The sequence below is a fragment of the Acinetobacter puyangensis genome (genome assembly GCF_900096995.1).
Taxonomy (GTDB): Bacteria; Pseudomonadota; Gammaproteobacteria; order Pseudomonadales; family Moraxellaceae; genus Acinetobacter; species Acinetobacter puyangensis.
Genome location: NZ_OANT01000009.1, coordinates 1 through 57,671, shown reverse-complemented (window position 1 = coordinate 57,671; position 57,671 = coordinate 1). Strand labels below are relative to the sequence as shown.

Sequence of the window (57,671 nt, the reverse complement as noted above, 5' to 3'; positions counted from 1 at the left end):
CCAATCATCTGGGTGAGCGTTTGGCAAAATATCCAGATCTGAATAATATTCCTGAACAAGAAGTCAGTGCTTTCCGTAATGATATGTATTTAAGTACCACTGCATTTAAACGTCTGGAAAAAGCAGAGCAATTCCCTGAAATGACAGCGGAAAATCAGGAAGTATTGAAATCTTATCGCAAGCACCTGGATAGCTTTTTACAGTATATTCCGACTTGGGTGAAGGTTGCAGTCGCATTGGCATTGGGTCTGGGTACAATGGTTGGCTGGAAGCGGATCGTGGTGACAGTTGGTGAGCGTATTGGTAAACATCATATGACTTATGGTCAAGGCATGTCTGCCGAGCTTGTGGCGATGAGTACCATTGCCGCTGCGGATGGTTTTGGTATGCCGGTATCCACTACACATGTATTAAATAGTGCGGTCGCAGGAACCATGGTAGCCAATAAATCCGGTTTACAAATGTCAACGGTGAAAACAATTTTATCGGCATGGGTTTTAACTTTACCAACTACGATTATTTTATCCGGTGGATTATATTGGTTATTTTTACAGTTTGTTTAATTGAAGTATTTTAGATAAGTCGTGTTTTAACTTATCTTTAGAATACACCACAAAATATGCAGATATAATCAAGAATATTATTGCTATTTTGTGGTTGCAATATCTGATCTCAAAGAACACTTATTAAGTTAAGTGTTCTTTTTTATTTGAGTGATGGCAGAAATTCTATAAAGCAAAAATGAATTTTTCATCTATCGTAATTCCTCGTAGTCTAAGCAAATTTACCCTTGTACCACTTGATTATTGAAAGTTATAGATTTTTTACGATAGGCTTAAAGTGCGCCTGTATTATATATACTAAATGGAACAAGCATGAGCAGGCATTAAGGGATTTAAATCCTGAAAATGCTTTTATAGGTTCTAATCACGGTTCAAATTTTGACGTTCAGGTTGAACACTGGTGGTAAGTTTCTTTGTTGATTCATCAAATTTTATCAGAGAGAAGATAATCTGAACATTATTTTTAATGCGATTCAATTTATTTTATTGGGTGGTAAGTCACTCTAACCCTGCTTTGACAGGGTAGGGAAGATTTCTTTCAAGCTTCAATGAGGCAAAGTGAAGTAAAAACAAGGATAACTTATAAAAATGGCAAATGAATGATCAGTGCTTGATTTGGTGCACCTGCCGTAAAATAAAAGCCTAAACTAATAATTGTGATCAGTTTGACTGAGAATAGGAAATATGTACGTGCCCAGACTTGGTCATTTTCTGCTTTAAAACCAATCAAACTTAAATAGATCCAGTATACACATAAGACATTCAGGATTGCGGCATACCAAATATTTGTATAGTCAAAATAATACAGCAGATTCATACATACCATAAATAAAATTACATAAATCGTCGATTCTATTTTGGTACGTTTGATAGAGCGTGCGACAGGTAAAATCGGAATATGCGCATTGTGATAATCATCAAAACGATAGATTGCAATACCCCATGAATGCGGCATTTGCCAAAATGCATAACCAATTAACAGAATCAGTGCAGCATAATCAAATTGATTCGCTACAGCGCAATAACCGATGACAGGAGGGCAAGCCCCAGAAATACTGCCTACAATGGTTTGATGAATGCTTGTGCGCTTTGTCCATAAACTATATAGCACCACATAAACAAAAAAACCCAGTGCAGCGAATAGAAAAGAGTAGATATTCACCATAAAAAACAAAATGGCAAAACCGGCAAGACCGAGTACGTTTGCAAATAGGAATGCAACCGGTACAGAAATGGTCTTTTTCACCAACGCCCGCGTACGCGTACGTTGCATTTTTTGGTCAATATCTTGGTCGATAATATTATTAAAGACGCAACCAGATGCCACCACAAGTGTAGTGCCAATGAGGGTAATGATAAGAAGGGGGAGATCAACTTGGCCTTGTGCGGCTAAGAAGAAGCCGCCCAAGGTGGTAACGAAGTTACCAAAGAGAATCCCTGGCTTAGTCAGGAATAGGTATTGCTTTAGCATGACAGTCGTTTAGAGCATCATGTTAGCGTGTAGATAATTCATGATCCAGATTGAACCGACAAAAAGAATCGCAATTGTAAGGACTGTATAAATAAATGCAATAGTATCCCAGCGTTGTTCTTCAGAACCATTTAAGTGTAAGAAGTAAATTAACTGTACTAGGATCTGGGCAATTGCAGTAATTGCAATTGTTGCCAACACAGCAGTTCCAGTCATACCTGACATCACCATCCCAAATGGGATGATGGTCAAGATAATAGACAGAATGAAACCAATCGTGTATTGCTTAGAGCTACCGTGCGCTGCACCAGGGTTATTTACATCGTGACTCATGCAAGAACTCCTTTTAAGTAAACTAAGCTAAATACACAAATCCAAACGATATCAAGGAAATGCCAGAACAGACTTAAACATGCCAAACGACGTGTATTTGGTAAGGTTAAGCCATTTTTCTTGATTTGGTACATCAATACCAGCATCCATACCAAGCCAGATGTCACGTGAATACCGTGTGTACCAACTAAAGTAAAGAAAGCAGATAAAAATGCGCTAGTGCTTGGACCATGACCAGCATGGACAAGGTGATGGAATTCATAGATTTCCATACCAATGAACGCTGCACCAAAAATAAAGGTAATGATGAGCCATTTCAGCACACCACTTACATCATTTTTATAGCGCGCAAGCACTGCAAAACCAAATGTTACAGATGAAATCAAAAGGGCCATTGTTTCAGTTAAAACAAAACCTAATGAATCACCGAACAATTCTTTTGCACTCGGTGTACCGGGTGGGATATGACCACTCAGTACAGCGAAGGCGATGAAGAGTGTACCAAAAAGTACAAGGTCACTCATCAAGTATGTCCAAAAACCAAAGACGGTAATAGGCGTATCATCATGGTGATGATGATCATCATGTCCGTGGTCGTCGTGATGAAGTACTTCAGCCATCGTCTTAGTCCTTCTTCAAATGTTTTTCGAGTAATGCAAAACGCTCATTCTCGATACGCTCTACTTCAGCAGCAGGTACATAGTAATCTACTTCTTTGGTAAATGAGCTACGAATGAATGCAATGATCGCAGCAACAAAGCTAACAACCACCAACCACCAGATATGCCAGATTAATGCAAAACCTAATACAGTCAGGATCATTGCGATCACAAAACCAGCATCACGGTTGGTTGGCATATGGATATCGGTATATTTTGCAGGACGTTTGTATGCAACACCATTTTCTTTGTCTGACCAGAAGCGATCAATACCTTCGCCTTCAAGCTCAGTTGCAAAGTTATAAAATGGCGCAGGAGATGAAGTAGACCATTCAAATGTACGGCCATCACCCCATGAATCACCTGTATAGTCAATGGTTTGTTTACGTTTCAAGAAACCAACACCAAAGGTGAGTAACAAGCACACAACACCGATTGCTACCAATACAGCACCAATCATTGCGATGTCCAGAAATGGTGTCCATTCCGGGTTGTCATAAGTATTCAAGCGACGTGTCATACCCATGAAACCAAGGACATACAGTGGCATGAATGCAAAATAGAAACCGAAGAACCAGAACCAGAACGCAACTTTGTTCCAAAACTCATCCAATTTCCAGCCAAACATTTTTGGCCAGTAGAAGGTAAGACCAGCAAAGAAACCAAATACCACACCACCAATAATCACGTTATGGAAGTGAGCGATCAGGAATAATGAGTTATGTACCAAGAAGTCAGCAGGTGGAACCGCCATCAATACACCAGTCAGACCACCGATACCGAAGGTAACCAAGAAGCCCATGGTCCAATACATCGGTGATGCAAAAGTAATCTGGCCACGATACATCGTGAATAACCAAGAGAACATTTTTACACCAGTTGGAATGGCGATAATCATGGTCATGATACCGAAGAATGCGTTGACATTCGCACCGGCACCCATGGTAAAGAAGTGGTGAACCCATACAACCAGCGATAGAATGGTAATTGCAATAGTTGCATAAACCATTGATTTATAACCAAACAAAGGTTTGCGACTAAACGTAGACACAATTTCAGAATATAAACCAAATGCAGGCAATACGAGGATATATACTTCTGGGTGACCCCATGTCCAAATCAGGTTCACATACAGCATTGGACTACCGCCAAGCTCATTGGTGAAGAAATGGAAACCAAAGTAACGATCAAGTGACAACATTGCAAGCGTTGCTGTGAGTACTGGGAATGTCGCAATAATCAATACAGACGCACATAAGGTGGTCCATGTCGATACCGGCATATCCATGAGCTTCATGCCAGGCGCACGCATTTTAATGATGGTCACAAAGAAGTTAACACCAGATAGCAATGAACCCAGACCAGAGAGCTGTAATGCCCAGATATAGTAATCTACACCCACGCCAGGACTATATTGAACACCTGACAGAGGAGGGTAGGCCAACCAACCTGTAGCAGCAAATTCACCCAGTACCAATGATGCCATGACTAAACCGGCACCACCTACAAAGAGCCAAAAACTCAAAGAGTTTAATAGTGGGAAAGCAACGTCACGTGCACCAATTTGTAATGGCACTGTAATGTTCCACATACCCACAACCAGACCCATGGCAACGAAGAAGATCATGATGACACCGTGTGCCGTAAAGATCTGATCGTAATGGTCTGGATGTAAATAGCCTTCGCCACCAGGGCCAGCAAGGAAAAGCTGTAAACGCATCATCAGGGCATCTGCAAAACCACGTACCAGCATGATGACCGATACAATGAAGTACATAATACCAATACGTTTATGGTCTACTGATGTAAACCATTCTTTCCACAGATAGCCCCAAAGCTTAAAGTAAGTCACCGCGCCAACAACCAGAATTGCGCCAAGGATCATAATGACCATGGTCACAAGTACAATCGGTTCTTGAGGAATTGCTTCGGGACCTAATTTACCGAATAAAAAAGACATATTTTATTCTCCCGCTACAGCAGTTGCAGTAGCTGTATCTTCGCTTGCAGTCGCTTCAATTGAAGGTGTTGCTTCATGAGCCACTTGCTCGTGAGATGCTACATGTGCCTGTCCATGATCACCATGATAGTTACTCATATAAGTATTAATCACAGCTTTAAATAGTTCAGGTTGCACAGAAGAGTAGTATGTCACAGGCGCAGGTTTGCTTGGATATGGCGTCATTGCTTCTGCTTTAGCTAATGCTTCAGCATCACCTTTACGTGTCGCTTCTTTAACCAATGCTTCGATTTGATGCTTAGAACGGTCGCCATCTTTAAGGGTCGCCAATTCAGTTTGATCTAATAGACCTTTTTGAATTGCAGTTGTACCTTTATCGTCAACAACAACTGTATTGCCTTTGCCTTCTTTAATGGTTTGTACCCATTGTTCAAATTCAGCTTGAGTCACACTATGTGCTTTAAAGTGCATTTGGGAGAAGCCATAACCGCTGTAGTTCGCAGAGAAACCGCGATATACACCAGTATTATCGGCAATTAAGTGTAATTGAGTTTGCATACCTGCCATGGCATAGATTTGACCCGCCAACTTTGGAATGAAAAATGAGTTCATTGTAAAGTTAGATGTAACACGGAATCCAATCGGCTGCTTTTCCGGGAAGCGAACTTCATTGATCGTAGCAATATTTTGTTCTGGATAAATAAATATCCATTTAAATTGCTCAGCAATAACTTGAATTGTTAAATCCTGCGATGGATCCTGCGCACGAGATTTATACGGATCGTATTCGTGCGAGCCTTTCCAAGCAAGATAAGCCAAGAATGCAATAATTATAATAGGAATACCCCATACTACAATTTCAATTGCAGTAGAGTGAGCCCAATTTGGCTGATAGTCTGCATCTTTATTAGCTTTACGATACTTCCAACCGAACCAGATTGCCATGATGATCGACGGAATAACAACAAGCAGCATCGTATAGATTGCTGTCATCATTAGACCAGAAAGACCTTCTGCAACTGACCCTTCAGGATTGAGAAGTACAATATCACCACCACAGCCAGTTAAGACTGTAGCAGCTGTTAATAAAGACAATACAGCTAATGTCGTTTGTCTCATGATACAACCTCGGTGAAGAGACCCATTTAAATAAATTATGGGATAGCGATTTGAGTGCTGCACGTGTGAATAAGGAAAATCCTTAAGCCTATGTGGCACCGCTACGTTGTAGGGCATTATGCCTGATTACAAGCAACTAAGCTATAACAAAACTTACGAAAATCCGGCAAAAAGAGAGAGCTAAATCAGACGATTATCCAACACTATACTTTAAAGTATAATGTTTGATGTTTGAAAATTTACAAATAGTTTTTATAAATCATCGGGTTATTGTTGTTAATAAAATATTTTATATGTAAAAATATTATATTTAAAGATATTATATGAAATGATATTTTAATTGAGATAAGCAAATTTTATCATCATTTTACAGGCTGGGGCATGTGTCACATTTTTTACTTAAATTTTATTATAAAGTATATAAAATCAAATGGTTAAGCTCTATTAATGGTTGAAATTATGTTTTGATAAATATGCATTGGATTTAAGTTAAAATAAAAAACCCTAAATTTGATAGGGTTTTTTTGTAAAACTGATTGATTGGTTATTTTTTGTCTATTACCACTGTTTTTGCTAGGCGATCATGTAATGCCTGACGTTTTTTCCCAAAAGCAAATACCCAGTCAATCAGAGAAAAAATCGGGGTAATAAAATAATTTAAAATAATAAAACAAATACTACGCAGCAGGAAGCTGCGTGTGATATTCACAGGCGTTTTTGTATTGGCATCAACAATTTGAATCCCTAATACTTTTTTACCCACGCTTTGACCTGTCTTGTGTAATAAAATCGCCTGTAAGATGAGCATGGCAAGAATGTAAGCAGCCATAGCGAGCCAGACACTTTGTGGCACCAAGGCAATTACCTGATAAGACAATTGATTTGCCTGATCTACTTTATCCTGACTGATGAGGGTGAAAATTTCACTTTGAAGCGTTGCGACTTGAGATTTTTGTTCTGTACTCATAAAAGCAGTGCTAAACAAACCGGCAGGAATCCATAGACAGAGGTCAATAAATTTTGCAAATGCACGTTTTGAGAGGGACGCTAGCGCAGCGGGTTTTTTTTCAATGGCTATTTTTGCGGAGGCAGTATTCTGTTGAGGTATTGGATTGAATGGACTAGGTGTAGGCGCCACTTCGGCAGTTTGGGGTGCTTCTGGATAATAGTGTGATTGTCCCTGTGTCACTTCGCCCACTGTTTTCCATTCGGTCATGCCAATGTGCCAAATTAAATCTGTGAGAAGAACTTGTTGGCTTGCGAGCATTTGATTGAGTTGCTCGACAGTATAAGGACCTGCTTGTTGGTTATTTCTCGCCAAATAAATTTGCATCATTAAATCTCAAAAACAGATAAAAAATAAAAAAAGACCCTAAGTAATATAGGGTCTTTTAGGAAAATAACAAGTCTTATTGGTTATTGGCTTTTTCTTCTGCCAGGAAGAACCATGTATCCAGCACAGAATCTGGGTTTAATGACACGGATTCGATACCTTGTTCCATTAGCCATTTTGCCAGATCCGGATGGTCTGAAGGACCTTGTCCACAGATACCGACATATTTACCTGCTTTGCGACACGCATGAATTGCCATGGACAGCAGGGCTTTTACTGCTGGATCACGTTCATCAAATAAATGCGAGACAATACCAGAGTCACGATCCAGACCTAATGTTAATTGTGTCAAATCGTTTGAACCAATAGAGAAACCATCAAAATGTTCAAGGAATTGTTCAGCCAATAATGCATTGGTTGGCAATTCGCACATCATGATGACTTTAAGACCATTTTCACCACGTTTTAGGCCGTTTAATGCCAACAACTCAATCACACGTTTTGCTTCGGCAACTGTACGCACGAAAGGAATCATGATTTGAATATTGGTTAAGCCCATCTCATCACGTGCTTTTTTCAGCGCACGACATTCCAATTCGAAACAATCACGGAAGTTATCAGACACATAACGGCTTGCACCACGGAAGCCCAACATTGGGTTTTCTTCTTCCGGTTCATATAATTTACCACCAATCAAATTGGCATATTCATTTGATTTAAAATCAGACATACGCACAATGACAGGTTTGTCGGCAAACGCAGCAGCCAGTGTTGCAATACCTTCAACCAGTTTTTCAACATAGAATTCAACTGGAGAAGAATAACCAGCAGTACGTGCAGCGACAGCAGCACGGGTTTCACGTGGTAAGCTGTCAATATTGATTAAAGCTTTTGGATGTACGCCGATCATACGGTTGATGATGAATTCCAGACGTGCCAGACCAATACCAGCATTTGGAATTTGGGCAAAATCAAAGGCACGATCCGGATTACCAACATTCATCATGATCTTAAATGCAAGTGAAGGCATGGATTCGATTGAATTTCGTTGCACCTCAAAATCCAGAGCACCTTCATAAATAAAGCCAGTATCACCTTCGGCACAGGAAACGGTTACTTCCTGATCATCTTTTAATACTTCGGTTGCATTACCACAACCGACAATCGCTGGTACGCCAAGTTCACGAGCAATAATTGCTGCGTGACAGGTACGACCTCCACGATTGGTAATGATGGCAGCAGCACGTTTCATGACGGGTTCCCAGTCTGGATCTGTCATGTCGGACACCAGTACATCACCTGGTTGCACTTTGTCCATTTCTTTGATGCTGGTCACGATACGGACTTTACCAGAACCGATACGCTGACCGATTGAACGACCTTCGCATAGGACATTACCTTTTTGTTTAAGCAGGTAACGTTCCATTGTGCCAGCAGACTGACGGCTTTTTACAGTTTCTGGGCGTGCTTGAACGATATAGATTTGTTGATCATCACCATCTTTGGCCCATTCGATGTCCATCGGTGCGCCATAATGTTGTTCAATGATCAGTGCTTGTTTGGCAAGTTCTTGTAATTCATGATCATTTAATGCAAATTGTTGGCGATCCTGTTTTTCCACATCAACGATTTCAACTGAACGACCCGCAGCGCCATCTGTGGTGTAAACCATTTTCTTATGTTTTGAACCAAGATTACGACGTAAGACAGAATGTCGTCCTGCATTCAGTAATGGTTTTGAAAGATAGAATTCATCCGGGTTGACTGCACCCTGAACCACCATTTCACCCAGACCATAAGAGGCAGTAATAAAGACCACATCACGGAAGCCAGATTCGGTATCCAGCGTAAACATTACACCAGCAGCACCTGTTTCTGAGCGTACCATGCGTTGTACACCAGCAGAAAGTGCAACGATGTCATGGTCAAAACCTTGATGGACACGGTAGGCAATGGCACGGTCATTATATAAAGATGCAAATACTTCTTTAATTGCAATCAGAACATTATCAATACCACGAATATTCAGGAAAGTTTCTTGTTGTCCGGCAAAAGATGCATCTGGTAAGTCTTCTGCTGTCGCTGATGAACGTACTGCAACAGAGATATTAGGATTGCCATTTGACATTGCTGTAAATGCATCACGAACTTCTTGTTCCAGTTCCGAAGTCAGTGGTGAATCGACGATCCATTTACGGATTTTGGCGCCAGTTTCTGTGAGTGTTGCAATATCATCAACATTTAAGCTTGCAAGCTCGGCTTGAATTTTGGCTTTTAGACCACTTTTTTCAAGAAACTCACGGTAAGCGTCGGCAGTAGTGGCAAAACCACCAGGCACTGATACTCCAACATTGGATAGATGGCTAATCATTTCACCTAAAGAGGCATTTTTTCCACCCACCCGTTCAACATCATGTTTGCCTAATTTTTCCAGACCAATAACGCGTGCTTCCAAGATCGTTACTCCACTGTGATGTAAGTAAAAAATTTAAAAAAGTTTAAAAGAACATGATAGATATTATATCAATACTATTCATGAATAAATTGCCAAAACAAGCTTTGTGTGCCTATATTTTAGCCGATAATAGGCGACAGATTTTCAACATGTGTTTACTATAAAGATTCTGTGCCATTAAGACAAATGTTTAAGGTGAAAAAAAACATGTCAGAAAGTAACTTGATTCGCCGCAGTGTATTTTTTATTTCCGATGGAACAGCGATTACAGCTGAAACCTTAGGTCATTCTTTATTGGCGCAATTTCCAAATGTTAAGTTTGATATTCATATCAAACCCTACGTTGATTCGGAAGAAAGTGCATTAAATGTTGTGCTTGAAATTAACAGTACCGCAGCGAAAGAGGGCAATTTGCCATTGGTCTTTGATACCTTGGTTAACCCTGTGGTTCGGGAGATTATTAATACTGCCCATGCGGTCAATCTTGATGTGTTTGAAGGGTTGATCAGTAAGATTGAAACCGAGCTGGATATTAAGGCTACAACTTTAGTCGGACAAACCCATGCGGTGATTGATTCTGAATATTATAAGGCCCGTATTGATGCGGTACATTTTGCACTGGATAATGATGATGGCGCACGTACCCGGCATTATGATCAGGCAGATATTATTTTGATTGGCGTCTCTCGTTCTGGTAAAACACCGACTTCTATTTATTTGTCATTACAGTTTGGTATACGAGTGGCAAATTACCCGTTGACGGAAGAAGATCTGGATGACAATCGCTTGCCGGCAGTCTTGCGGCCCCATAAACATAAATTATTTGGCCTGATGATTGATGCGGAGCGTTTGGTTGCTATTCGTACCGAGCGTAAAGCCAATAGTCGCTATGCCAGCTTTAGCCAGTGTCAAATGGAGTTGCGTGCTGTGGAAGGCATTTATATTTCTGAAGGCATTCCATTTTTAAACGTTTCTGAAATGTCGATTGAAGAAATTTCTACTCGTATTTTACAGATGACCGGTCTAAAACGTCGGATTGGTTAAAATCATCATACTTCATCAAATGCTGTCAGTCTAAATTGGCAGTTTTTGAATGCTGAATAGATTTAAATGGATAAACTTTGTAAAAACCATGAAAACTTGGGCTGCTAAATATTCTCATTTTCAGCTAAACTATGGGCGTTTTCGTGATTCGAGCATAGGAATCCATCATGCATATCGCTGCCCAACATCAGCCAAGTCAGATACAACTGAATGATCAAGGAAATTTAAAACATTTCTTAACCATTGAAGGTCTGAATAAAGACACGCTCCACAAGATTTTAGATACTGCACAAAGTTTTTTTGATGATAATAATAATTTAATTACATCGCCGTTACTTGAAGGGCGAACTGTAATGAATCTCTTCTTTGAAAATTCCACTCGTACCCGCACCACATTCGAAGCCGCTGCAAAACGATTGTCTGCCAATGTACTGAATATTGATATTGCCCGTTCCAGTACCTCTAAAGGTGAAACTTTAAGAGATACCTTGTGGAATCTTCAAGCGATGGCTGCGGATATTTTTGTGGTACGACACTCTGCTTCAGGTGCAGCACATTTTATTGCGCAGACCGTTTGTCCGGAGATTGCCATTATTAATGCTGGTGATGGGCGACATGCCCATCCAACGCAGGCCATGCTGGATATGCTGACCATTCAGCGTGAAGCAAAAAAACCTTTTTCAGACATCAGTGTGGCGATTATTGGTGATATTAAACATTCACGTGTTGCGCGTTCTGATGTTGCTGCATTACAGACATTGGGCTGTAAAGATATCCGTGTGATTGGTCCACGTACTTTATTGCCAGTGGGCTTTGAAGAGTATGCACCTGATGTCCGCTTATTCAGTCATATGGATGAAGGGGTCAAAGACTGTGATGTGATTATTGCACTGCGAATCCAGAATGAACGTATTGATTCTCCGGCTTTATCTTCCCAGCAGGAATTTTATAAATTGTTCGGTTTGGATGAACGGCGTTTGGCATTGGCCAAACCTGATGCGATTGTCATGCATCCCGGTCCAATGAATCGTGGTGTTGAAATTGCTTCTGGAGTTGCAGATGGTGCGCAATCTGTGATTCTAAAACAGGTGACCAATGGTATTGCAGTGCGTATGGCTGTACTTGCTTTATCTATGCAAGGGCAACTGCAAGCACAGGGTTTAAGTGACGCGTTGGCGATTTAGACGGTTTAAAGGATAAGATGACATGAGCAATATTGTAAAAATTGAAAATGTACGTGTTTTAAACCCGGTAACGCAGACTGATCAGGTACAAACCGTTTATTTGAATGACGGTAAAATCATTGCTGAAACTGATATTGATCAAGAACAGATAACCCATATAGATGGTACAGATAAATGGTTGATGCCGACCATGCTGGATTTGTGTGCTCGTTTACGTGAACCAGGCCAACAGCAACATGGAACCTTAACATCGGAAGGCTATGCTGCGCGTCAGAATGGTATCTTACATGTCATTACGCCACCGGACAGTAAACCAATCGTGCAGGATAATGGTGCATTAATTCAAGGACTAAAGGAAAAAGCCTTAAAAGATGGTGGCATTTACCTGCATATTATCGGGGCACAAACGCAAGGTCTTAAAGGACAGCAACCGGCGAATATGGCTGGACTTCAAAAGGGTGGTTGTATTGCGGTTTCCAATGCCAATGCAGCTTTTGCCGATGATGATGTGGTCATTCGTACACTGGAATATGCAGCGGGTCTGGGACTTAAAGTTGTCTTTTATGCAGAAGAACCTGAAATCGCCAAAGATGGCTGTGTGCATGAAGGCTTTATTGCGTCACGTCAGGGATTACCGATGATTCCGCCAATGGCAGAAACAGTAGCAATTGCCAAATATTTGCAAATGATTGAAGCAACGGGTGTCAGTGCGCATTTTGGTTTGTTATCCTGCGGTGCTTCGGTTGAGTTGATCGCACAAGCCAAAGCCAAAGGTTTGCCTGTTACAGCCGATGTGGCCATGCATCAACTGCATTTAACCGATATCATTATTGATGGTTTCAATTCGCTGGCACATGTTCGTCCTCCATTACGATCGGAACAAGACAAGATCAAACTACGTGAAGGTGTTAAATCTGGTGTGATAGATGCAATCTGTACCCATCATGAACCCTTGAGTGCTTCTGCAAAAATGGCACCTTTTGCAGAAACTGAATCCGGTTTTAGTGCTTTTGATAGCTTTGTTGCTTTAGGTGTACAATTGGTCAAAGATGATTTATTAAGTCCTTTGCAATGGGTGGAGAAAGTCACCACACAAGCTGCAAAAATCTTTGATCTAACCAAAGTTTGGCAGCAACAGTCGGGTTGGGTCTTGGTAAATCCCGAGCAACAATGGGTATTGGATAAACATACGATTTTATCTAATGGTAAAAATACGCCATTACTGGGTACCCAATTACAAGGTAAAGTTGAGCAGATTTTTAGTTAAGATCAAAAATATTTTGGGTTAAAGTGAGTTTATTCGCTTTAACCCTTATAAAAAAAGAACATATCAAACAAAGCACAAAAAATTCAATGAATGAAATAACTGAATGCTGATTTTTTAAAATGAATTAAATTGATGAAAGATTAGAAGTCTTCTTTGATTGTCGACTATATATAGGACGATAGTGGGTTATATTCTAAATAAAAAAATATGGTGCGCTCAGCGGGACTCGAACCCACGCCACAGGCTTCGGAGACCTGTACTCTATCCAGTTGAGCTATGAGCGCATGATGATGGTTGCACATCATAGGCAAAAATTGCAGTCAGGTAAAGTAAAGTTCACTTGATCGGAAATAATTGCTTAGACTTTAATCACTATAAGCGGAAAGAAATTTATATATCTATCAGTGCAAGAGCAGGACTGAGCACAACATTGTAAATACTTTTTTGTTTTTCAAATCTTATAAATTAAAAGTTTTAGTCCATTTTGCTATGGGGCGTTGTCTGATTAATTCTGTTACTTAGGGGGTGATCCTTGCGATAAGTTGAAAATTAATAAAACTTAGCTGCCACCACAATATTTGAACTTATTGTTTTCTACAATGGAATTATAAACTTTAAATGATTTTTAACTGCATGATTTTTAAAAATTTAATTATAGTGGCAAGAGGGTTTATGTATTTTAGTCAAGTTCAATGAGTTGATTGTAGGGAAAAACTTTGAGAAGAAATAGGCAATAGAATAGCTCATCACATACTGGAGAATTTTAGACAATACGATAAGTGGTTAATTTACTGTAATTACCGCACTGTATTTTTTGTTACCAAACATGTTTAAAAAACAATCTGATCTGAGTTTATATTGAATTTCCCAAAAATTATTCATTTTTTTAATAACATACTAAGTGAAAGCTTTGCGAAACTAAAAAGTTGTTGATAACAACTTTTTCCAGTACTATGAAAATAGAATAATTTTTAAATCTGTTTTTAGATTTACATCGGGGTAAACATGCAACAAAGAGCGATTGATTCTGATGCTCGAATGGTAGAGCAAACCATCTTATTACTCTGTGAAGGTGGAGTGAAGGCAGTTACACTGGAAGCTGTTGGAAAGCGTGCGGGTTATAGTAGAGGATTGGTAACACGTCGTTACGGATCTAAAGATCAATTATTACTACGTGTTTTAAATTACTTGGCCAGATGGTGTTTAAGTACTGTAAAGGATGTTGAAAATTCTAAAAAAGGAATCGCAGCAATTTGTTTTGCGATTGATCAAGCAACTTCCCGTATCAAAACTCATCCAGAGTATTATCGTGCTTTATTTATTTTGTGGGCGTATACGCTTGAAACCAATTCAGTAGTCAAAAATGAATTGCTACAGCTTTCAAAAAAGAGTCGGGAACAACATCAATTCTGGCTATTACAGGCACAGGAATTAGGTGAAATCTCACACAAGATCGATACGGAATTGGTGGTGGATTTTATTATTGGTCAATCCGCTGGTCTTTTTAATCAATGGTTACTGGATCCTGAATTTAAAATCCAAGACCGCTTACACCGCCTGATTAGAATTCAAATTTTTTTGGTGTGTAAACATGCTTCGCTGTATGAAGAAGTTGCGTATTGGGGAGAATAGACATGCTTTATAAATATAGACCAACATTGAACGCTTCATACACTTTATGTTTAATTTTGATCATGGGTTTAAGCAGAACAGCATATGCCGAACCAAAGATTGCGCTACCTGACTATTTACCCACGCCAAATAGCCCTGAAGCATGTATTGGCTTAACATTTAACAGTGCAAGACTAGCATGTTATGACGCTTTGTATAAATTGCCTACGATAGGAAAGCCGTTGGAGGAGCATAGAAAAGATGATCACGATTATGGAGAAAAGAGCAGTGCAATAGCATTTGATGCTTTAAATGAATCTAAAAATATCAGGACATTATTTAAAGAACCAGTGGGGAATTTTGATACCACGACTTCTTTGCTTGATCAGCGCTGGGAATTGTCTAGCCAGGCCAAATTAGGGACTTGGCAACTTCGCGGATACCAACCGCTTTATTTATTTCCAGCGATGTGGATGTCCGATAAGAATAGTTTACCTCATAGTCCCAATCCAGAAAATACGGTGACAGAATCGCAGGATTTGAAAAGCACCGAAGCTAAGTTTCAGATTTCATTTAAAACCAAGGCATTAGAAAATGTTTTTGGTGATAATGGTGATGTATGGATCGGTTATACCCAGTCTTCACGCTGGCAGGTTTATAATGAAGATGATTCCAGACCTTTTAGGGAAACTAATTATGAACCCGAAGCCATGTTCGTTCTTAGAACCAATTATAACGTGCTGGGTTTAAATGGCCGATTATTAGGGTTGAGTTTTAACCATCAATCCAATGGTCGATCTGATCCTTTTTCCCGTAGCTGGAATCGGGCAATTATGAATTTGGGTTTTGAAAAAGATAATTTTGTGCTGATGTTGCGTCCATGGTATCGCCTTCCAGATTCGGATTCAAAAGATGAAAATGCGGATATTGAAGATTATATCGGACGTGGTGATTTAACTGCGCATTATAAATGGAACTCACACCAATTTTCTTTGATGCTGCGTCATAGTTTAAAAGGTGGGGAAGATAGTCATGGTGCAGTGCAATTTGACTGGGCATTTCCGTTGGCAGGTTCATTACGTGGGCATTTCCAAATATTTGATGGTTATGGCGAAAGTTTGATTGATTACAATCATCGTGCAACTTATGTCGGTCTGGGAATTTCGCTGGTTAATTGGTTTTAACAATTGGTTTTGTCAGTCATCTGATGTAACAAACTTATCAATATTATTTAAAAAATCGGGGTGAATATTATTATGAAGCGGAAAAAAATTGTACTGATTGTTGCAGCAATTGTGGTTCTATTGGCTGCATATATAGCTTGGCAATATTTTAATACACCTGATACTGAAGGATTAGTCAGTGGTAATGGGCGTATTGAAGCGACAGAAATCGATATTGCCAGTAAGTTGTCAGGACAATTAGAAGATATTTATGTCAATGAAGGTGATTTTGTTGAGGCTGGTCAGTTGCTGGCAAAAGTTAAAATTTCTGCTTTAGAGGCGCAGCTTCGTGAAGCAGAGGCGCAATTACAGCAAGCCAAAGATGCGATTGTGACCGCAGATGCGCAGGTTGCCATGCGTCAAAGTGATAAACTGGCCAGTCTGGCAGTCGTTGATCAACGCCAGACAGAATTACAGGCTGCACAAAAACGTCTGGCACGAACAGAAATTCTAGTGAAGGATAATGCGGTATCCAAACAGCAATTAGATGATGAGCGAAGCACTGTACAAAGTGCGATTGCCGCCATCAGTGCAGCCAAAGCACAGGTTGCCAATGCCGAAGCATCTATTGCTGCTGCAAAAGCGCAAGTCACTGGTGCAAAATCCAATGTGGAAGCAGTTCAGGCAACGATTGAACGTATCCAGTCTGATATTGATGATAGTCAGCTGAAATCTCCCTTGAAAGCACGTGTACAATATCGTGTTGCCCAGCCTGGAGAAATGATTGCTGCGGGTGGAAAAGTCATGAATTTAATTGACTTATCTGATGTATATATGACCTTTTTCTTGCCTGAAACGGTTGCAGGACGCGTGGCCTTAGGTACAGAGGTGCGTATTTTACTGGATATTGCGCCCAATATTGCTATTCCGGCACGAGTGTCAAATGTTGCAGATACTGCACAATTTACCCCTAAAACTGTGGAAACCGAGAGCGAGCGACAAAAATTAATGTTTAAAGTCAAAGCCAGAATTGATTCTGACTTATTGACCAAAAATATTAAACAGGTCAAGACAGGGTTGCCTGGCGTTGCCTGGATTAAACTTGACCCTGAGCAGGCATGGCCACAACAACTTTCAAAAAAGGCTGAATAATGATGCAGCAACAATCCAACCTCAAACAGATTGTTGCCCATGTTGAACAGGTCCGCCTCTCATACGGAAAAGTTCAGGCACTCAAAGCAATTAGTTTGGAGTTTCCTGCACATTGCATGATTGGCTTAATCGGTCCAGATGGTGTTGGCAAATCAAGTCTATTGTCTTTACTTGCCGGCGCAAGGGTAATTCAGCAAGGTAAAGTCAGTGTATTAGATGGTGATATGGCAAGTCGTCGTCATCGTGAACAGGCTTGCCCACGTATTGCCTATATGCCGCAAGGCTTAGGTAAAAATCTATATAAAACATTATCGGTTGAGGAAAATTTACAGTTTTTTGCGCGTTTGTTTGGTCATGATGCGACCGAACGGCGTAAGCGCATTGATGATTTAACCAAAAGTACAGGACTATATGCTTTTTTGGATCGTCCGGCAGGAAAACTTTCCGGAGGTATGAAGCAGAAATTGAGCTTATGTTGTGCCTTGATCCATGATCCAGATTTCTTGATTTTAGATGAGCCAACTACAGGGGTTGATCCTTTGGCACGGGCGCAGTTCTGGGAATTAATTGATCGTATTCGTATCACTCGTCCCCAGATGAGTGTTATTGTTGCCACGGCTTATATGGACGAAGCACAAGGTTTTGACTGGCTGGTGATGATGGACGAGGGTAAGGTGCTAGAAACAGGCACACCAGCAGAATTATTAAGTGCAACCCAAACCGCCAATCTTGAAGATGCGTTTATTCAATTATTACCAGAAGAAAAAAAGCAAGGCTATCAACCCGTCATCATTCCAGCGCTTGAACAAAATGTAGATCAGGATTATGCCATTGAAGCTGAGCAACTAACAGTACGTTTTGGTGATTTTACCGCCGTAGATCATGTTAATTTCAAGATTCGTCGTGGTGAAATTTTTGGTTTTTTAGGTTCAAATGGTTGTGGTAAATCGACCACCATGAAAGTCCTGACTGGACTTTTACCTGCTTCAGAAGGCCAAGCTTGGTTATTTGGCCAAGAAGTACAGGGCGAGAATATTGAAATTCGTCGTAAAGTTGGCTACATGTCGCAGGCCTTTTCACTTTATACAGAATTAACGGTATTACAAAATCTTGTTTTGCATGCACAGCTCTTTCATGTCCCTGTTGAGCAGATTGATGTTCGTGTTGAGGAAATGCTGGATCGTTTTGATTTACATCAAGTCAAACACAGTTTACCAGATGAGCTGCCTTTGGGTGTGAAACAGCGGTTATCGCTTGCTGTTGCCATGGTACATCGACCAGAAATTTTGATTCTGGATGAACCGACTTCGGGCGTAGATCCAATTGCACGGGATAATTTCTGGCGGCATTTGGTGCATTTGTCTAGACAGGACAAAGTGACCATTTTTATTTCCACGCATTTTATGAACGAAGCAATGCGTTGTGACCGAATGTCAATGATGCATGCCGGTAAAGTACTGGATAGTGATGCTCCGTCAGCATTGATCAGAAAACGTCATGCGGATACGTTAGAGCAAGCTTTTATTGGTTATCTTCTGGATGCCGGCGCAGGCACAAGCAGTACCACGACTGAAACACAAAATGATTCTGAAATTCATTCTACAAATACAACCTTAGTTCAGCAAAGTGGGTTTAGTTTACAACGTTTATTCAGTTTTGCCTGGCGTGAATCTTTGGAGTTGGTCCGAGATCCCATAAGGGCAACCATTGCATTGATTGGTTCAATTATTTTGCTGTTTGTCATGGGCTTTGGGATTAGTATGGATGTTGAAGATCTTAGTTATGCCATACTGGATCGAGATCAAAGTCAGTTGAGTCAAAGCTATAGTCTAAGTTTATCCGGATCACGTTATTTTTCTGAACAGGCGCCGCTCAATGATTATGCAGAAATTGATCAACGTATGCGCAACGGCAATATTTCTCTGGCTATAGAGATTCCACCTGATTTTGCTCAGGACATTGCCCGTGGTGAAACAGTGAAGGTCGGAGCGTGGATTGATGGTTCCATGCCAGCAAGGGCGGAAACTGTACTGGGTTATGTTCAGGGGATTCATCAGCATTGGTTGGTGCAACAAATCAAGGCCAATACTGGAGCAGATTTGACATCGGCGGTCGATATTGAGACACGCTTTCGCTATAACCCAGACATGCAAAGTTTGCCTTCGATGGTGCCTGCTATTTTACCCATTTTATTACTCATGTTTCCTGCCATGTTGACGGCACTAGCCGTTGTACGTGAAAAGGAATTGGGCTCAATTGTGAATTTATATGTCACACCAACCACCCGAACCGAGTTTTTAATCGGGAAACAATTGCCTTATATTGCTTTGGCAATGCTGAATTATTTTCTGATGTGTCTGATTATCGTGATCATTTTTAAAGTACCGATCACAGGTAGCTTTATGACTTTAACCATTGCAACATTGTTATATGTCACCATTGCAACAGGTATGGGACTGGTTGCATCTGCGCTTACCAACAGCCAGATTGCAGCCATGTTTGTAGCGATGATGGGCACTTTATTGCCTGCCACACAATTTTCAGGTTTGATTGATCCTGTCTCTTCTTTAAATGGTAGTGGTCAGATGATCGGTAAGATTTATCCTGCAAGCCATATGGTTGATATTAGTCGTGGAGTTTTCAATAAAGCATTATTTTTTAAAGATTTGCATCAGTCTATCTGGTCACTGCTGATGACTGTGCCGGTGATTATGTTACTAGCAATTTTCTTGCTAAAAAAGCAGGAGAAATAGAATGTTCTGGAAAAAACTAGAAAATATTTACAGACTTGGCGTTAAGGAACTCTGGAGTCTGTGGCGGGATCCTGCCATGTTGTTTCTGATTATTTTTATTTTCACGTTTGCGGTTTATTCGTCTGCATCATCGACACCTGAAACCTTGAATAATGCACCGATTGCGATTGTGGATGAAGACCAGTCACCACTTTCCCAGCGTATTGTGTCTGCATTTTATCCGCCTTATTTTACTCAGCCTGAAATGATTAATATTAATGAAATGGATACAGGAATGGATGCAGGACAGTATACCTTTGCCTTAAATATCCCTGCAAATTTTCAGCGAGATGTGCTGGCTGGCAAGAGTTCTGCACTACAACTGAATGTGGATGCAACGCGTATGACACAGGCATTTTCTGGTAGTGGTTATATTCAACAAATTATTCAGTCGGAAGTAAATGAATTTGTTGCAGGTTATCGAACCACCAGTGTCTTACCTGTTGAGCTTGAGCTGAGAGCACAGTTTAATCCGGCCTTAGAAAAAAAATGGTTTGGTTCGTTGATGCAGATTGTCAATAACGTCACCATGTTATCGATTATCCTGACGGGGGCGGCACTGATTCGTGAACGGGAACATGGTACGGTTGAGCATCTATTGGTGATGCCTGTAACGGTTTTTGAAATTATGCTGGCCAAAATCTGGTCGATGGGGTTGGTGGTACTCGTTGCATCTTCTGCATCTTTATATTTTGTGGTCATGGGAATATTGGATATTCCTGTGCAGGGATCAGTTGCCTTGTTTATTTGTGGTGCAGCATTATCATTATTTGCGACAACGTCTATGGGAATTTTTTTGGCCACTGTGGCCAAATCCATGCCGCAGTTTGGATTATTAATTGTTTTGATTTTAATGCCATTACAAATGTTATCTGGAGGAACTACGCCCAGAGAAAATATGCCGGACATGGTACAAAATATTATGTTCTTTGCACCGACTACACATTTTGTTGATATTGGACAAGCGATTTTGTTTAGAGGGGCGGGTATAGACGTTGTGTGGAAGCCTTTTTTATTCATGATATTAATCGGTATGGTATTTTTCTATTTTTCTTTCAAACGATTTAAAGAGACGATTCATACCATGGCGTGATTTTGAATATCTATGAAAAAATAGTTAGGGCTAAGAACGATAATGAATGCTATTTATTTCATAACCTAGCATTCATTGATTTAATGCTGTCTGGATTAGTCATTCAAGATGTTTTAATTTTGTTCAAGGTGTTGATTTAAAATTATTCCTTAATAATGGATATGGCGGAGATTTTTTGATGTAGAAATTTGTCCTCCTATAAAAGAAGGAAGTGGGATAAAAATGTTTCAGAGCATTGCACAACTATGTGGTGGCATCGGATTATTTTTAATCGGCATGACATTAATGACAGACAATTTGAAAAACATTGCAGGTGATACTTTAAGGCAATGGCTGACCAAATTTACCAGTACACCATTTAAAGCGATGTTGTCTGGTATGGGTTTAACACTATTGGTACAGTCTTCGACCGCAACTATTGTGACGACAATTGGTTTTGTCAGTGCTGGTGCATTGAACTTTGCACAAGCGATAGGTGTGGTAATTGGTGCAAATATTGGTACCACCAGTACCGGCTGGATAGTTGCTTTACTTGGTGTTAAGTTTTCTCTTGCGATGTTTGCCTTACCATTAATTGGGTTAGGCGCAATCATGCGTTTATTGTTGAAGGGAAAAGCAGCTTTATTCGGTTTCGTGATTGCTGGTTTTGGTTTATTGTTTTTTGGTATTGATATCCTGCAAACGGCAATGTCCGATTTTTCACAGAATATAGATTTGTCTTTTCTTGGTTATCGGAACCTATGGTCGAAATTATTACTGGTATTGATTGGCATCATTTTGGCCGTTATTCTTCAATCGTCAAGTGCCACAGTCACTGCAACATTAGCTGCTGTGGCAACGGGAACCATTGATTTATCACAGGCAATGTATTTAGTTATCGGACAAAATGTGGGTGCCGTGAGTATTACTGTGTTGTCGGTAATTGGTGCATCAGTCGAAGTTAAACGTACGGTTGCCGTAAATGTTATTTTTAATATAGTCAGTGCAATTGCTGCTTTTTTTGTGCTCGTGCCTTTATTTATCTGGGGGTATCAGTATACCTGGATGGGTTCTTTAGATGCCGTGATTGTCCTTGCCGCTTTTCACACCGCCTTTAGCGTATTTGGCGCATTACTGATGATGCCTAATTTAACAAAAATAGAATGCCATATTGTAAAAGTATTGCCCGATACATCGCCTTCAGTTCTAAAGTATTTATCAGATGCAAGTCTAGAACACTCAACGACTGCTCTTCAGGCAGCAGAGCGGGTGATTTATATTACTTTATTTAATATTTTTTCCATTTTTAATCACGCAATTCGTGATGATTTACTGCCTAATCACTTAAAATTGAGACAAATTGATGATGTCATTCAACATTTAAATACTTTTTTGGAAAAAATAATTGTACCTGAAAAACAATTTGATAAATTACGTTATCTGACTTTATTAAGGGTCACTGTTTACTTGCGTGTATTACGTAGTGATCTGGAAACGATTAAAAATATCAGATTAATTCGGACGCAGCCTATCATGTATCAACTGGCCTTGGATTATTCAAATATTTTAGAAAATCATATTCATGACATAAATACGTTTGGTTCTCGTGAAAATATTTCTGATTTAAGAACGGAGCTAAGCCATTTAAAAAAATGGACATCTGTACATCGTGTCGAAACTAGAAATCATTTGCAGGAATATGCTGTTAAACAGCAGTTAAGTGCTGCTAAAAATCTTGAATTACTGTCATGCCAACGTTGGATAGAGCGAGTAATTGCTCATACCTATAAATTTTCAAATGTATTGTTCGAGAGTTTGACGGAAATTTATCAATCTGAGGATCCAACAGTGATAGAAGTCTTATATCATGACAAGCTCTAGAGGAAAAAATATCGATGTTAAAACCAAAAAAAAATGATTTAAAAAAAATTTCTCTGGATATAATAGAAGCACAATATGCGCTAAAAAATAGTCGGGGAAAAACCAATGCCAGAGCTTTATTGGTTCTGATAGGAGGTGTTGAGTTTTCCGGAAAAGGGCAGGCGATTCATCAATTAAGAGAGTTAATGGATCCACGTTATCTATATATTAAAGCCGATATTCCACAAAAATATGATCAGTATCAACCATTCTGGTTGCCGTATATTGCAGATTTGCCTAGCTATGGGCAAATCATGTTGTTTTATGGCAATTGGTATACAGATTTATTAGCATCACAATTTTCCAACCAGCAAAATTATTCAGAAAAACAGCTTTCTGGTATGTTATTACAAATTTCTGATTTTGAGCAATATCTAAAAAATCATGGGATTGATATTATCAAAGTCTGGTTTGATATATCTTGGGAATATTGTCAAGAATTTGTGAATGATCTGAATATCACTAAAGTCTTACATAAAGTACCCCATTTTGCATGGGATAATTTCCCCACAACCCAATGGCTCAACAAGCATTTGTTTAAGGAGATTGATCATATTCGAAAAAAATTTACTGCTGATTGGATTGTCATTAATAGTGAGCAACCAGAATTACGTAACTATCAATTTTCACAAATTATTTTAAAAGCATTAAAAGCACCGATTGAGATAGAACATAAATCATCATCTTTTGATTATCAATCTGCTGAATTATATCCAGAATTATTATTTTCTTCTCAAGAAAAAATGCAGAAAAAACATTATCAATGTCTATTAAAAAAATTGCAAAAAGAAATTGCAGAAGTTTTACGTTATGATTCTAGAAAAATTATTCTGTTATTTGAAGGGGTAGATGCAGCAGGTAAGGGTGGAATTATTAAACGGATTATCAAATATGTTAGTCCCTATGAATACAATATTCATTGTATTGCGAAGCCTGAGGATCATGAAAAGCATTATCCATATTTATGGCGATTTTATAATAAGTTAAGTAAAAAGTCAGCCATTCATATTTTTGATCGTAGCTGGTATGGTCGTGTTTTAGTAGAACGAGTAGAAGAACTGATTGAAGCTCAAGATTGGCAAAGTTCTTTTAAAGAAATCAATCAATTTGAGAAAATTTTAACCGATAATAATACTGTGATCATCAAATTTTGGTTAATGATCTCTAAAGAAGAACAACTAAAGCGTTTTGAAATGAGAGAGAATACGCCTCAGAAAAAATTTAAAATTACAGCTGAGGATTGGCGTAATCGGGAAAAATGGGATGACTATATTCAGGCTGCTTCTGATATGTTTTTTTATACGAGTACCAGTTATGCACCGTGGCATATTATTGCAACGGATGATAAATATACAGCACGTATTAAAATTCTGACAAGGATTTTGTTGAGTCTTAAGCAAGAGTAAGATTTAAATATTTAAAGCATATATTCATTAATAAGGTCTTTCTTTTTTAGTCACTAGAATGATTTCTATATTGACTGGGTGACATACTTGTATGACGTTTAAAATATTTTCCAAAAAATGTTTGAGATGGGAAGTTCATTTTATCACTGATTTGTTGTATTGACATAGGCGTAGATTTTAATAATACTTTACTTTCAGCAATAATATAGTTATCAATCCAGTCACTTGCAGCAATACCACTATTATCCTTAATCATTTTTGATAAATATTTGCTGCTCATGCCTAATTTTTCAGCATAAAAATTTAAGTGTCTGTGTTGATTATAATTTTTTTGCACTAAATCAATAAATTTTTCGAGAACAATTTCCTTTTTGTTATGAATAATATTTTTGCTTTGCATATGCATTTCATAACCTATTCCATAATAGAATGCACTGGTTAAATGTTTTGCAATTTTTAAACTCATCTCAGGATCTTTATGTAATATGGTTTTCTTAAGCATTCGATAATAATCAAGTAGTGCTAAAAATTCAGCCTGACTTATTTCAATACAAGGCTGATAATGGACATTTTGAAAGATGGAAAAACGGTTTTCAATACTCAAATTATCAGTAAATGTTTTGGACATAAAAATAAAAAAAAGTGTGCAATCATTATTGAATTGATCAAATTTTACCATTTGATTTGGCATTAAAATGATTAAACTGGGGCTAGATAGTTCAAATGAAGTTATACCAATGGAACCACAGAGGCGAGTAGGCTCACAAATGATGGCTATCGTGCAATCAGGTCTGAAAACTTTAAAAAACTCTGCAGGGAGAAATCTTGACTGAATAAGAGCGAAATCTTCCCCAAGAGAATTAATGACTAAATCTTCAAAATGATCATGTTTTGAAAATGGAAAAATGATGTCATTCATTTTCTTATCTGCATTGAAAGATAGAGAACTTTAGACCAATCATATAGGAGAAATGACCTTTCATACATAGTTATTCCCTTATAAATTATGAGATATTCTAAATAATTATGTAAAAAGATATGAAACCTTTATCCAAGATTGTAGAAAATCCAGAAGTAACGCTTGATATTGAAGGTCATGGTATTCCTGAGGATGCCAAAGAGGCGGCTTTTCTGGATTGGTTATGTTCTTTTGTTGCAACTGGTGATGATGGTAAAACATATTGGTTTGGTTGTTCACCGCTTTCACTTGCTGCGGAGCATCGTGACATGTGGCATTTTGAATTATGCTGGGACACGGGACAAGTTCGTCAATCACCACATTCAATTTATCAAATTGCAATCTTTCCTCCTGTAAATCTGACTGGTCAGCAGGTTTTTCCAGAAGGTACATTGCAAATTATTCGGTATACAGATGAGGTTCATATAACAGTTTCAGAACATTTTAAAGTGATTTGTAAATCTGATCATACTTGGCATTATTCTTTTAGTTATCCTGCTCAGGATTTTAAAGCGGAATTTATTCATGCAGGTGTAGGTTTTCCGACATGGTATGGTAAAGAGAAACCCTCCTATCTTACATCTCATAGTATTGCGTATGGCTATAATTGGTCTGGAAAAGTTCAAGGTAAATTTACTATTCAGGGAAAAGAAATTCACTTTAAAGGAAAAGGAATTCGTGAGCGTTATATTGCTGTAGATTCGTCAGCAGCAGAAATTGGTGGCTGGGAAGATTGGGGGTGGTTTCATTTTGATGAAGTATTTGGCAGTTTATATGAAATGCGTTTAGGTAATAAGGACTTCTCAATCAATCTGGTTGAAGAAAATCAATATTATTCTACTGGCACATTTAAAATTGAACATCAGCAATGGGCGTATCTTCCTCAACTTGGGGCATTTATTCCCACAGTTTATGTGGTAAATATAGAAACTGAAGCGGGTGTTTTAACATTTAGTGCCAAAGTTGTAGGTGCAACAGTATGGGGGGTAACCGGTCATGTCCCAGATAATCCAGTGGCAACATTAAATTGGAGTGAGGTTGCAGGTCAGTTTAAATATAAAGATGGTCGGGTCAAAGCATTAAGTAACGGTGCTGGTGGGGTTTCTATACGCCAATGGAAACCTTACCCTGCAATCTTTGGGGCAGAATTATTTGGTGAAACGGCTTCAGACAATTTTGCTCATTTTCAAACATTATAATAGTGATTTGATTTTCTCATGTGTAATCTCACTAAAAGGTTTGTTGGTACTTGTATTTGGTTTATTTATTCTAAATGACTATCGGTCTAGTATAAATCCATCATAGTCAAAAGCATATTTTGAAATCAAATTGTATATTGGTATTTGCATAGGCTAAATAACGAAAATGAGTGAAAAAATCTGCAAATATGAAATTACTGCGTATAATTTTGAGAAACTGTCTACGCAGGAGGAAAGTCTACGAGCAAAAATACGACTATTGATTCTACATCAATATTCATTAGGAAAAACCACTTCTGAAATATCTGAAAGCATGCATATTTCAAAACAGATTGTTTGGAAAATTCATCGTAAATATTTGCACTTAGGTTTATTCAGTATTTACGGTGAGCCCCATTTGAAGGGGAAGCCTTTAGATGCGTTTAATCTATGGATAATAGCTGAACAGGATAAGAGAAGAGAGAGAGGCTTAATTTGTGTTGACACTGTTGAATTAGCAAAAATGCGCTATGAAGCATTATGTAAGCGCGATGATATATCTCATGTAGTGCAACGTATAGGTGCAGACTGGATCTCTACCCTTCATTTATAGCCACAAAAAGAAATCAAGACACAATAAAATTTACGATATGAACGCCAAATGCAACTTTAATTTATCATTTATTATTCAAGAAATGTGCTCAATCAATTAGAGGAATATGTATAAGTTTTCGTTTTCTTCAAAAAATTAACTTGCCCTTGCATCGCAGTGCGACTCACCTTCAGTAGTTTGGCGAGGACGGCTTTTGGGGGGGGCTTTGCCCTTGCGACGTACACCTCATCTCATGCAATTTTTTGTTGGCGTAGACGACAAAAATTGCTAAAAGATAGATTTATTAAAAACTTATAAGTAAATTCAGTTTTATATAAAAGTTGAGATTGGTCTTATATCAATTATAGGTTATAAATGCATATTTTGAGCAGTTTATATAATTTTTCCATTGCCATTTCTTATTTAAGGCAATTTAAATTATAGCATTAATCAAGAAATCAAGAGGGGTAGAAGCATTTACTGGCCCTAGGTAAACAATGTACATTTGCTAATCTTTAACCGTCTCAGCTGCTCTGATTTAAATTTTACATTTACAGTTCATCACTTATAAATTTTTGTTTGCTTCATAAATCCTATATACTCTGCATTGAAAATAATGGAATATTTCTAATTTTGAACTTTTGGTATGCTGATCTAAATAAATGAAAAATAGTTTTCGTTCTGAACAATCTCGTAATCTGATTATCCAGTCAGCATTAACGATTATTGCACGTGATGGTGCAGCTAGACTCACTTTAGATGCGATCGCAAAAGAAAGTGGAATTAGCAAGGGAAGGTTGACCCATCACTTTAAAAATAAAGAAGAAATTATCAAAGCTTTATTAGAGCACCAAATAACGTATTTTGGTGCTCAACATCAGCAGCATCTTAAAGCGCTTGGTCGGGATCATGCAGAAGCCAATTTGATTGCTCAAATTTCAACTTTATATGAAATATATAGTAAGCCTGATCCGATTGCTTTTGCAATTTTGGGTGCATTAATGGAAAACCCAATGCTTCTTTTACCCACGTTGCAGAGAGATTCTGAAGTTATTCAGTCCATTAAAGCTGAGGCTGAAGATCCAGAATTGGCAATCTTGAGATGGATGGCAGCAAGAGGCTTAGCAATTTTTTCTCTATTGGGAGGGAATATTCTTTCGGAAAAAGAAAGTCAGAAATTATTTGAACGTTTAAAAGATAATAAACAGTGGCAGGCACTTAAGCATAATAAGATTTAATTAGACAATCCTTATTTAAGGATAAATTCTCCTGATTCAATAAATGCATCTTGAAGCACTCAATGTTAAGCAAAAAATTAAACTTATTTTATAAAAACAGACTAGACGGTTTTTTTATTAAGTGCTAATGTAATGAAATGGTTTGATGGGTAAAGCAAAGCATTTTTTAATCTTTTATGAGATAAGGTGGTGAGATATGAAAAAATTTAATCAGAATTTACTGGTATGTATGCTTACAGGCTTATTAACAGCATGTGCTACAACGAAACCTATAGCATATCGCCATCTTGCATCATCTCCATATTTAAAAGAAAATCATAATAAAAAAGAATATAAAGAGCCTTACGTCTATAAAACGGAAGTAAACTGGAAATCTTATAACCGAGCCATTATTGTTCCTGTAGAAATTTATCAAGGACAAGATCATCAATTTACTGACTTGGACAAGCAACAACAACAAGAACTTGCTCAGTATATGCAACAAAAATTTGAAGAAGCATTATCAAATCGTTTTCAGATGGTTTCTACACTTCAGCCCAAAACTTTAGTCATTAAATTAGTTTTAACAGGTGCAACTAAAACAAATACTTTTTTGGGTCCTATGACTAAATTTGATTTAGGAGGCTCACTATATAATGGTGTACAAAGTATTAGAGGAAAAGAAGGTGCTTTTATGGGGGCTGTAATGTATGTCGTTGAAATCTATGATGCAAAAAACCAACAGTTAATTGAAGCAAAAGTGGTGAAACAGTATCCCAATTCTTACAATATTGGCGCCAGTTTTGGTGCCTTAAAAGCCGCAAAAGTAGGGATAGAAAAGGGTGCGGAAGAGTTAGCTCACGATTTTTAAATGGTTCATATATTTCTTGGCTTGCTGTGAATAGACGACTTCATGATTTTTCTGAGGAATTTGATCAGAGACAAGAAGAAAATTGAATCTCCATAACCTTATTGTTTTAACACCAGCAGCTCAATTAAGCTGCTGTTTAAGTTGGTATAATGCATCAAGTGCTTGCCGAGGGGTTAAATTGTCGATATCCAGACCTTTTAACTCTTCTTCAACCTTTGAGGTTGCAGCAATTTCAACATATTCTACAATCGGCTCATTCACCACATCATCGGCAATTTGACTAAATAAATCTGCTTGTGGATGTTGAGGTAACAATTGCTGTTGATGTTCCAATTGCGATAATTTTTTTTGCGCGGTCTTAATCACATTTTGTGGAATACCTGCCAGTTTGGCGACTTGCAAACCATGACTTTGGCTGGCCGGACCTTTTTGTACTTTATGTAAAAGAATCAATTGCCCATTAATTTCTTTTGCAACAACATGATAATTATCAATGCCACTTTCCGAACCAAGCTCGGTGAGTTCAAAATAATGAGTTGCAAACATACATAAACATTTAATGCGTTTGGCCAAATCCAGCACACATGCCCATGCCAAAGACAAGCCATCATAGGTGCTGGTGCCTCGACCAACTTCATCCATCAATACCAAAGATTGATTGGTGGCATGATGCAGGATTTGTGCAGTTTCCGTCATTTCAACCATAAAAGTGGATTTTCCGGAAGATAAATCATCAGCCGAACCAATTCGGGTAAATATTCGGTCTATGCTACTCATTTTGGTGATTTGAGCGGGTACAAAGCTACCGCAATGTGCCAGTAGTACTATTAATGCAGTTTGGCGCATATAGGTTGATTTGCCACCCATGTTGGGACCGGTAATAATCGCCAAACGGTGCTGTGCATCCAGTTGAGTATCATTTTGCGCATACGGCGTTTTAATTAATGCTTCAACCACAGGATGGCGCCCAGCCTGAATATGAATACCCGCCTCAAGTTGAAATTCTGGTCGATTCCAATGCCGCAATCTTGCTTGTGCTGCCCAGTTGGCATACACATCTAACTCAGCAATTGCTCGACTCATGATTTGCAAGGACAGAATTTCTTCGCGTAATTCCTGTAAAAGTAATTCATACAGTGCTTTTTCACGGTTCAAAGCGCGTGATTCACTGGATAAAACTTTATCCTCAAATTCTTTTAATTCGGGCGTGATATAACGTTCTGCATTTTTAAGGGTTTGACGGCGAATAAAATGTGCCGGTGCCTGAGCTGCTTGTGCCCGAGTCAGTTCAATATAATAACCACTGACACGATTGTAGCCAATTTTTAAGGTATTAATGCCTGTCGTTTCACGTTCCCTTGTTTCCAAATCAACCAGATATTGTCCGGCATGATCACGAATTTTACGCAGTTCATCAAGTTCATGATCAAAACCTTCAGCAATCACACCACCTTCTCGTAGTAGTACAGGTGGCATTTCGACGATAGCAGCGGCCAGACGCTCATAAATATGATCGAACTGTCCCAACTCCTGTGCAATACGTTGCAAGGCTTGATCATGTTGCAAGGCTGGTTTTAACGCATGATGGACAAATGGAAGCTGGCCACAGGATTGACGTAATTGAACCAGATCGCGGGGACGAGCAGTGCCTAAAGCAATCCGAGATAATACACGTTCAATGTCGCCAATTTCTTTTAATACCAGACGTAATGGTTCTTCATGGAATCCTCTTAATAAGGTGTGTACTGCATTTAGACGTAATTCTAGTTGTGCTGTATCTCGGATTGGCTGGGTCAAATGACGTGCCAAAAGCCGTGCCCCCATAGCAGTTTTACAATCATTCACCAAATGAAAGAGGGAGGTGCCATGTTCAAATAATGGTTCAATAATTTCCAGATTACGTCGGGTGGTTGGATCCAGTGCAATGAATTGTTCAGGCTGTTCAACTTTAATACTGGTGAGATGAGGTAAAGCTGATTTTTGCGTTTCTTTGGCATAATGAATGAGTGCTGCCGCAGATGCTTGTGCTAGCTCCAGACCATCTAATCCAAAGCCGGCCAAAGACTTTACCGCAAATTGATCACATAAGGTTTTATAGGCATTTTTAAGATTAAAATCTACATTTGGACGGGTGGTAATCGGGCAGTCGATACTCTGTTTAATAAAATCGATAATATTTTTATCAACCAAATCTTCATCAATAATCAATTCATTCGGTGCAATACGCGCCATTTCCAGTCCGATTTGATCAGGCTTAAAATCCTGCTGTTGTACCCGAAAAAGACCTGCGCTCAAATCCAGAATGGCAATACCCATCTGATTTTGTTTAATTGATAATGCAACCAGATTGATATTTTGGGTGCTGCTTAATAGGGCATCATCGGTTAAAGTTCCCGGGGTTAAAATACGTACTACTTTGCGCTCAACAGGACCTTTACCGGTAACCTCACCCACTTGCTCACAAATTGCAACGGTTTGTCCAGCTTTAACCAGACGTGCCAGATAACCTTCGGCAGAGTGATATGGTACGCCAGCCATGGGAATCGGTTGACCATCAGATTTACCACGATGAGTCAGGGTGATGCCTAAAATTTTAACTGCACGACGGGCATCTTCAAAAAATAATTCGTAAAAATCGCCCATACGGTAAAATAGCAAAGCATGGGGATATTCTGCTTTAACTTCAAGGAATTGCCGCATCATAGGCGTGTGGGAGGATAAGTCTGGCTTGTTATTATTCGTACTCATTCTATTTAAATCCTTTATTTTTAAGCATGTTCAAGCCTTTATTCATAGATAGACTATCCATTAAAAAGTGGAGCGAAATTTAAATCTATATGTTTTTCTATAAAAGTAAAAAACATAAAGTTTTGAGTTTAAATGATGATGCGTTTCTTGATCAAGAATCAAAAATAAACATGCTGAAAGAATAGCAAATAATTGAATTGATCTGTAAATAATTAAAAGATTTAGCTCAATTGATCAACAAACGATAATTCGTAAAGCACTTTCAGATAGAGCGATTGAGAGAATGAAAGTAGCGGATTTTGATAAAGTATGACTGTCGAAGAAAAAACAGCATTAGATAATTTATTTAAAGAACTGGGTTTATCTGCCCAATTGGAAAGTAATTTGGCGCCATTAATTGCGCAAGGTGTAGTGGTGGCTGGATGAGTTTGAATGTGTAATATTAAATTGTATTCAAATTATACTCTCTTGATCAATTTCATATCCAGTATGCCATTTGCAGTTTCGGGAATATTCAGTGAATTACGTGACACAATCGCACTAAAATTTTGAAACAATGGAATGGAATATCCTTGGCTTACTTGCCAACGATCAAATTTTTTAAATGCCTGAATACGTGATGGCATATCTAATGCAGCCAGTGCAGGGGAGATATGGGTTTTTATGTCATCACTTTGCCATAGACTAAATGTAATATTAGGGTTCATTAAAAAACCTGAATAAGTTGATGGATCTCCTGTAGCTGGATTCCAGCCATATAATACAGGGCCGTCAAACTTATGTCCGTTTTGGTATGCAGTGATCATGGTTTGGGTCATGACATTAATTTTGGTTTTAATCCCGATATTGTTCCACATCTGCGCAATTGCTTTCACCAATTCCAAATCATTAGGCAGAATTCCTTTGGTTGTATAAATATTGAGTGGTTGCTGTTTGTTAAAATCAATACCCGATGCTCGCAGCAATTGTTTGGCATATGCAGGATTATATAACAGGCTAAAATTTTCATCATATGCCGGCATGCCAACGCCAGCAGGTGTATATATTGGGTTTGCGTGGCCTTGATAAAGCGCTTGTGAAAGTAAAGGCTTATTGATGGCGTAGTGTAAGGCAAGACGAACGCTTTTATCTTTTAAAATTCCTTGATTGACCAACTGCAATAACATGATCCCTGTTGTTGGTTGGAATTTTGCATCAAGCGCAGGTGTCTCTCCAAGTTTATGGGCAGTATAACTAGAAAAATTTAAACTTAAATCAACCTGTCCTGACTCAAGCATGACGGCTCTAGAAATATGATCTTTGACAATTAAAATATTTAATTGCGAAAAATACGGTTTACTCTGCCAATAGACTGGATTGGCTTCTAATACAATACGTTGTTCCGGTTGATATTCTACCAACTGGAATGGGCCAGAACCAATGGGCTTACGCCTAAATTGTTTTTCTCCTACTTTTAGATAATACTGATGCGGTAAAATATATGCAGGAATATCTGCCAACATTGAGATGGCGTTGACCATGGGGTATTGGAAATGTACAACAGCAGTATATAAATCCGGTAATTCTATTTTATCGATTGCACCCCAGATCCCTGCCAACAGGGTATTTGGCAAAAGTTTTACCCGATCAAAGAATGAAAACTTAAAATCCAAAGCTGTGAATAAATCTCCATTTTGAAAACGGATGTTATTTCTAAAATGCAATTTTAAACGTTGTCCATGTCGATCAAGCCATTGATAATCAGTCACAATACTCGGTGTCAGATTTAAGTTTTTATCGAGCTCTAATGGTTGATCAAATACACACTTGAGAATACTTGATTGTAAAGGCGTTGCCTGACTGGGTTCCCAGCCTGCAATATCTGTTGGATAGGCAATGTTTAAAATATTTTTATTGATATTCCTATGGGGCGGTTTGGATTTGATTAAGCCTAAAGAAGCGCCTGACAGTAATATGGCACTTAATCCCAAAAATTCTCGACGTGTTAAAGACATGATCATGCCTCCTGATAACGCATGTTGTCAGCATTGAATTGCTGCACTAAAGATCGTGTGTAGGGATGTTGGGGATTAAAAAAAACGGTTTTTGTTGGGCCTTGTTCTACGATATGACCTTTTTGCATCACGATGACTTTACTACATAAATAATTCACCACATTTAGATCATGCGAGATGAGTAGTAAAGCGATTTTATATTGATGTCTTAATTCTAAAAGAAGGTTGAGAATTTTGGCTTGGACTGAAACATCAAGACCGGACACAATTTCATCTGCAATCAGTAATTGTGGTGCATTGCATAAAGCTCTGCCAATATTAATCCTTTGCCGTTGTCCACCGGAAAGTTGTTGTGGATAACGATCGAGTAAATTTTCTGATAAATCGACTGCCTGAAGGAGTTCTTTGGCAATCCTATCCCGATCTTTATATAGATGGAGGCGGTATTCCATGTTTTGTGTCAGAATCTCTTTTACAGTGTAGGTTGGATTAAGTGCATGGTAATTATTTTGAAAAATCATTTGTAGGGATTGGATTATTGTTGACCAGCCTTGCTGCTTATTATGGAGTAATTGTTGATTTAAACGAATTTGACCCCGATCAAAATTTTCCAGACCCATCAAAACTTTTGCTAGTGTGGATTTGCCACTCCCACTTTCACCAATAATACCGACAAACTCACCTGGTACAATCGAAAAGCTGATATCGTGTAATACCTCCTGTTTTATTTGTCTAAACCATTTTTTGTAGTAATAGCTTTTATGTAGATTTTCAACAATAAAAAATGGTGTTGCCGTGCCTAATTGGGTAAATACATCATTTTCTGCTAATGTAGAAGAGCTTACTTCATTTTTTTGTGTCAACTCAATATCCACAACACAACGAGATAAATGTGGATTATGATCATGAGCTAAATTTTTTAATTTTATTGCATGATTTGAGCATATTGTTTCTTTATGATAGGGACAGCGATCATAGAATCGACATCCTGCTATATCTAATAAATCGAGTGGTGAGGGCATATGTCCCGAGAGTGGATGTAGCATTTGCCATTCCCGTTTAAACTGTGGACGGGCTCTTAATAATGCTTCGGTATAAGGATGTGATGGCTGAGTAAATAGTGTTTCTGCGGCAGCGTGTTCGATGACTTCTCCAGCATATAGTACGATAATATCATGACAAATTTCCGCAGCTAAAGGTAAATCATGGGTTACAAAAATAATGCTGGTTTGATGCATGTGTTGCATTTTTTGAATTAATTGAACCACTTTTTGACAATTCTCATGATCCAGTGCTGTTGTTACTTCATCACAGATCACCAACTTGGGGCGTGTAATAAAAGCCAAAGCGATCATAACGCGTTGACACATCCCACCAGAAAGCTGAGTAGGCAACTGATCTAAAATTTCTAATGATAAATTGACTTCCTGTAAAATTGATGCAATCAATCTTGAAAAATCATGATGTGGAATATTGGTCAGTTCAAGTTGTTCCTGTAAATGTCGGCGTACAGTTAATTTGGGATTAAGAGCAGTCATTGGATCCTGTGGAATAAATGTGACTTCTCGTCCTAGATAGTTCTGCTCAAATGTATCAATCGCCTGACCTAATAATGCTACTTTTCCGTTGGATTGTTTGAAATATTTGGGAAGCTGTTGAACAAGACTTTTTAATAGAATACTTTTTCCTGCGCCAGACTCTCCAACCAAGCCTAGACTTTTACCGGATAATAATGTGAAATTAATATCTTTTAAAATGGCAATATTGACGTTTTGATCATGTAAATCAATGGATAAATGGCTGACTTCAATGATAGGTTGAAGACAATCCACCTCTGGCATTTGATAAGATAAGGTTAAACTTGATTTATTCATATTCATGATTTATTCCCAAGCATTTGACCGTTGATTTTCTGTTGGTTTAAACCATCACTGAGCAATGTTGACACGAAAACCACAAAAATAATGCATAGCATTGGGGGAAGAACTAGCCAAGGGGCAGTAAAGACAGATTCAAGACCAGCAGCGATCATTCCTCCCCAAGAGGGCATTTCAGGTTGTACTGAAATACCCACAAAGGCAAGCGTACTTTCCACAACGACTGCAATACTCAGCTCAATTGAAATCAGCACCACAATGCTCGGTATTAAATTGGGTAAAATATCTTTAACAATAACATGAAGGTGGGAGGCACCAGCGATTCTTGCTGCTGCGATAAATTCACGCTGTTTGAGTTGCTTAGTTTCATTTAAGATGACTTTGCAAAATCGTGTCCAGTCCACTAGAACAATCGCAATAATAATATTGGTGAGTCCAGGTGATAATGCCACCATAATCAGTAATGCAAGCACTACCGCTGGGAAGGTCATCCACATTTCAACCACAGATGTAATTATTCTTTCAAATAGATGCTCAAAATAACCCGCACAGATTCCCAAAAAACAACCAATTAATGCGGTAAGTATAGCGGCTGCTATCGCTACAATCACCGCAACCTGAAAACCATATAGCAGTTGTGAAAGCTGGCATTGCCCTAAAATATTTGTGCCGAGAAGATATGACCATTGACCCTGTTCGAACCATACAGGTGGCAATAAAGCGTGCTGTAAATCCTGTTGGTTGGGATCATGTGGGCTAATCATTGGGGCTAAAATCGCAAGCAGAATAATCAACGACCATAGGCAAAGACCCACTTTAGTACGCCGATGTTGTAAACTTAATAATGTGCCATATCTTTTCACTTTAAGTCCTCCATTTAGTGTGACTCAAAATGTAAGGAAATGAATTTTATGACAATGTTGATGAACAACACAGCTATGCCATAACATAATGCAACAGATTGAATAATCGGCAAATCCTGATTGGTAATGCCTTTTAGCATTAATGCCCCCAAGCCCGGCAATCCAAAAATTGTTTCCACCAATAAGGTTCCTCCAACAAGCATACTGGCTTGCACTGCAATCAGTGCAATCGTTGGATAAATTGCATTAGGCAAAGCATGGCGTAGTAAAATGTAGCGTTTCGGATGTCCTCTTAATTGAGCAAATTTAATAAAATCCTGTTGATAAACAAGTTGGAGCTGTACGTATAATGTTTTGACAATCATCGGCAGAATACTCATTGCCAATACCATAATTGGCATAAAAAGATGAGTAATCAGATTGCTTAAAACGCTTAAATCATGATTTAACAAGATGTTGATGAGTAAGTTATCGGATAAGGGGTGTAGTTGTATACTTGGGTCAATTAAGCCAAAAAATGGTAACCAATTTAATATCAGCCCAAAGATAAAGATTAATAAAATTGACCAAAGGAACTCAGGAATAGATAAAGTCATATTATTGAACACTTCAATACTACGGCTAATCCATGTGTTCTGAAAATAAAATGCAAATAAAGTAAGCACCAAACCCAAGCATATGCCAATTATAATTGCACAAAAAACAAGCAGTGAAGTAATGGGAATGGCGTTTTTTAGGCTTTGAATAACTGGTTCACCTGTTTGAATTGAGACGCCAAAGTCACCAGAGAGTAAGTTGATGATCCAGATTTTATATTGCACCCAAATAGGCTGATCAAGTCCTAAATTGTGGCGAATTATTGCGACATCCTGGGGCGTTGCTGTAGGAGGGATGAGCATGCCTGATGGATCCAGAGGCATTAATCTTAAAATAATAAATAAAATTAAAGACACCCAAAACAATATGTTTAGATATTTAAATAGGGCTAAACACAGCATTATGGGTATTTTTACTCGCGACATGCAGTCCATATAACTCATCGATACTTCTCTGTCATTTGTATGTCGAATTTGCAATGACCATTAAGATATGAATGTTTATGCAATATCCATGCTAACAAAGAATTCAACAAAGTTAATAAAAATCAATTTATTAAACAGAAAAATGAAATATCTGATTATTTTGACAAATTGATATGCGCATTTCTACAAACGTCTAAAGTCCAGTGTTGCTTAGTATCTATTTATCAACGATGCAGATCTTATGCTTTTTTATTCAAATTAGAGATCGGGTCATTGTTGGAAAGGTTTGCATGCTCATTGCAAGTAACAGTTAAATTCATGATGTTTTTGGAGCACAAATATGGTTCAACAGTTAATCATAAACCAAACCAAAACCATACTTAAGCAGCATTTAGCGACGACTAAATCATTATTAAGTATCTCTCTATTATGCTTGGGTGCTTCAAAAGTACAAGCACAAGATATTGTTAACTTTCAGTCTTTGGATACAAGCCTATATGTGTTTGACAAGAACAGGATAGATCCTGAAAGAACGATTTCGCCAGTTGTTGAAGCTTGGGGAGACTATAGTTTTGGCGATATGTATGTTTATGGTATTTGGCAAAATTCTTTAGAAAGTGATTATCAAGGTGACGATAGCACTTACTATTATAAGTTTGTGCCTCGATTGAGCTTAGGCAAAAATATAAACAAAGACATCTCTAAAGGCATATTTAAAGATGCTTCAGCAGCATTATGGGTGTCTAAAACTAAAGGCTATGACTTTACCTATATGCCTGGGATTGCATTGGATTGGAATGTCCCGGGGTTTATGTGGTTAAGAACAATTTATTATTTTGAACATAATCCTGGAAAGGGATGGGATGACCAACGTTTACATATTGATTATGGCTATCCATTCAGTACCAAAATTGGTGACTTTCGGATTGTTGGAACTTATGACCAAACTTTTGGTAAAGGTGATAATCCGACTATGATCGATTTTAAGCCTGAGATTCATTATGACTTGGGTAAAGCTTTGGGAAATAAGCCTGGGCATCTCTGGGTTGGTGCTGTGATTAATCCGACCAAGAATAAATACAAAATTGAAGACTCTCCATATTTTAGAACGAATCAATCTAACTATGGATTAATGGTTCGATATAGCTTTTCTTATTCAAAATGGTAATTCGTACATTTGATTTCAATTCACTTTTAGGAGTTCCTTATGGAAAATGTAGCGCAAAAACCGTTAAGTAAAGCGTATTGTTGGTCAGTTTTAGTCCTTTTTAGTTTGTTATTTTTTCTGATTACAGCTGCGACCTTTACGTCATTAGGTGTTGTACTGCCCAGTATGATTGAAGAGTTGGGATGGAGCTGGACCAGTGCCGGATTTGGTTTCACCTTATTGGGTCTGGCTTGTGGTTTATCAAGTTATGTGCCTGCACACACGATTAGAAAATTTGGTGTAAGAATCACATTACTATTGGGCATGGTGATTTTGGTGGCTGGGTTTACGAGTTTATATCTTGTAGAAACAATTACAGGGTATTTCATCGGCACGACTTTACTGGGTATAGGTTTTAGCTTCGTTGCAACCGTACCTGGGACTTTTGTACTTAGTCGATTATTTGAAAAACAATCCTTGATCTTTGGGATCTATTTTACTGTGGGCGGCTTAGGCGGTGTAATTGGACCGGCGATTTATTTTCTTTCCATCAATGTCTGGCACGACTGGCGTATGCATTGGGCAATCTGCGGTATTGCATTACTACTTACTTTGATTGTCAGCATGTTTGTGATTAAAGAAAACCACGCGGAGAAACAACATGCTGACTTGATTTCGTCACTAAAAAACGATGATAGCAAAAGTAATATTTACCGCTCAGAACAAATATGGACTGCCTCAGGTGCATTAAAAACATGGCAGTTTTATGTGATTGCTGCCGCCTATACTTCATTCCTACTTTGCGGAATTACTGTAAATAGCTTTGCAGTGGCACATATTACAGATCATGGATTTGCTGCGGCAGTTGCTGCAAGCCTTTTAAGTGCGCAAGCATTTATTAACGCATTTTCTCGGGTAGGTGGCGGGATTTTAGGCGAATTTATTGAGCCTAAAAAATTGCTCATCATTAGTTTGACTACAATTTTAATTGGCATGATTGCGATTAGTTTTGCCAACTCATGGTTGATGCTGATGCTATTTACAGTGGGAATTGGTGTGGGCTATGGCATGACTTTCTTATCAACCAGCATATTATTGACCAATTACTACGGGCGAGCACCTTATCTGGAATTATTTTCGGTGATGAACCTGATCTCGACCATAGCATGTTTTGGACCATTGGTTGCAGGCATGATCAAAGATTCTATGGGTAGTTTTTCTTCCGCATTTCTACTCTATGCCATCATCCCGTTTGTGATTTTGATTATTGTAATTTTTATGAAACATCCTCGCCAGAAAGAAGTATCTAATACTGATATTTCAATGGCAACAAAAATATAAGCAACTTTAAGGAGCCAGATCATGACAACTCAATGTACAAAACAATTCGGTGTATTCTTACCTATAGCCAACGGTGGATGGATTATTTCAAAAAACACACCAATACTGGATGCATCTTATGAACAAAATAAAGCGGCTGCGATACTTGCTGATGACATTGGTTTAGACTTCATTATGTCAATGGGCAAATGGCGTGGTTTTGGTGGCGAAACAGGTCATTGGGGCACTTCTTTAGAATCAGTAACCATGATGGCGGGTATAGCTGAGGCCACCAAAAATGCAAAATTAATTGCAACGATGCATGCCGGTTTACACAATCCTGCTGTTACTGCAAAAATGATTGCGACATTGGATCAAATCAGCCATGGACGTGCGGGTTTAAACATCGTTTCAGGTTCATTTAAAGATGAATTTGATCAAATGGGCGCATGGGATGCTTCACTTTTACATGATGACCGTTATGAAATGACACAGGAATGGACGACAGCAATTAAGCGTTTATGGTCAGAGCCAAGTGTCAACATGGACGGAAAGTATTTTCACCTTAAAAACTGTGTTTCTGAACCAAAACCTGTGTCTAAACCACGTCCTTATATGATTTGTGCTGGACAGTCGGAAAAAGGACTACGTTTTACAGTACAAAATACAGATGCATGTTTTATTGGTGGCAAAAATGAAGCAGAAACCAAAAAAATTAGCAACTTAGCCAGAAGTCTTGCGAAAGAATATGACACCTCAATTAAAGTTTTTTGTATGTGCACAGTCATCATTGCGGATACAGATGAAAAAGCAGAAGCTTTAGCCAGTTATTATAAAGAAGGTCTTGATGTTGATGCAGTGAAAGGCATGATGCGGAGTTTTGGTGTCGATATTGAAAGTGCACAAAGTATGTTTGAACAAGCCAAAAATGCATTTATGACACATACTGCGATTGGAAGTGCAGCATCATGTAAAGCACAAATCCAGTCATTGATTGAAGAATGCGATCTTGATGGTGTAATGCTGATCTTTCCAGATTATGTCGATGGCTTGACCAAATTTGGCAAGTATATTCTGCCTGAGCTCAAAGCAGAATTTAGTTCCGCAACAGAGGAGGCAGTTTTATGAGTGAAAACCTCCATGACTGGATTGATCCATCTTCCACTGCACTTTGTATTATTGACGTTCAATACGATTTTGCCAGTCCAGATGGTGCGATGAGTCAATATGATGTTGAAATGAAGAGCATCTATCCAGCGATAGAAAACATGAAAAGACTGCGTGAAGCTGCGAATAAAATTGGTATGCCTGTCATTTTTATCGGATTACAAACGTCACCAAAAACCGACTCAATTCCTTGGAAACAGCGCATGATGCGCTGTGGACAAGATCCTGACAAGGCATATGCTGTATGTCGTAAGGATACAATTGGGGAGTCATTTTATGAAATCTTGCCTTCGGATCGGGATATTATTTTTTATAAACCGAAATACAGTGCTTTTGCCGATACACATTTTGCAGAATTGTTACGCAGTAAGGGCATCGATACTTTAATCACATGTGGACTGACCACGGAGTGTTGCGTGGACTCAACTGTGAGAGATGCAGCACAACTTGATTTCAGCGTATTTTTAGTCAATGACGCATGTGCAGCATATCGACAAGATTATCATGACGTGAGTTTGGCGGTATTAGCTGAAAGCTTCTCGATTAACTTTGATACGCATGCAATGATTGCAGCTTTATCAAAATACGAAACATCAGATAAAGGTGTGCATTATGTTTAAACATATCTTTGAGCAAAGCTATCCTTCTTTATATCCAATTAGCGATCAAGAGAAATCTGCCATACAGACTGCGATTCATCAAGATGAGTTAGTCAATTTATCACTCCAGCTGGGAAATATTCCAAGCCAGTCAGGTCAGGAACTGCAAGCTGCACAGTTTGTGTATCAATGGCTGCTTACACAAGGCTTTAAAGCAAAAATGATTGGTGTTACGCCAGAACGACCGAATGTTATTGGTGAATATGGGGGGCATGGAACAACAGGATCAAATCTACTCTTTAATGCGCATCTTGATACAGAAAGTCCGACCTTTGACCCACAGCTTGATGATCTTAAATACAGCAAAAAAACAGTAGCATTACCCGACTGGACGAAATGCTGGATTGAAGATGATGTGTTACATGGATTTCCGATTACCAATGATCGAGGTCCGATGAGTTGTTTTTTAATTGCTGCAAAAGCATTAAAAACAGCAGGGATTGAGCTTGATGGGAAGCTTTATTTAACAGCTTCTCCTGGCGAAATAGGACCAGAACCGATTGAAGAATTTCAAGGCATATCATATTTAGGTAAGGAGATTGGTACCCAGTTTCTATTTAATCATGGTGGTGTGTGTCCTGATTATGCGGTAGTGGCTGAAGGTACTGATTTTGGTATTACATGGCAAGCAAGTGGTTATTCTCTTTTTAAAATCACCTTATTTGGGGAGGGAATATTTACCCCTGTATTGTCACATCCACATGATCTTAAGCAACATCCGAATCCACTTCATCGTCTTGGTTTTGTGACTGAGGCATTAACAGAATGGGCTAAAGCATACGAACTGGAGTTTACCTATAAATCCGAGGCTGGAACCTCGATTCCTAAAGCACAAATTGATTCCATTCGGGCAGGATTGCCTCATACCTTTGGTGCAGGTACAGAAATCTGTCATGTTTATCTGGATGTCATCATCCCGCCACATTTAAAAGCAAGTGTGATCGAGCGATCTCTGAAACAATGTCTAAACCAATTAAATATTGGGAAATACGAGATTACTCCTTTACTGGTGAGACATGGATTTGAAGCAGATCACAATGTTTATCCTTTGGTGAAGTCACTCAATGATGCGATGCAAACGGTCTTTCAAAAAGATATTCAACCCGCTCATCCTGTCTATTCAAGCATGTGGCGTGATCATAATGTTTTTAACATGAATAATATCCCCGCAGTCACCTGTGGAATGCCGAGAGACAAACCATCTGCATCAGATATGGTGAATTGTGCCTATCTCTATGCTTTAACTATGCTCTCTATTTGTGGTCGTTATCGAGGCGCGTAAAAATTTAAACACTAGTTTTTGAGGTAAAAATATGTCCAGACTTTGTATGCAACCTAATCTCGTACTCAATACTCAGGATATCGGTTTAAGATTACTGGCATCAGATTTAGATGGAAGAAAATGGCGCGATACTATGGCAAATTTTGCCAGTGGTGTAACGATCATCACCTCTTTAGACGAACTTGGCAATGCAGTGGGTTCAACGGTCAGTGCTTTTAGTTCTCTATCTCTAGATCCAATGCTGCTATTAGTTTGTTTAGACAATCGTAGTCGGACACTTGGCCATATCCAAAGACAGGAAAATTTTGCAGTTAATATCTTATCCAAGGATCAAAAAGAAATGGCTTTTCTATGTGGTTCAAAAAGTAATGATAAATTTGATTGTATTGAGTATGTGCTAGGTCAGTACGGTTTACCTTTGTTAAAAAATACCTGTGTCAGTATCGAATGTGAGTTAACAGCAGTCCATGATGGTGGCGATCATAAAATATTGGTTGGTAAACCACTTTCGCTTTTACAGACCGATATGCAATTACCTTTAATTTTTCATAAAGGGCAGTTTATTTAATGTGATTTTAGGGTCTGTAAAATGGTAATCGCCATCCAGAACAAACCCTAATATTTTTAATTATATTTTTTGAATTGCTTTGTTACGGTAATCTGATGGACACATGCCGACATATTGACTAAAGACTCGGCTAAAATAAGCGAGATCATTGAATCCCCAACGGTAACATATCTCTGAAATAGATAAATGTTGATGCATATGATTTGATAAATCTCGTTTACATAACTCGAGTCTTCTTTCACGAATATATTGATTAATACTTAAATTCGCTTCATTAAATAATTTTTGAATATATCGCGTAGATACATGATTTTTTTGTGCTAGGAAGGTCAAATTGAGTGCAGGATTATGTATATTTTCTTCTATAAGATGGCATACATGCTTAAAACTCTCAGCATGGGTTTTATTGGTGAAACTTTGTATAGTGATTTTGTCAGATAAATTTGATAGGAATAATTCAGTTAATGATGTTTCAATAGCATGGAATTTATCTATTTTCAAATGCTGAATATGTTTACTAATGCTTTGTAAAAATTCTGAAAGTAATGCACTCATACCAGAATTTGGTTCTAATACGCCAGCACGAATTGACAGTGGATTGATCAGCCGTTTATAGAAAACTGTGTTTGGAATTTCAATGGTTAATATTTTAAACTCACTATACATATTGAGTTCAACGTAATCAATATTACCACTTGAACCATATAAAATATTTTTATTTCTCAAATCAAGAACTTCGTGATTTATTTTTAGTTCGGCTTCACCTTCTAAAATAATAGCTAACCACAAACTTTCTGTAATATCAGGATAGTTCCCAATGATGGTTTGAGGTGATCCTGACAACATCACGAACTCTAAACCCAAAGGTGTTTTTTTATAATTAATCTCGCCAGACAGATTGTCAGAGTGATATGTTGGTACAGATAAAAATACCTTTTCCATGGCATTTTGCCAAACATTTTTCTGTTCGGTAATCTCAAAGTTATGAGTAGAAAAAGTCCAGTCATTTTCATTCAAAGTTTGAGGTTTCATAGCACTTCTTACCTTGTAATTTACAAATAGTTATTAGCAAAATTTATGCCAAAAATGAATATATTTTTATTTTAAAGAGGGAATTATGAAATTTTTTATTTATTATATAGACTATTAGTGATATTTTAGTTCATTGTTATATACTCTATATTTTTTTGAGCGAGAATTATTATGGGCTTATCCATTTGGCATATCTTATTATTTTTGCTTGTCGCTGTTTTACTATTTGGGACATCAAAACTTAGAAATCTAGGAAAGGATTTAGGTGGTGCACTTAAAGATTTTAAGAATACTTTAAATACTGATGATTCAAAGGTGCCATCTGATAGTAAAAATACGGATATATATCCTTCAGATAAATCCAGCAAAAAATAAATTAAAATGCGTTTTGGGATTAATCTATGTTCAATATTGGAATGGGTGAATTATTACTATTTTTAGTAATCGCACTTATTGTACTTGGTCCTGAACAGTTACTACAAGCCATTCGTTATGGTATAAAATTTTATAACAAATTGAAAAAGTTAATTCAGCAGATACAAAATGATGTTGAAAAAGAGTTAAAACTTTCAGAATTACAAGAATTAATGACTAGCAAGCTAAATGAAGTTCAAATAAAAGAGCAAGAATTACAGTTACAATTGGAGCGATTGAATCAAGAAATTATTGAGCTGAATAAGCCAAAATCAAAGTTGAGATCTATACATTACATCTCAATTACCTCGTTAACTATTCAGCAATTAAGAATTCCCTATCTTCCATTGAAGAGTAACAAGGGATTTTAATTATGCATGCTACAGAACAACTAGTTTAATTGAGGTGTCTAGGATATCTAATTTTCACAAGAATTGCTTAGAGCGGTAATAGAATTAATGATAGAAGTACACTTATTGAGTTTGGCAAGTTCACTTGTATTGAGTCCAGTCATGATATTTGTTAAATGTTGGCGCTGTTCTTCTTTTATATGAAATAAAAATTTTTTACCTGAATCAGTTAAGCCCAGATAACGATATCTACCATCTGTAGAACCCCCTAGCTTTTCAATCAAACCCATACTTAATAAGGGGCTAAGCATTTGCGTTACTGCTGATCGTTGTAAATATTCCATATTTCCTAATTCACTAGGGGTTATTTGTTCATAATTTTCAATTATTTGTAAGATGGTTGTTTGTGTTGGATGGAGGCGTGAGTTTAATTTTCCTTGTCTCATATACTTGGACATATGCATAGTGAGCATACGTAATGTGCCTGTTGAATGTTCTGAGTTATATATCTGCTCAGATAATAAATGATCAGTTGAGTGATTTTGGTTAATCTTTATGAGCATACTGATAATAATATTGACACTATCTTGTATTATTTCCGTATCTGTACTTTTAAATAAATTTTTTGGTCCAGTTAATACAGCATAATTTAGTGCTCTCATTTCTTGTACATGATCTTGTCCATGTTGATTGATATAGAAAATTGAAGATCGTCTGTCTATGGGATTTGTATGATGGCTAATTTCACGTGCGATTAATAAATGATTAAGCGCACGTGAAACAGAAGGCATAGCTAATGAGGTTAGGTTCGCAATTTCACTTGGCGTAACTGCTTCAAACTCATGAAGTAATCCTAGAATTGGACCAATAGTTTCTGAATGTCTTACAGTGCCATTACGACGATATTCCTGACGTAGAATCCGTTCAAGTTGCATGAACATCATCTGCAATTGTGCAGATGTGTTGATGACTTTTGAAGGGGGCATAGTTTTAGTCTGGTACAATAATTGTCCTTTTTGTCTCGACATTCAGTAATCACCTACTATCAATGATTATAAATTTGATTGACCAATATAAGATGTTGAGGATTGAGTAAAGAGCGACTTGCAAAGCCTAGGCTTTTTCCAAGGAGAGTATTTTGTATTAAATCGCTAATTGTAATATTTGGCAAGGCTGTTACTTGTACTGGTGGAGGTAAATTTGCTGTTCGGCTAGCCAACACCAATTTGCTTCTTGCAAATGCCAATCCTTCATCACTAAATACACCAAGATCATGGGTCAAATCGCCTTCTCCTAGACCAAGTGACCAGACTAAATGGCTTGCTCTTACTAATTGATCTAGGTTTTTTAAGCCTTCTGCGCTTTCAATCATAAGTTGTAAGCCAATACTGTTTAATACCTTATGTTCATTGCGAAAAAAATCAATTTTACGTGCTAATAATTGTATTTGTTCAACCGATTCAGATTTAGGCACTCGAATAGCAGTTAATTTAGAATGTATGACGGCCTGAATATCTTGATCATGGTGAGGTGAATCTGATCCATTAATACGAACGAGTATTCTATGCGTGGATTCAGTCTGGGTCTGCAAATAATTTGAAACAGCCTGTCGGGCTGTATTTTTGTATTCATCAGGAACTAGATCTTCCAAATCAAAAACAATGGCATCAGCAGAATTTACGTCTACGCTGTCGAGAATATCTAGACGGTGACCAGCAATATAGAGATAGCTACGTATGGGTCTTAATGGAGACAGTTCATCAAGTATCGATTTGCATTTTGGCTGAACAGGATGCTCAGGTAGATATATCAGATCAGACATATTTAATAATCTCGCGATAAGGTGTTGCTATATTGACTTTCTTAAGCCTGACTGGGTTCGAATAGGTGAGTGGATAAAGTCATGATATGCTTGTTTCCAGATCGCTACATGTTCTGCTTTCCAAACAGTACGTGCCGTATAACCTAACTGCAATCCCAATAACGAGGATTCGTACATATATTCATCAGACCAATGTGGCACAAATGACTTTTGTACAGGACCAGTTAATCCAAAGGCTTGTGATGCCTGTACAACTTGTAATCGAGCAAGTAGCATGGCTTGATCAGTAGAACTTTGTATACTTTGGTAGAGTGATTCTTCTGCAAGTCCTAATCTCCAAATCGTATGTGTTGCGTTCGCAAGATCTAAAACATTGATTAAACCTTTTGCTGTGCCGGGATAAACTTCTAAACCAATGGTCGGAATTATTCCTGCCTGTTGGCGTTTCAATTCTACGATTTGAGCAATATCTCTAATCCAAATCGAACTTTCTACCCGAGGTAAGCGCAGTGCGCTTACTCCAGGTTGTATGATCATTGCTAAGTCATCCTGAGTAAAAGGCGTATCTGGACCATTAATGCGAACCAGTGTTGGCAAAGCAGGTTTTATTTGTAAAAACTCTGCGACAGCATTACGTGCTTTCACCTTATCTTCGACTGGGACAGGTTTATCAAGGTCAAATACAACGGCATCTGCACCAGACCGATATGCTGCTTCAAAATTTTCTGGTTCATTTCCACGTACAGCAATATAGACTTGGACATGTTCAATAGGATTTTTAGTAATAAAAATAGTCATATTTACCCTTTAAAAATGATGTTAGAAGTCAAATTTCACATTCAATACTAGATCTCGTGGATCTCCAGGTTGTAACCATGATGCACCTGAAGTCACCCAATACTGTTTATTAAACAAGTTTCTTATTGCACCACCAAAAGTCACAGGATGGTTTTTGACATTGGTTTTGTAGCTAAAGCCGATATCAGCCAAGGTATAAGCATCAAATGGTTTAGTATTGGCAGGATCAGAGAATACTTTGCCTGTATGACGTACACCGCCATTAACACTCAAACCTTCAACATTTGGAATATCGTAACGGGCAAAAGCGGTGGCTTGTAAGCGAGCAGCACCTTCTAGACGATTGCCTATGAAAGAAGGTTGTGCCTGAATATATTTGGCATCTAGTAAGGCAAGGCTGGTATCAAGCTGGAAGCTTCGGGTTGGGCGATAACCTGCGGCGATTTCTAAACCACGATTACGGACGATACCATCTTGAACCAAGCGGTTTGCACTATTGACGTATTCGGTTTCTTTTTCTAATTCATACAATGCAGCATTCGCATACCAACGATCATGTTCTGTTTTTATGCCCACTTCGATTTGCTTACTCGCCATTGGCGGAAAAGGCTCACCATAATTGGCAATTGTTGGAGAAATACTGCCGCCACCAGACTGTAATGCATTTCTTACCCAGCTGGTGTAAAGCGTTGTATGCTCTCTGGGTTTAAAAATTAAGGCAGCTGTTGGGGTAAAATGACCGCCATTATAATCCATGATCCGTTGTTCAAGCGTATTGTAATTATTTTGGCTATAGTCCGTATAACGTCCACCAAGTAGAACAGACCATTGATCATTAAAAGCAATGGTATCATTGATGGTAATGGCTTTTTGCTCATATTCAGCCATGCGATATAACGATGGATTAAAGGTATATGCGTGGGTAAGGTTATTCGGTTCACGTAAATTACCAAAACCAATGACTGTACTGGAATCCTGATTACGGTCATCATCTTGATCAATCTTTTGATATTGCAATCCAATATTAATCTGATGCGTTAGATGACCTGTATTAAATTGACCTTTTAAGTTTGTTTGGAGTTGATTGTAATAAAATTTACGTTCGGAAAAAGAACGATTAGTCCGATAATCCCCCTCATTATTGAGTACAAACTGAACAATATTGGCATTAATCATATTAAAAAATGCATAACGATACGCTGTTTCTAATGACCAGTCTGGAGCAAAATTCCAATCAATACCTGCTGTGGCAAGTTGCATTTTACTTTGTTTATATAATCCACGAATTCCTGTTTTGATCTTACCACTAATCGTATTGTTATCCGTGAAATTGGCTAATTGAATGATTCCTCCAGAAAATCCGTCTAAATCATAATCAAGCACATGACCATTAAAATAGGCTTTTAACTCATCGGTTAACTGCGCATCAAGTGTTAAAGATGCAGACGCTTTATCAACATAACCTTCATTAAAGCTTGTGCCTTTTTCTTTAATCGCGTTCAGGCGATAGCCAAAACGATTATCCTGATCAAAGTGTCCACCTAAATCAAGATGTGTACTAAAAATACGATCTGATTTATAGCCAAAGTCAATACTTGCTGTACGTTCGTCTGTTGGTTTTTTTGTCGTGTAGTTAAAAACACCTGAAGGCACACCAACGCCGTAAGCAAAACCACTTACGCCTTTAAGTAATTCAATACTGTCAAAATGACCTAAATCAAGATCTAAAAACCAGTTTGGAAAAGCTAATCCATCAATTTTATAGCTATCTAATGGACCTGGGACTAGACCACGGACAAGTACCCGAGAACCGTTTTGGGTAGATCGACCACTATTGCTTGCAGATGTTGATGCATCATAATTAAAGACACTACTGACATCGATGGCTTGTTTTTCTGCTATCTCTGCGGCTGAAATAACATTTACAGAGAAGGGCTGGTCAAGTATTTTTCCGTCACCTAGCGCACCCAGATTGACCTTTTTATTTTGCGCTGTACGTACATTTGCTGTGGCCTGTACCACGATTTCATCTAAGCGAATGACATCTTCCTCTTCTGCCAGGGAATCTTTAGCTGAAGAAAACTGTGTAAATATACAACTGCTTATTGCAATGATAAGTGCTGTTTTACGCCCATTAAATTTGCCGATCTGAGCAAGGTGAGAATCTTGAGGAGTTAAATGATTTGGCATTTTTGAATAACCAGAAAATATTGAGATTTGCCGATTCTAAATGCAGAATTTAAAATTTTTATATAGATATATATTCTTTGAATATCACCAACTTCATCATTAGTTTAGAGCTGTTAAGTAATTTAATTATCATTAATGAACTACTCTATTTTTAGCTGATTAATATATAGAAAATCGGTATAAATCTTTGATGAGATGCTCATGTATAGTTCATTTCCATGAGTTTTTCATGTATGAGATGTATAACATTATGACTGTATCAAATATTCAAGAAGCAAATTGGAGTTCGCTATTAGCAAGATTTCAACCTATTTTTAATGATATTGAACGTGGTGCAGTCGAACGAGAAATACATCGGCAACTTCCTTTTGAGCAAGTCAAACAGCTATTAGATGCAGGTTTTGGACGAGTACGCATTCCTGTTGACCGAGGTGGTTTTGGTGCGTCGTTGCCACAGTATTTATTATTGCTGACAGCATTAGCCAAAGCTGATTCCAATATTGCCCAAATATTTAGAGCACATTCTGCATTTATTGAAGCTGAATTATTGCAAAACAATGTAGAGATACAAGAACGTTGGTTCCCAATATTGGTTCAGGGTGGCTTTATTGGTGCAGCAATGTCAGAAAAGATAGCTGCTACTGATGTCACAGTTTACCTTGAAAAGAAAGAAGAGGGCGGATGGATATTAAATGGCAAAAAATACTATAGCACGGGTACTCTGTATGCAGATTGGATGACGGTATATGCCAAATATGAAAATGAATTGGCAATTGTCATGGTTCAAACGACTGCTCAAGGTGTGACTAGACTGGATGACTGGGATGGTTTTGGGCAACGGCTAACAGGTAGTGGTACAACTATATATGACCATGTAGATATTCCGGAACATCATTTGATTCGTTTTTTTGGCAAAGATGGAATGCCTTCTGGTGAATTCATGGCTGCATATTTTCAGCTTTATCATTTGGCAACACTTGCAGGTATTGTTCAGGCAGAATTAAGAGATGCAATTGCTTACACACTTAGTCGAACTAGAACTTTCCGTGTTCCCGGAGAAACGAGCCCGCGACAAGATCCTTTGGTGCAACGTATTATTGGTCGAATTTCCAGTATTGCATATGCGATTGATGCCATCGTGCGTCAAAATGCAGGATCACTTGAACAATATATCCAAGGGCAGCATCGTCCCATTGGTGTATCTAATGTAGAAGAACCAATTGATGTCCGTGTGTATCAAGCACAACAAATTATTTTGGGATTGGCACAAGAAGCATCCGGATTAATTTTTGAAGTGGGTGGGGCTTCATCCGTCAGTCGAAAATTACAACTGGATCGACACTGGCGCAATGTTAGAACTTTAGCTTCACATAATCCAGCCAGCCAACGTGAACAGGCTTTGGGAAATTTTTACTTGAATAATGTTGAACCGACGGTTGCATTACATGTTTTACAACAAGCAGTTACAGAGAAACTGCAAGTGAAAGAATCAGTGAGCTTGCCATCTTAGCTTGATGTAGACCTTACTTAGATCCAACTCAACCGAATCGTATTGAAAGAAATTAAGGAATAAAGATGACTCAGCTTAAACCACAGATGAGTATAGGCATGAATCTTATTGATTTAGGTGCACATCCCGAAGCGTGGCGTTCAGGTGAGGTTCGTGCAGATGCATATTTTGATCCTGAATATTATCGTCAATTGGCCCGAATTTCTGAGGAAGGTAAGTTAGACGCAGTATTTATTGCTGATGTACCTGCATGTGCAGGCGATTTTAGTAAAGTGCCTGTCGGACGCTTAGATCCTTTAATTACTTTAACTTTAATCGCTGAAGCTACAAAAAATATAGGTGTGATTGCAACGGCTTCTTCTACTTATAATGACCCATATAATTTGGCACGGCGTATTGCCAGTTTAGATATTGTTTCAAAAGGACGGGCTGCATGGAATGTGGTAACAACAGTGACAGATGTTGCAGCGCAAAACTTTGGATTGACAGAGGCAATATTACGTCACAAGCGTTACGAAAGAGCAGATGAGTTTATTCAAATTGTTAAAGCATTATGGGACAGTTGGGAAGATAAGGCGATCATTGGTGATTTACATAATGGTGTTTTTGGAGATGTAAATAAACTCCATGCCATTAATCATCAAGGACAATACTTTTCGGTTAAAGGGCCTTTGAATGTTCCTCGTACACCACAAGGACAGCCTGTATTGGTACAAGCAGGTTCATCAGAAGCGGGAAAAAATCTTGGTGCAGAGCATGCAGATATTATTTTTACCTCACAAACGACATTAGATTCTGCGTTGAATTTTTATCAGGATATGAAAGCTAGAGCGACAAGATTTGGTCGTAATCCTCAGCATATCAAAATTATGCCGGGGTTATGTACGGTGATTGGCGGTACGGAAGCTGAAGCAAGACAGCGTTTTGAAGATGTACAGCAGCATATTGATGAACAAAGACAGATTCTTCAAGTTGCAATGCGTATTGGTTTACCCCCTTCTGAATTAAGTATTGATAAAGAAATACCATGGGATTTATTACAGCAACAACCTGAACATAATAGTGGCTCTCATGGATTTATTGATGCACATTTAGCATTGGCTCGTGAACGAAAACTGACTGTTCGAGATATGGCTAGACAGATTTTGGTGGGACATCGTTTATTGGTAGGTACACCTGAACAGATTGCTGATTCTATGCAGTCATGGTTTGAAGCAGGCGCAGCAGATGGTTTCAATATTATTCCAGAACGTATGCCTTCAGGCGTCCAGGATTTTGTAAGTGAAGTCGTACCTATTTTACAGCGTCGAGGGGTATTCCGTCATGAATATACAGGTACGACCTTACGTGAACATCTAGGGGTTCCCAAGCCAAAGAATCGTTATTCATCAATTTCAGATTTGGAGATTGCTTGATGAAGCGCTATCTATTGCCCTTGGTTGTATTGGTGTTATGGCAACTTGGGGCGAGTACGGGTGTGGTCGATTTACGGCTATTTTCCTCACCTGAACGGATTGCACTAAAATTTGGGGAATCTATAGCCGATGGTAGTTTGATTGAAAGTATTTTGATTTCACTCAGTCGATCATTCTCGGGCCTGTTTGTTGGATTATTAGCTGGCGTTGCTTTAGGCGTTGCAAATGGTTTATGGCGAGCAAGTGAGGAAACATTTGATTCAAGTATTCAAATTTTAAGAAATATTCCTGTAATTGCCTTAACTTCACTGTTTATTGTTTGGTTTGGCTATGGTGAGTTATCTAAAATTCTTTTGATCGCTATGGCGTGTTTTTTCCCAACATATATTAATGTTTTCGCAGGTATTCGTAATGCCGATAACCGCTTAATTGAGATGGCAAAAACCATGAATGTCAAAAGACGAGTGATTGTACGGCATATTTTATTGCCAGCAGCTTTGCCACAAGCTTTGGTGGGTTTACGTTTTGCATTGACTGTTTCGATTTTTGCACTTTTTGTTGCTGAAACGATTAATACCAGTTCAGGTATTGGTTTCTTGATGATGCAAGGGCAGCAATTTGGTCAATCTGACATTATTTTTATGTGTTTAATTATTTATGCATTATTTGGTGTTGCTTCAGATCTTTTGGTGCGTTTTTTAGAGCAAAGATTGTTGTCATGGCGTCAGGAATTTAAGGGGAACTAAATATGTCGCAAGGTGTATCGATTAAAGGTTTAGTTCGTAGTTTCGGTGGCAAAGTCGTAATCAACCAACTTGATTTAGAGGTGCCTTATGGACAATTCGTTTGCCTACTAGGACGTAGTGGTTGTGGTAAAACAACGCTCCTACGTACTATCGCAGGATTAGAGGCGGTTGATGCGGGGAAAGTGATCGCGCCAGAACAAAAATCAGTTGTTTTTCAGGATCCAAGATTATTACCTTGGCGGAATGTATTATTCAATGTTCAGTTTGGTGATTATGAAAATACAGCATCTAGAATAAAAGCACTAGAAACATTAGAAGAAGTTGGATTATCAGACCATATTGATGCATATCCATTGACATTGTCAGGTGGTCAGGCTCAACGTGTTGCATTAGCACGTGCGTTAATTCGAGAACCAGATTTATTGTTACTAGATGAACCTTTTGCGGCATTGGATGCTTTGACTAAGTTACAAATGCAGAAATTAGTGCGAGATTTATGCAAGATACACAATCCAGCGACTATTCTAGTGACGCATGATGTTTCAGAAGCAATACGTCTAGCCGATCGTATATTAGTGATGAGAGATGGCCAATTTATTTCAGACATCAATATACAACAGCAATTCAATCATCATTCTGCAAAAGACATTTTGGCTTTGCAGGAACGCCTGTTAGATGATTTACAAGTTCCTCTTGAACAACGGCAACCCAATTAAAGTTTGATGAGAGGTTTAATATGCGCTTTTATGTAATAAAAATTGCATTGCTTGCAATTTGTGCAACATTAATGGCTTGTTCACAGAATAAGAATACATCTTCTAGCGAGTCTTCTATAAATACTCAAGCCGCACTCAATTATGAAGATATTTTGAAACAAGTGCAGCAAGTTACGCCTGAACAGATGAAAGGTGTAACGATTAATGTGATTGATGGTCTATTTGGGTCGTTGCAGCTTAAACCAGCCGGATTAGATGATACCCCGTATCAAATTAATTTTATTCAGGCCATGAATGCCAGTGATCAGATGGCATTATTATTATCTGGACGGGCTGATTTAAATGTTTATGGTGATATTTCTTTTGCAGGCATTGTCGCAGCGGATGTGCCTTTAACGATTGTCCATGGTATGCAACGTCCAGCTAAGCCTTGTGGTATTGCAGTCAGAAAAGACTCACCCATTACGAGTATTACGCAGCTGAAAGGAAAAAATATTGCTAATACCACAGGATTTTCATCTGAAATTATCGCAATCCGTGCCTTTAAAGAATATGGTCTTAATTTCTTTAAAGATGCGAATGTGATTGAGATGAAGACGCTTGCAGATGCTCGTCTAGCTTTTTTAAATGGACGAGTTGATGCTTGGGTAGGTTGTCATGAAGCGTATAATGGCACCATCTTAGATGGTTATGCGCGTTCATTGGTTGATGGTGAAGATGGCCGTTGGATTGGGCAAAATTACTGGGGTATTCATCATAACGCTTTTAAAGATATTGTCCGTTTGGCAGCAGTATTGGATTATATTAAACGGGTTGATCAGAGTTTTGAGTGGGCAAATGCTAATCCAGAACAACTCGGTGAAATTATGGCAAAGGTTTTTAAAACAGATGCGCCACCACTTCAGCGTTACATGAAATGGAGCGGTTCAAGTTATGGTATTCCGGTTGATTTAGCAATGATTAATGGATTACAAGCAACCTATGATTTAGAAGCAGAAATCGGTCGATTACCAAAAGGTAAATCAGTTCAGTCATATTTTACTGAAGCTTTCAATCCATATTTTAAATAAATGTTGATTGGCTTTATTGCATACATGTAATTAGCTTAAAAGCTCTCCAGTTATTGGTATGTATGCAACAGCCAATGTTTTAGCACTATCCAAATGCGTAAAAATTATGATATTTACTTTAATTTGCAAATCTACCAAATGATGGTTGAAGCCACGACTAAGTACATTCTGTTTTAGGCATTTGAAAGAAAATATCTTAGTTTCTAGATATGATTTTTTACGATGGTCATGAGAGAATAATGTAGACTCATATGAAAATTAAGGTTTTTTTTGATATTCTGGTAAATCTTAACTATTTTATCATCAGAGTATTGATTTTAGGTAAAATTATATTATCCACCCTAACTTCTTTTCAAAATAGATTAGACAGTTTACGAAAATTGAGGGCGTAAGATTAATCACTTATGTCATTCTAAATGATCAATCATACTTTATCCTATTCAAAATTATGAATAAAAATAAATGAATTACGCGACCAACAAGACTTTACCCGCTTTAGCGGATTTTAAGCTTGCAGCAATTGCCTGTTTAATCTCTTGAAAATTAAAAATCCCCTCAACAGGTAATTGTAAGGTTTGATCAGCCGCATCATGTAATAATTCACTCACCAAGCGTTTTTTATTTTCAATGCTCATGTTCTGGCTGACTTTACTGCCCCAAAAACCTTTTAAGACAATTTGTTTAAAAATTAAATCGCCAGAGGGGATTTGCATAGGTTCACCTTTCATTGTACCAAAGGAAACTAAGGTGCTATTTTCACCTAGAAGTTGAACCAGATCGGTACTGGCGGTTCCGCCGATAGAATCAACTGCTGCGGTGATCGAATGTTGACCTACAATGGCTTTTACCTGTTCTTTCCAGTCATGTTGTGTTGTAGAGACAATATGTTGAATACCGAGTGCTTTCAATTCAGTAATTGCATCATCACGACGTACTAGGCTGATATTATGAATACCTCGTTTTTGTGCCAACATGGCCACGGTCTTACCCACTGCACCGCTTGCAGCATTTTGGATAAGCCATTCTCCCGACTGTAGATTAAGAAATTCTAATAACATTAATGAACTCAGTGGCATAGCAATCAATTGTGCAGCAAGTTCATCTGGTATATTGTCAGGTATTGCAATGACCATACGGGCAGGCGCAATAAAATATTCTGCCCATGTGCCATGTACGGAAGCAACTGAAACACGTTGACCAATCTGTAGATGATGAACATCTTCACCAATGGCATCAATAATTCCGACTGCTTCACTACCACCAATGGCAGGGAAGCTTGGTTGATAACCATAGCGACCCCGTACTGTCCAGATATCATGATTATGAATAGGTGCAAGAATAGTTTTAATGCGAACTTCATTCGCAGCTGGTTGTGGAACAGGATGTTCACCTACAAACAAAACATTTTCAGGTTCCCCAAATTGGGTATGTGTAATGGCTTTCATCATATGACTTTATCCTGTGCTTAAATGGCAGTAGTGTGCAAACGGACATCAATATTGCCGTGCGTTGCATTGGAGTACGGACAAACTTGGTGTGTTGCTGCAACTAATTTTTCCGCATTTTCCTGAGAAAGGCCGGTAATTTCGACAAATAAATCCACGTCCAGCGTATAACCACCACTTGGCAGCATACCGATAC

Annotated in this window: 46 protein-coding genes, 1 tRNA gene and 1 pseudogene (1 of these 48 running past the window's edge); 28 read left to right on the top strand and 20 right to left on the bottom strand. The window is 38.2% G+C overall.

Annotated elements, in window-relative coordinates:
• A protein-coding gene (locus CRO21_RS14155; protein WP_097079970.1) for an inorganic phosphate transporter crosses the window boundary here: on the top strand, positions 1–563 show its 3' end. Its footprint begins 1,054 nt before the window's first position; 563 of the gene's 1,617 nt are visible here — the last part of the coding sequence; its start codon lies beyond the left edge, outside the window; it ends in the stop codon at positions 561–563.
• 580 nt (positions 564–1,143) lie between these two features.
• Here the strand turns inward: CRO21_RS14155 and cyoE are convergent.
• From cyoE to ppsA, 7 genes are all read right to left on the bottom strand, one after another.
• Positions 1,144–2,034: a heme o synthase gene (cyoE, locus tag CRO21_RS14150; RefSeq protein ID WP_097079969.1), complete on the bottom strand. Its 891-nt coding sequence runs from the start codon at positions 2,032–2,034 to the stop codon at positions 1,144–1,146.
• A gap of 9 nt (positions 2,035–2,043) precedes the next feature.
• Positions 2,044–2,367: a cytochrome o ubiquinol oxidase subunit IV gene (cyoD, locus tag CRO21_RS14145; protein WP_097079968.1), complete on the bottom strand. Its 324-nt coding sequence runs from the start codon at positions 2,365–2,367 to the stop codon at positions 2,044–2,046.
• Positions 2,364–2,987 carry a cytochrome o ubiquinol oxidase subunit III gene (gene cyoC, locus CRO21_RS14140; protein WP_097079967.1) on the bottom strand — a complete coding sequence of 208 codons (624 nt, stop codon included), beginning with the start codon at positions 2,985–2,987 and terminating at the stop codon, positions 2,364–2,366. Before cyoC ends, cyoD begins: the two co-directional genes overlap by 4 nt.
• 4 nt (positions 2,988–2,991) lie before the next feature.
• Positions 2,992–4,986: a cytochrome o ubiquinol oxidase subunit I gene (gene cyoB / locus CRO21_RS14135; RefSeq protein WP_097079966.1), complete on the bottom strand. Its 1,995-nt coding sequence runs from the start codon at positions 4,984–4,986 to the stop codon at positions 2,992–2,994.
• Between the two features lie 3 nt (positions 4,987–4,989).
• Positions 4,990–6,105 carry a ubiquinol oxidase subunit II gene (gene cyoA / locus CRO21_RS14130; RefSeq protein WP_097079965.1) on the bottom strand — a complete coding sequence of 372 codons (1,116 nt, stop codon included), beginning with the start codon at positions 6,103–6,105 and terminating at the stop codon, positions 4,990–4,992.
• Between the two features lie 544 nt (positions 6,106–6,649).
• Positions 6,650–7,438 carry an RDD family protein gene (locus CRO21_RS14125; protein ID WP_097079964.1) on the bottom strand — a complete coding sequence of 263 codons (789 nt, stop codon included), beginning with the start codon at positions 7,436–7,438 and terminating at the stop codon, positions 6,650–6,652.
• A gap of 76 nt (positions 7,439–7,514) precedes the next feature.
• Positions 7,515–9,893, bottom strand: a complete 2,379-nt coding sequence (gene ppsA / locus CRO21_RS14120; RefSeq protein WP_097079963.1) for a phosphoenolpyruvate synthase — start codon at positions 9,891–9,893, stop codon at positions 7,515–7,517.
• A gap of 207 nt (positions 9,894–10,100) precedes the next feature.
• Here ppsA and ppsR point away from each other — a divergent pair, with 207 nt between their 5' ends.
• The 3 genes from ppsR to CRO21_RS14105 all read left to right on the top strand — a co-directional run bounded on the left by ppsR (position 10,101) and on the right by CRO21_RS14105 (position 13,388).
• Complete coding sequence (gene ppsR / locus CRO21_RS14115) at positions 10,101–10,937, top strand: posphoenolpyruvate synthetase regulatory kinase/phosphorylase PpsR (RefSeq protein WP_097079962.1); 837 nt, start codon at positions 10,101–10,103, stop codon at positions 10,935–10,937.
• Between the two features lie 167 nt (positions 10,938–11,104).
• Positions 11,105–12,121, top strand: coding sequence for an aspartate carbamoyltransferase catalytic subunit (locus CRO21_RS14110; RefSeq protein ID WP_097079961.1), 1,017 nt, complete (start codon positions 11,105–11,107; stop codon positions 12,119–12,121).
• Positions 12,122–12,143: 22 nt separating this feature from the next.
• On the top strand, positions 12,144–13,388 hold the full coding sequence (locus tag CRO21_RS14105; RefSeq protein ID WP_097079960.1) for a dihydroorotase: 1,245 nt from the start codon (positions 12,144–12,146) through the stop codon (positions 13,386–13,388).
• 208 nt (positions 13,389–13,596) lie between these two features.
• On the opposite strand, the gene CRO21_RS14100 is transcribed toward CRO21_RS14105, so the two are convergent.
• Positions 13,597–13,672, bottom strand: a tRNA-Arg gene (locus tag CRO21_RS14100).
• A 721-nt stretch (positions 13,673–14,393) separates the two neighbouring features.
• Here CRO21_RS14100 and CRO21_RS14095 point away from each other — a divergent pair.
• From CRO21_RS14095 to CRO21_RS14065, 7 genes and pseudogenes are all read left to right on the top strand, one after another.
• Positions 14,394–15,020 (top strand): TetR/AcrR family transcriptional regulator, encoded by a 627-nt coding sequence (locus CRO21_RS14095; RefSeq protein ID WP_097079959.1) that lies wholly within the window; start codon positions 14,394–14,396, stop codon positions 15,018–15,020.
• Between the two features lie 125 nt (positions 15,021–15,145).
• Positions 15,146–16,183: pseudogene (locus tag CRO21_RS14090) on the top strand (phospholipase A); the annotation flags it as partial.
• Positions 16,184–16,255: 72 nt separating this feature from the next.
• Positions 16,256–17,314, top strand: a complete 1,059-nt coding sequence (locus tag CRO21_RS14085) for an HlyD family secretion protein (protein WP_097079957.1) — start codon at positions 16,256–16,258, stop codon at positions 17,312–17,314.
• Complete coding sequence (rbbA, locus tag CRO21_RS14080) at positions 17,314–20,067, top strand: ribosome-associated ATPase/putative transporter RbbA (RefSeq protein ID WP_097079956.1); 2,754 nt, start codon at positions 17,314–17,316, stop codon at positions 20,065–20,067. Before CRO21_RS14085 ends, rbbA begins: the two co-directional genes overlap by 1 nt.
• 1 nt (position 20,068) lies before the next feature.
• On the top strand, positions 20,069–21,199 hold the full coding sequence (locus tag CRO21_RS14075) for an ABC transporter permease (protein WP_097079955.1): 1,131 nt from the start codon (positions 20,069–20,071) through the stop codon (positions 21,197–21,199).
• Between the two features lie 222 nt (positions 21,200–21,421).
• Positions 21,422–23,059: a Na/Pi cotransporter family protein gene (locus CRO21_RS14070; protein WP_097079954.1), complete on the top strand. Its 1,638-nt coding sequence runs from the start codon at positions 21,422–21,424 to the stop codon at positions 23,057–23,059.
• Between the two features lie 14 nt (positions 23,060–23,073).
• Positions 23,074–24,504 (top strand): phosphate--AMP phosphotransferase, encoded by a 1,431-nt coding sequence (locus CRO21_RS14065; protein ID WP_097079953.1) that lies wholly within the window; start codon positions 23,074–23,076, stop codon positions 24,502–24,504.
• Between the two features lie 46 nt (positions 24,505–24,550).
• Here CRO21_RS14065 and CRO21_RS14060 read toward each other — a convergent pair whose 3' ends face one another.
• Entirely contained in the window at positions 24,551–25,423 is an 873-nt protein-coding gene (locus CRO21_RS14060; protein WP_097079952.1) for a helix-turn-helix domain-containing protein, read from the bottom strand.
• Between the two features lie 119 nt (positions 25,424–25,542).
• On the opposite strand from CRO21_RS14060, the gene CRO21_RS14055 reads away from it, so the two are divergent.
• From CRO21_RS14055 to CRO21_RS14040, 4 genes are all read left to right on the top strand, one after another.
• Positions 25,543–26,661: a hypothetical protein gene (locus tag CRO21_RS14055; protein ID WP_097079951.1), complete on the top strand. Its 1,119-nt coding sequence runs from the start codon at positions 25,543–25,545 to the stop codon at positions 26,659–26,661.
• Between the two features lie 166 nt (positions 26,662–26,827).
• The gene (locus CRO21_RS14050) at positions 26,828–27,253 is read left to right on the top strand and encodes a helix-turn-helix domain-containing protein (protein ID WP_097079950.1); all 426 of its coding nucleotides are present in this window, start codon (positions 26,828–26,830) and stop codon (positions 27,251–27,253) included.
• Between the two features lie 641 nt (positions 27,254–27,894).
• Positions 27,895–28,470, top strand: a complete 576-nt coding sequence (locus CRO21_RS14045) for a TetR/AcrR family transcriptional regulator (protein WP_097079949.1) — start codon at positions 27,895–27,897, stop codon at positions 28,468–28,470.
• Positions 28,471–28,666: 196 nt separating this feature from the next.
• Positions 28,667–29,320 (top strand): DUF3313 domain-containing protein, encoded by a 654-nt coding sequence (locus tag CRO21_RS14040; protein WP_097079948.1) that lies wholly within the window; start codon positions 28,667–28,669, stop codon positions 29,318–29,320.
• A 120-nt stretch (positions 29,321–29,440) separates the two neighbouring features.
• On the opposite strand, the gene mutS is transcribed toward CRO21_RS14040, so the two are convergent.
• From mutS to CRO21_RS14015, 5 genes are all read right to left on the bottom strand, one after another.
• Positions 29,441–32,068 (bottom strand): DNA mismatch repair protein MutS, encoded by a 2,628-nt coding sequence (mutS, locus tag CRO21_RS14035; protein ID WP_097079947.1) that lies wholly within the window; start codon positions 32,066–32,068, stop codon positions 29,441–29,443.
• Positions 32,069–32,526: 458 nt separating this feature from the next.
• Positions 32,527–34,062: an ABC transporter substrate-binding protein gene (locus tag CRO21_RS14030; protein WP_171294060.1), complete on the bottom strand. Its 1,536-nt coding sequence runs from the start codon at positions 34,060–34,062 to the stop codon at positions 32,527–32,529.
• A 2-nt stretch (positions 34,063–34,064) separates the two neighbouring features.
• Complete coding sequence (locus CRO21_RS14025; RefSeq protein ID WP_097079945.1) at positions 34,065–35,942, bottom strand: ABC transporter ATP-binding protein; 1,878 nt, start codon at positions 35,940–35,942, stop codon at positions 34,065–34,067.
• Entirely contained in the window at positions 35,939–36,802 is an 864-nt protein-coding gene (locus CRO21_RS14020) for an ABC transporter permease (protein WP_097079944.1), read from the bottom strand. The genes CRO21_RS14025 and CRO21_RS14020 overlap by 4 nt, the downstream gene beginning before the upstream one ends.
• Positions 36,803–36,816: 14 nt before the next feature.
• On the bottom strand, positions 36,817–37,842 hold the full coding sequence (locus tag CRO21_RS14015; protein WP_097079943.1) for an ABC transporter permease: 1,026 nt from the start codon (positions 37,840–37,842) through the stop codon (positions 36,817–36,819).
• A 322-nt stretch (positions 37,843–38,164) separates the two neighbouring features.
• Between CRO21_RS14015 and CRO21_RS14010 the strand changes: the two genes are divergently transcribed.
• From CRO21_RS14010 to CRO21_RS13985, 6 genes are read left to right on the top strand one after another with little or no spacing between them, the layout of a single operon-like run.
• Positions 38,165–38,992: a hypothetical protein gene (locus tag CRO21_RS14010; protein WP_097079942.1), complete on the top strand. Its 828-nt coding sequence runs from the start codon at positions 38,165–38,167 to the stop codon at positions 38,990–38,992.
• A gap of 39 nt (positions 38,993–39,031) precedes the next feature.
• Entirely contained in the window at positions 39,032–40,312 is a 1,281-nt protein-coding gene (locus CRO21_RS14005; RefSeq protein WP_097079941.1) for an MFS transporter, read from the top strand.
• A gap of 21 nt (positions 40,313–40,333) precedes the next feature.
• On the top strand, positions 40,334–41,419 hold the full coding sequence (locus CRO21_RS14000) for an LLM class flavin-dependent oxidoreductase (protein WP_097079940.1): 1,086 nt from the start codon (positions 40,334–40,336) through the stop codon (positions 41,417–41,419).
• On the top strand, positions 41,416–42,078 hold the full coding sequence (locus CRO21_RS13995; RefSeq protein ID WP_097079939.1) for a cysteine hydrolase family protein: 663 nt from the start codon (positions 41,416–41,418) through the stop codon (positions 42,076–42,078). The genes CRO21_RS14000 and CRO21_RS13995 overlap by 4 nt, the downstream gene beginning before the upstream one ends.
• Positions 42,071–43,399 (top strand): zinc-binding metallopeptidase family protein, encoded by a 1,329-nt coding sequence (locus CRO21_RS13990; RefSeq protein ID WP_097079938.1) that lies wholly within the window; start codon positions 42,071–42,073, stop codon positions 43,397–43,399. The genes CRO21_RS13995 and CRO21_RS13990 overlap by 8 nt, the downstream gene beginning before the upstream one ends.
• 31 nt (positions 43,400–43,430) lie before the next feature.
• Positions 43,431–43,967, top strand: a complete 537-nt coding sequence (locus tag CRO21_RS13985; RefSeq protein WP_097079937.1) for a flavin reductase family protein — start codon at positions 43,431–43,433, stop codon at positions 43,965–43,967.
• Positions 43,968–44,027: 60 nt separating this feature from the next.
• Here CRO21_RS13985 and CRO21_RS13980 read toward each other — a convergent pair whose 3' ends face one another.
• Positions 44,028–44,999: a helix-turn-helix domain-containing protein gene (locus CRO21_RS13980; protein ID WP_097079936.1), complete on the bottom strand. Its 972-nt coding sequence runs from the start codon at positions 44,997–44,999 to the stop codon at positions 44,028–44,030.
• Positions 45,000–45,170: 171 nt separating this feature from the next.
• On the opposite strand from CRO21_RS13980, the gene tatA reads away from it, so the two are divergent.
• Together tatA and tatB are read left to right on the top strand one after the other, a co-directional pair.
• Positions 45,171–45,374, top strand: a complete 204-nt coding sequence (tatA, locus tag CRO21_RS13975) for a twin-arginine translocase TatA/TatE family subunit (RefSeq protein WP_171294059.1) — start codon at positions 45,171–45,173, stop codon at positions 45,372–45,374.
• 26 nt (positions 45,375–45,400) lie between these two features.
• Entirely contained in the window at positions 45,401–45,784 is a 384-nt protein-coding gene (tatB, locus tag CRO21_RS13970; RefSeq protein WP_097079934.1) for a Sec-independent protein translocase protein TatB, read from the top strand.
• Positions 45,785–45,831: 47 nt separating this feature from the next.
• Here tatB and CRO21_RS13965 read toward each other — a convergent pair whose 3' ends face one another.
• The 4 genes from CRO21_RS13965 to CRO21_RS13950 are packed head-to-tail and all read right to left on the bottom strand — an operon-like array spanning position 45,832 to position 50,573.
• Positions 45,832–46,791 carry a MarR family winged helix-turn-helix transcriptional regulator gene (locus tag CRO21_RS13965; RefSeq protein WP_097079933.1) on the bottom strand — a complete coding sequence of 320 codons (960 nt, stop codon included), beginning with the start codon at positions 46,789–46,791 and terminating at the stop codon, positions 45,832–45,834.
• Positions 46,792–46,808: 17 nt separating this feature from the next.
• Positions 46,809–47,585 (bottom strand): HpcH/HpaI aldolase/citrate lyase family protein, encoded by a 777-nt coding sequence (locus tag CRO21_RS13960; protein ID WP_097079932.1) that lies wholly within the window; start codon positions 47,583–47,585, stop codon positions 46,809–46,811.
• Between the two features lie 27 nt (positions 47,586–47,612).
• Entirely contained in the window at positions 47,613–48,383 is a 771-nt protein-coding gene (locus CRO21_RS13955; RefSeq protein WP_097079931.1) for an aldolase/citrate lyase family protein, read from the bottom strand.
• A gap of 21 nt (positions 48,384–48,404) precedes the next feature.
• On the bottom strand, positions 48,405–50,573 hold the full coding sequence (locus CRO21_RS13950) for a TonB-dependent siderophore receptor (RefSeq protein ID WP_097079930.1): 2,169 nt from the start codon (positions 50,571–50,573) through the stop codon (positions 48,405–48,407).
• A gap of 250 nt (positions 50,574–50,823) precedes the next feature.
• Between CRO21_RS13950 and CRO21_RS13945 the strand changes: the two genes are divergently transcribed.
• From CRO21_RS13945 to CRO21_RS13925, 5 genes are all read left to right on the top strand, one after another.
• Positions 50,824–52,083, top strand: a complete 1,260-nt coding sequence (locus tag CRO21_RS13945; protein WP_171294058.1) for an acyl-CoA dehydrogenase family protein — start codon at positions 50,824–50,826, stop codon at positions 52,081–52,083.
• A 65-nt stretch (positions 52,084–52,148) separates the two neighbouring features.
• Entirely contained in the window at positions 52,149–53,498 is a 1,350-nt protein-coding gene (locus CRO21_RS13940; protein ID WP_097079928.1) for an LLM class flavin-dependent oxidoreductase, read from the top strand.
• Complete coding sequence (locus CRO21_RS13935; protein ID WP_097079927.1) at positions 53,498–54,244, top strand: ABC transporter permease; 747 nt, start codon at positions 53,498–53,500, stop codon at positions 54,242–54,244. The genes CRO21_RS13940 and CRO21_RS13935 overlap by 1 nt, the downstream gene beginning before the upstream one ends.
• 2 nt (positions 54,245–54,246) lie before the next feature.
• Complete coding sequence (locus tag CRO21_RS13930) at positions 54,247–54,960, top strand: ABC transporter ATP-binding protein (protein ID WP_097079926.1); 714 nt, start codon at positions 54,247–54,249, stop codon at positions 54,958–54,960.
• A gap of 20 nt (positions 54,961–54,980) precedes the next feature.
• Positions 54,981–56,030: an ABC transporter substrate-binding protein gene (locus tag CRO21_RS13925; protein ID WP_097079925.1), complete on the top strand. Its 1,050-nt coding sequence runs from the start codon at positions 54,981–54,983 to the stop codon at positions 56,028–56,030.
• A gap of 467 nt (positions 56,031–56,497) precedes the next feature.
• On the opposite strand, the gene CRO21_RS13920 is transcribed toward CRO21_RS13925, so the two are convergent.
• Positions 56,498–57,475, bottom strand: coding sequence for a zinc-binding dehydrogenase (locus tag CRO21_RS13920; protein WP_097080003.1), 978 nt, complete (start codon positions 57,473–57,475; stop codon positions 56,498–56,500).
• Positions 57,476–57,671 lie beyond the last annotated feature (196 nt).

Coding starts and splice junctions, on each gene's coding strand:
- CRO21_RS14030 (WP_171294060.1), bottom strand. CDS start 34,062: ATGTCTTTAACACGTCGAGAATTTTTGGGATTAAGTGCCATATTACTG.
- CRO21_RS13925 (WP_097079925.1), top strand. CDS start 54,981: ATGCGCTTTTATGTAATAAAAATTGCATTGCTTGCAATTTGTGCAACA.
- CRO21_RS14060 (WP_097079952.1), bottom strand. CDS start 25,423: ATGAATGACATCATTTTTCCATTTTCAAAACATGATCATTTTGAAGAT.
- CRO21_RS14125 (WP_097079964.1), bottom strand. CDS start 7,438: ATGCAAATTTATTTGGCGAGAAATAACCAACAAGCAGGTCCTTATACT.
- CRO21_RS14040 (WP_097079948.1), top strand. CDS start 28,667: ATGAAAAAATTTAATCAGAATTTACTGGTATGTATGCTTACAGGCTTA.
- CRO21_RS14005 (WP_097079941.1), top strand. CDS start 39,032: ATGGAAAATGTAGCGCAAAAACCGTTAAGTAAAGCGTATTGTTGGTCA.
- cyoA (WP_097079965.1), bottom strand. CDS start 6,105: ATGAGACAAACGACATTAGCTGTATTGTCTTTATTAACAGCTGCTACA.
- CRO21_RS13950 (WP_097079930.1), bottom strand. CDS start 50,573: ATGCCAAATCATTTAACTCCTCAAGATTCTCACCTTGCTCAGATCGGC.
- CRO21_RS14095 (WP_097079959.1), top strand. CDS start 14,394: ATGCAACAAAGAGCGATTGATTCTGATGCTCGAATGGTAGAGCAAACC.
- CRO21_RS13940 (WP_097079928.1), top strand. CDS start 52,149: ATGACTCAGCTTAAACCACAGATGAGTATAGGCATGAATCTTATTGAT.
- rbbA (WP_097079956.1), top strand. CDS start 17,314: ATGATGCAGCAACAATCCAACCTCAAACAGATTGTTGCCCATGTTGAA.
- CRO21_RS13930 (WP_097079926.1), top strand. CDS start 54,247: ATGTCGCAAGGTGTATCGATTAAAGGTTTAGTTCGTAGTTTCGGTGGC.
- CRO21_RS13955 (WP_097079931.1), bottom strand. CDS start 48,383: ATGACTATTTTTATTACTAAAAATCCTATTGAACATGTCCAAGTCTAT.
- CRO21_RS13985 (WP_097079937.1), top strand. CDS start 43,431: ATGTCCAGACTTTGTATGCAACCTAATCTCGTACTCAATACTCAGGAT.
- cyoE (WP_097079969.1), bottom strand. CDS start 2,034: ATGCTAAAGCAATACCTATTCCTGACTAAGCCAGGGATTCTCTTTGGT.
- CRO21_RS13945 (WP_171294058.1), top strand. CDS start 50,824: ATGACTGTATCAAATATTCAAGAAGCAAATTGGAGTTCGCTATTAGCA.
- CRO21_RS13980 (WP_097079936.1), bottom strand. CDS start 44,999: ATGAAACCTCAAACTTTGAATGAAAATGACTGGACTTTTTCTACTCAT.
- CRO21_RS13935 (WP_097079927.1), top strand. CDS start 53,498: ATGAAGCGCTATCTATTGCCCTTGGTTGTATTGGTGTTATGGCAACTT.
- CRO21_RS14045 (WP_097079949.1), top strand. CDS start 27,895: ATGAAAAATAGTTTTCGTTCTGAACAATCTCGTAATCTGATTATCCAG.
- CRO21_RS13965 (WP_097079933.1), bottom strand. CDS start 46,791: ATGTCGAGACAAAAAGGACAATTATTGTACCAGACTAAAACTATGCCC.
- tatB (WP_097079934.1), top strand. CDS start 45,401: ATGTTCAATATTGGAATGGGTGAATTATTACTATTTTTAGTAATCGCA.
- tatA (WP_171294059.1), top strand. CDS start 45,171: ATGGGCTTATCCATTTGGCATATCTTATTATTTTTGCTTGTCGCTGTT.
- CRO21_RS14070 (WP_097079954.1), top strand. CDS start 21,422: ATGTTTCAGAGCATTGCACAACTATGTGGTGGCATCGGATTATTTTTA.
- CRO21_RS14085 (WP_097079957.1), top strand. CDS start 16,256: ATGAAGCGGAAAAAAATTGTACTGATTGTTGCAGCAATTGTGGTTCTA.
- CRO21_RS14055 (WP_097079951.1), top strand. CDS start 25,543: ATGAAACCTTTATCCAAGATTGTAGAAAATCCAGAAGTAACGCTTGAT.
- cyoD (WP_097079968.1), bottom strand. CDS start 2,367: ATGAGTCACGATGTAAATAACCCTGGTGCAGCGCACGGTAGCTCTAAG.
- cyoC (WP_097079967.1), bottom strand. CDS start 2,987: ATGGCTGAAGTACTTCATCACGACGACCACGGACATGATGATCATCAT.
- CRO21_RS14025 (WP_097079945.1), bottom strand. CDS start 35,942: ATGAATATGAATAAATCAAGTTTAACCTTATCTTATCAAATGCCAGAG.
- CRO21_RS14110 (WP_097079961.1), top strand. CDS start 11,105: ATGCATATCGCTGCCCAACATCAGCCAAGTCAGATACAACTGAATGAT.
- CRO21_RS13995 (WP_097079939.1), top strand. CDS start 41,416: ATGAGTGAAAACCTCCATGACTGGATTGATCCATCTTCCACTGCACTT.
- CRO21_RS14050 (WP_097079950.1), top strand. CDS start 26,828: ATGAGTGAAAAAATCTGCAAATATGAAATTACTGCGTATAATTTTGAG.
- CRO21_RS14065 (WP_097079953.1), top strand. CDS start 23,074: ATGTTAAAACCAAAAAAAAATGATTTAAAAAAAATTTCTCTGGATATA.
- CRO21_RS14000 (WP_097079940.1), top strand. CDS start 40,334: ATGACAACTCAATGTACAAAACAATTCGGTGTATTCTTACCTATAGCC.
- CRO21_RS13990 (WP_097079938.1), top strand. CDS start 42,071: ATGTTTAAACATATCTTTGAGCAAAGCTATCCTTCTTTATATCCAATT.
- CRO21_RS14015 (WP_097079943.1), bottom strand. CDS start 37,842: ATGAGTTATATGGACTGCATGTCGCGAGTAAAAATACCCATAATGCTG.
- CRO21_RS13960 (WP_097079932.1), bottom strand. CDS start 47,585: ATGTCTGATCTGATATATCTACCTGAGCATCCTGTTCAGCCAAAATGC.
- CRO21_RS14010 (WP_097079942.1), top strand. CDS start 38,165: ATGGTTCAACAGTTAATCATAAACCAAACCAAAACCATACTTAAGCAG.
- mutS (WP_097079947.1), bottom strand. CDS start 32,068: ATGAGTACGAATAATAACAAGCCAGACTTATCCTCCCACACGCCTATG.
- ppsR (WP_097079962.1), top strand. CDS start 10,101: ATGTCAGAAAGTAACTTGATTCGCCGCAGTGTATTTTTTATTTCCGAT.
- CRO21_RS14075 (WP_097079955.1), top strand. CDS start 20,069: ATGTTCTGGAAAAAACTAGAAAATATTTACAGACTTGGCGTTAAGGAA.
- CRO21_RS14105 (WP_097079960.1), top strand. CDS start 12,144: ATGAGCAATATTGTAAAAATTGAAAATGTACGTGTTTTAAACCCGGTA.
- CRO21_RS13920 (WP_097080003.1), bottom strand. CDS start 57,475: ATGAAAGCCATTACACATACCCAATTTGGGGAACCTGAAAATGTTTTG.
- cyoB (WP_097079966.1), bottom strand. CDS start 4,986: ATGTCTTTTTTATTCGGTAAATTAGGTCCCGAAGCAATTCCTCAAGAA.